The sequence below is a fragment of the Aureimonas sp. AU12 genome (assembly GCF_001463705.1).
Lineage (GTDB): Bacteria > Pseudomonadota > Alphaproteobacteria > Rhizobiales > Rhizobiaceae > Aureimonas.
Window position 1 is genome coordinate 55,900 of record NZ_BBWH01000053.1, and the last position, 56,335, is coordinate 112,234.

At 62.0% G+C, this 56,335-nt stretch carries 54 protein-coding genes and 6 pseudogenes (2 of these 60 running past the window's edge); 38 read left to right on the top strand and 22 right to left on the bottom strand.

The genetic code is table 11. The annotated features are described in order from the left end of the window. The 4 genes and pseudogenes from AUL33_RS20370 to AUL33_RS22365 all read left to right on the top strand — a co-directional run. A pseudogene (locus tag AUL33_RS20370) lies at positions 1-867 on the top strand (IS1182 family transposase) (it extends 564 nt beyond the left edge of the window). A gap of 489 nt (positions 868-1,356) precedes the next feature. Further along, positions 1,357-1,815 (top strand): helix-turn-helix domain-containing protein, encoded by a 459-nt coding sequence (locus AUL33_RS21805; RefSeq protein ID WP_082652784.1) that lies wholly within the window; start codon positions 1,357-1,359, stop codon positions 1,813-1,815. A 146-nt stretch (positions 1,816-1,961) separates the two neighbouring features. Beyond that, positions 1,962-2,399, top strand: a complete 438-nt coding sequence (locus AUL33_RS20375; protein WP_062212796.1) for a hypothetical protein — start codon at positions 1,962-1,964, stop codon at positions 2,397-2,399. A 20-nt stretch (positions 2,400-2,419) separates the two neighbouring features. Beyond that, entirely contained in the window at positions 2,420-2,692 is a 273-nt protein-coding gene (locus AUL33_RS22365) for a hypothetical protein (RefSeq protein ID WP_156419525.1), read from the top strand. On the opposite strand, the gene AUL33_RS20380 is transcribed toward AUL33_RS22365, so the two are convergent. From AUL33_RS20380 to AUL33_RS20400, 4 genes and pseudogenes are all read right to left on the bottom strand, one after another. Then, positions 2,667-3,140: a hypothetical protein gene (locus AUL33_RS20380; protein ID WP_062212799.1), complete on the bottom strand. Its 474-nt coding sequence runs from the start codon at positions 3,138-3,140 to the stop codon at positions 2,667-2,669. The genes AUL33_RS22365 and AUL33_RS20380 overlap by 26 nt on opposite strands. 6 nt (positions 3,141-3,146) lie before the next feature. Beyond that, positions 3,147-3,749: a thermonuclease family protein gene (locus AUL33_RS20385; RefSeq protein WP_062212801.1), complete on the bottom strand. Its 603-nt coding sequence runs from the start codon at positions 3,747-3,749 to the stop codon at positions 3,147-3,149. Positions 3,750-3,850: 101 nt separating this feature from the next. Further along, positions 3,851-4,608, bottom strand: a pseudogene (locus tag AUL33_RS21810) (IS5 family transposase). A 76-nt stretch (positions 4,609-4,684) separates the two neighbouring features. Continuing rightward, positions 4,685-5,068 carry a helix-turn-helix domain-containing protein gene (locus tag AUL33_RS20400; RefSeq protein ID WP_156419527.1) on the bottom strand — a complete coding sequence of 128 codons (384 nt, stop codon included), beginning with the start codon at positions 5,066-5,068 and terminating at the stop codon, positions 4,685-4,687. 466 nt (positions 5,069-5,534) lie between these two features. Between AUL33_RS20400 and AUL33_RS20405 the strand changes: the two genes are divergently transcribed. The 6 genes and pseudogenes from AUL33_RS20405 to AUL33_RS22865 all read left to right on the top strand — a co-directional run. Next, positions 5,535-6,440 carry an ArdC family protein gene (locus AUL33_RS20405; protein ID WP_062212811.1) on the top strand — a complete coding sequence of 302 codons (906 nt, stop codon included), beginning with the start codon at positions 5,535-5,537 and terminating at the stop codon, positions 6,438-6,440. A 9-nt stretch (positions 6,441-6,449) separates the two neighbouring features. Beyond that, a complete protein-coding gene (locus tag AUL33_RS22370) occupies positions 6,450-6,764 on the top strand; it encodes a hypothetical protein (protein WP_062212819.1) in 315 nt (104 codons plus the stop codon). A gap of 311 nt (positions 6,765-7,075) precedes the next feature. Next, positions 7,076-7,228 carry a hypothetical protein gene (locus AUL33_RS22375; RefSeq protein WP_156419528.1) on the top strand — a complete coding sequence of 51 codons (153 nt, stop codon included), beginning with the start codon at positions 7,076-7,078 and terminating at the stop codon, positions 7,226-7,228. A 229-nt stretch (positions 7,229-7,457) separates the two neighbouring features. Continuing rightward, complete coding sequence (locus tag AUL33_RS20415; RefSeq protein ID WP_062212823.1) at positions 7,458-7,646, top strand: hypothetical protein; 189 nt, start codon at positions 7,458-7,460, stop codon at positions 7,644-7,646. Positions 7,647-8,464: 818 nt separating this feature from the next. Continuing rightward, on the top strand, positions 8,465-9,148 hold the full coding sequence (locus AUL33_RS20420) for an SDR family NAD(P)-dependent oxidoreductase (protein ID WP_062212825.1): 684 nt from the start codon (positions 8,465-8,467) through the stop codon (positions 9,146-9,148). A 39-nt stretch (positions 9,149-9,187) separates the two neighbouring features. After that, positions 9,188-9,512, top strand: a pseudogene (locus AUL33_RS22865) (transposase); the annotation flags it as partial. Positions 9,513-9,624: 112 nt separating this feature from the next. Here the strand turns inward: AUL33_RS22865 and AUL33_RS20425 are convergent. The 6 genes from AUL33_RS20425 to AUL33_RS20450 are packed head-to-tail and all read right to left on the bottom strand — an operon-like array spanning position 9,625 to position 15,416. Beyond that, positions 9,625-11,526, bottom strand: a complete 1,902-nt coding sequence (locus tag AUL33_RS20425) for a bifunctional sugar phosphate isomerase/epimerase/4-hydroxyphenylpyruvate dioxygenase family protein (protein WP_062212830.1) — start codon at positions 11,524-11,526, stop codon at positions 9,625-9,627. A gap of 33 nt (positions 11,527-11,559) precedes the next feature. Continuing rightward, a complete protein-coding gene (locus AUL33_RS20430) occupies positions 11,560-12,393 on the bottom strand; it encodes a shikimate dehydrogenase (protein ID WP_062212833.1) in 834 nt (277 codons plus the stop codon). A gap of 8 nt (positions 12,394-12,401) precedes the next feature. Continuing rightward, on the bottom strand, positions 12,402-13,154 hold the full coding sequence (locus AUL33_RS20435; RefSeq protein ID WP_156419529.1) for an amino acid ABC transporter ATP-binding protein: 753 nt from the start codon (positions 13,152-13,154) through the stop codon (positions 12,402-12,404). A gap of 57 nt (positions 13,155-13,211) precedes the next feature. After that, positions 13,212-14,033, bottom strand: a complete 822-nt coding sequence (locus AUL33_RS20440) for a transporter substrate-binding domain-containing protein (protein ID WP_062212836.1) — start codon at positions 14,031-14,033, stop codon at positions 13,212-13,214. A gap of 47 nt (positions 14,034-14,080) precedes the next feature. Continuing rightward, on the bottom strand, positions 14,081-14,737 hold the full coding sequence (locus AUL33_RS20445) for an amino acid ABC transporter permease (protein ID WP_062212839.1): 657 nt from the start codon (positions 14,735-14,737) through the stop codon (positions 14,081-14,083). Between the two features lie 10 nt (positions 14,738-14,747). Continuing rightward, positions 14,748-15,416 (bottom strand): amino acid ABC transporter permease, encoded by a 669-nt coding sequence (locus AUL33_RS20450; RefSeq protein WP_062212844.1) that lies wholly within the window; start codon positions 15,414-15,416, stop codon positions 14,748-14,750. Between the two features lie 149 nt (positions 15,417-15,565). Here AUL33_RS20450 and AUL33_RS20455 point away from each other — a divergent pair, with 149 nt between their 5' ends. Further along, complete coding sequence (locus AUL33_RS20455) at positions 15,566-16,504, top strand: LysR family transcriptional regulator (protein WP_082652785.1); 939 nt, start codon at positions 15,566-15,568, stop codon at positions 16,502-16,504. Positions 16,505-16,597: 93 nt separating this feature from the next. Then, a pseudogene (locus tag AUL33_RS21815) lies at positions 16,598-17,370 on the top strand (IS5 family transposase). Positions 17,371-17,464: 94 nt separating this feature from the next. On the opposite strand, the gene AUL33_RS20465 reads toward AUL33_RS21815, so the two are convergent. The 3 genes from AUL33_RS20465 to AUL33_RS20475 form a co-directional block, all read right to left on the bottom strand. Beyond that, a complete protein-coding gene (locus AUL33_RS20465) occupies positions 17,465-17,935 on the bottom strand; it encodes a GNAT family N-acetyltransferase (RefSeq protein WP_156419530.1) in 471 nt (156 codons plus the stop codon). Between the two features lie 108 nt (positions 17,936-18,043). After that, positions 18,044-18,430, bottom strand: coding sequence for a type II toxin-antitoxin system VapC family toxin (locus AUL33_RS20470; protein ID WP_062212850.1), 387 nt, complete (start codon positions 18,428-18,430; stop codon positions 18,044-18,046). A gap of 4 nt (positions 18,431-18,434) precedes the next feature. Next, a complete protein-coding gene (locus tag AUL33_RS20475; RefSeq protein ID WP_062212853.1) occupies positions 18,435-18,683 on the bottom strand; it encodes an AbrB/MazE/SpoVT family DNA-binding domain-containing protein in 249 nt (82 codons plus the stop codon). A 216-nt stretch (positions 18,684-18,899) separates the two neighbouring features. Here AUL33_RS20475 and AUL33_RS20480 point away from each other — a divergent pair, with 216 nt between their 5' ends. Together AUL33_RS20480 and AUL33_RS20485 are read left to right on the top strand one after the other, a co-directional pair. Beyond that, the gene (locus tag AUL33_RS20480) at positions 18,900-19,520 is read left to right on the top strand and encodes a recombinase family protein (protein ID WP_244492371.1); all 621 of its coding nucleotides are present in this window, start codon (positions 18,900-18,902) and stop codon (positions 19,518-19,520) included. Between the two features lie 346 nt (positions 19,521-19,866). Then, entirely contained in the window at positions 19,867-21,174 is a 1,308-nt protein-coding gene (locus tag AUL33_RS20485; RefSeq protein WP_062212857.1) for a hypothetical protein, read from the top strand. Positions 21,175-21,256: 82 nt separating this feature from the next. Here AUL33_RS20485 and AUL33_RS20490 read toward each other — a convergent pair whose 3' ends face one another. From AUL33_RS20490 to AUL33_RS21820, 4 genes are all read right to left on the bottom strand, one after another. Then, positions 21,257-22,366, bottom strand: a complete 1,110-nt coding sequence (locus tag AUL33_RS20490) for a calcium-binding protein (protein WP_062212860.1) — start codon at positions 22,364-22,366, stop codon at positions 21,257-21,259. Between the two features lie 101 nt (positions 22,367-22,467). Continuing rightward, positions 22,468-23,781 (bottom strand): HlyD family type I secretion periplasmic adaptor subunit, encoded by a 1,314-nt coding sequence (locus tag AUL33_RS20495; RefSeq protein WP_062212864.1) that lies wholly within the window; start codon positions 23,779-23,781, stop codon positions 22,468-22,470. Further along, positions 23,778-25,523, bottom strand: a complete 1,746-nt coding sequence (locus AUL33_RS20500) for a type I secretion system permease/ATPase (RefSeq protein WP_062212867.1) — start codon at positions 25,521-25,523, stop codon at positions 23,778-23,780. Before AUL33_RS20500 ends, AUL33_RS20495 begins: the two co-directional genes overlap by 4 nt. 118 nt (positions 25,524-25,641) lie before the next feature. Beyond that, the gene (locus tag AUL33_RS21820; protein WP_192843238.1) at positions 25,642-26,463 is read right to left on the bottom strand and encodes a LuxR family transcriptional regulator; all 822 of its coding nucleotides are present in this window, start codon (positions 26,461-26,463) and stop codon (positions 25,642-25,644) included. 92 nt (positions 26,464-26,555) lie between these two features. Here AUL33_RS21820 and AUL33_RS20510 point away from each other — a divergent pair, with 92 nt between their 5' ends. Next, positions 26,556-27,722 (top strand): LysR family transcriptional regulator, encoded by a 1,167-nt coding sequence (locus AUL33_RS20510; protein ID WP_244492372.1) that lies wholly within the window; start codon positions 26,556-26,558, stop codon positions 27,720-27,722. On the opposite strand, the gene AUL33_RS20515 is transcribed toward AUL33_RS20510, so the two are convergent. Together AUL33_RS20515 and AUL33_RS20520 are read right to left on the bottom strand one after the other, a co-directional pair. Continuing rightward, the gene (locus AUL33_RS20515; protein ID WP_192843239.1) at positions 27,697-27,912 is read right to left on the bottom strand and encodes a hypothetical protein; all 216 of its coding nucleotides are present in this window, start codon (positions 27,910-27,912) and stop codon (positions 27,697-27,699) included. The two genes, AUL33_RS20510 and AUL33_RS20515, sit on opposite strands and share 26 nt — an antisense overlap. A gap of 5 nt (positions 27,913-27,917) precedes the next feature. Beyond that, positions 27,918-28,472, bottom strand: a complete 555-nt coding sequence (locus tag AUL33_RS20520; protein WP_244492373.1) for a hypothetical protein — start codon at positions 28,470-28,472, stop codon at positions 27,918-27,920. A gap of 57 nt (positions 28,473-28,529) precedes the next feature. On the opposite strand from AUL33_RS20520, the gene AUL33_RS22380 reads away from it, so the two are divergent. The 6 genes from AUL33_RS22380 (at position 28,530) to AUL33_RS20545 (ending at position 33,269) form a co-directional block, all read left to right on the top strand. Next, a complete protein-coding gene (locus AUL33_RS22380) occupies positions 28,530-28,760 on the top strand; it encodes a hypothetical protein (protein ID WP_156419531.1) in 231 nt (76 codons plus the stop codon). A gap of 247 nt (positions 28,761-29,007) precedes the next feature. Beyond that, positions 29,008-29,427, top strand: coding sequence for an NUDIX domain-containing protein (locus AUL33_RS20525; protein WP_062212880.1), 420 nt, complete (start codon positions 29,008-29,010; stop codon positions 29,425-29,427). A gap of 444 nt (positions 29,428-29,871) precedes the next feature. After that, on the top strand, positions 29,872-30,351 hold the full coding sequence (locus AUL33_RS20530; protein ID WP_062212883.1) for a carboxymuconolactone decarboxylase family protein: 480 nt from the start codon (positions 29,872-29,874) through the stop codon (positions 30,349-30,351). Between the two features lie 67 nt (positions 30,352-30,418). After that, positions 30,419-31,171 (top strand): SDR family oxidoreductase, encoded by a 753-nt coding sequence (locus AUL33_RS20535; RefSeq protein ID WP_062212886.1) that lies wholly within the window; start codon positions 30,419-30,421, stop codon positions 31,169-31,171. Positions 31,172-31,224: 53 nt separating this feature from the next. Then, entirely contained in the window at positions 31,225-31,659 is a 435-nt protein-coding gene (locus tag AUL33_RS20540; protein ID WP_062212889.1) for a cupin domain-containing protein, read from the top strand. A gap of 107 nt (positions 31,660-31,766) precedes the next feature. Further along, entirely contained in the window at positions 31,767-33,269 is a 1,503-nt protein-coding gene (locus AUL33_RS20545; protein WP_062212893.1) for a mechanosensitive ion channel family protein, read from the top strand. Here AUL33_RS20545 and AUL33_RS20550 read toward each other — a convergent pair. Together AUL33_RS20550 and AUL33_RS20555 are read right to left on the bottom strand one after the other, a co-directional pair. After that, positions 33,253-33,741 (bottom strand): Rrf2 family transcriptional regulator, encoded by a 489-nt coding sequence (locus tag AUL33_RS20550; protein WP_062212896.1) that lies wholly within the window; start codon positions 33,739-33,741, stop codon positions 33,253-33,255. The genes AUL33_RS20545 and AUL33_RS20550 overlap by 17 nt on opposite strands. A 222-nt stretch (positions 33,742-33,963) precedes the next feature. After that, entirely contained in the window at positions 33,964-34,935 is a 972-nt protein-coding gene (locus tag AUL33_RS20555; RefSeq protein ID WP_244492374.1) for a LacI family DNA-binding transcriptional regulator, read from the bottom strand. Positions 34,936-35,129: 194 nt separating this feature from the next. Between AUL33_RS20555 and AUL33_RS20560 the strand changes: the two genes are divergently transcribed. The 7 genes from AUL33_RS20560 to AUL33_RS20590 all read left to right on the top strand — a co-directional run bounded on the left by AUL33_RS20560 (position 35,130) and on the right by AUL33_RS20590 (position 42,128). After that, positions 35,130-36,155, top strand: coding sequence for an ABC transporter substrate-binding protein (locus AUL33_RS20560; protein ID WP_062212899.1), 1,026 nt, complete (start codon positions 35,130-35,132; stop codon positions 36,153-36,155). Between the two features lie 61 nt (positions 36,156-36,216). Further along, the gene (locus AUL33_RS20565; RefSeq protein WP_062212904.1) at positions 36,217-38,457 is read left to right on the top strand and encodes an iron ABC transporter permease; all 2,241 of its coding nucleotides are present in this window, start codon (positions 36,217-36,219) and stop codon (positions 38,455-38,457) included. After that, positions 38,454-39,521, top strand: a complete 1,068-nt coding sequence (locus AUL33_RS20570) for an ABC transporter ATP-binding protein (RefSeq protein WP_062212907.1) — start codon at positions 38,454-38,456, stop codon at positions 39,519-39,521. Before AUL33_RS20565 ends, AUL33_RS20570 begins: the two co-directional genes overlap by 4 nt. 8 nt (positions 39,522-39,529) lie before the next feature. Continuing rightward, positions 39,530-40,345 carry an inositol monophosphatase gene (locus AUL33_RS20575; RefSeq protein WP_062212909.1) on the top strand — a complete coding sequence of 272 codons (816 nt, stop codon included), beginning with the start codon at positions 39,530-39,532 and terminating at the stop codon, positions 40,343-40,345. 76 nt (positions 40,346-40,421) lie between these two features. Continuing rightward, on the top strand, positions 40,422-40,994 hold the full coding sequence (locus AUL33_RS21825; protein WP_082652787.1) for a histidine phosphatase family protein: 573 nt from the start codon (positions 40,422-40,424) through the stop codon (positions 40,992-40,994). A 9-nt stretch (positions 40,995-41,003) separates the two neighbouring features. Then, positions 41,004-41,483, top strand: coding sequence for an NUDIX hydrolase (locus AUL33_RS20585; protein WP_062212915.1), 480 nt, complete (start codon positions 41,004-41,006; stop codon positions 41,481-41,483). 171 nt (positions 41,484-41,654) lie between these two features. After that, positions 41,655-42,128 carry a VOC family protein gene (locus AUL33_RS20590; protein ID WP_062212918.1) on the top strand — a complete coding sequence of 158 codons (474 nt, stop codon included), beginning with the start codon at positions 41,655-41,657 and terminating at the stop codon, positions 42,126-42,128. 151 nt (positions 42,129-42,279) lie between these two features. On the opposite strand, the gene AUL33_RS20595 is transcribed toward AUL33_RS20590, so the two are convergent. Continuing rightward, positions 42,280-43,524 carry a bifunctional diguanylate cyclase/phosphodiesterase gene (locus AUL33_RS20595; protein ID WP_062212921.1) on the bottom strand — a complete coding sequence of 415 codons (1,245 nt, stop codon included), beginning with the start codon at positions 43,522-43,524 and terminating at the stop codon, positions 42,280-42,282. Here AUL33_RS20595 and AUL33_RS20605 point away from each other — a divergent pair. From AUL33_RS20605 to AUL33_RS20640, 10 genes and pseudogenes are all read left to right on the top strand, one after another. Then, a pseudogene (locus AUL33_RS20605) lies at positions 43,523-44,743 on the top strand (IS3 family transposase). The gene AUL33_RS20595 and the pseudogene AUL33_RS20605 sit on opposite strands and share 2 nt — an antisense overlap. A gap of 238 nt (positions 44,744-44,981) precedes the next feature. Continuing rightward, positions 44,982-47,285, top strand: coding sequence for a ParB/RepB/Spo0J family partition protein (locus AUL33_RS20610; RefSeq protein WP_062212924.1), 2,304 nt, complete (start codon positions 44,982-44,984; stop codon positions 47,283-47,285). Between the two features lie 81 nt (positions 47,286-47,366). Further along, on the top strand, positions 47,367-47,804 hold the full coding sequence (locus AUL33_RS20615) for a hypothetical protein (protein ID WP_062212927.1): 438 nt from the start codon (positions 47,367-47,369) through the stop codon (positions 47,802-47,804). Beyond that, entirely contained in the window at positions 47,801-48,703 is a 903-nt protein-coding gene (locus AUL33_RS20620; protein ID WP_192843240.1) for a hypothetical protein, read from the top strand. The genes AUL33_RS20615 and AUL33_RS20620 overlap by 4 nt, the downstream gene beginning before the upstream one ends. A gap of 137 nt (positions 48,704-48,840) precedes the next feature. Next, positions 48,841-50,904, top strand: coding sequence for a methyl-accepting chemotaxis protein (locus AUL33_RS20625; RefSeq protein ID WP_062212930.1), 2,064 nt, complete (start codon positions 48,841-48,843; stop codon positions 50,902-50,904). 538 nt (positions 50,905-51,442) lie between these two features. Then, the gene (locus AUL33_RS20630) at positions 51,443-51,808 is read left to right on the top strand and encodes a LexA family transcriptional regulator (protein ID WP_244492375.1); all 366 of its coding nucleotides are present in this window, start codon (positions 51,443-51,445) and stop codon (positions 51,806-51,808) included. A 6-nt stretch (positions 51,809-51,814) separates the two neighbouring features. Beyond that, positions 51,815-52,375: pseudogene (locus AUL33_RS22985) on the top strand (hypothetical protein). A 75-nt stretch (positions 52,376-52,450) separates the two neighbouring features. Continuing rightward, positions 52,451-53,101, top strand: a complete 651-nt coding sequence (locus tag AUL33_RS22990) for a DUF4113 domain-containing protein (protein ID WP_306302802.1) — start codon at positions 52,451-52,453, stop codon at positions 53,099-53,101. A 234-nt stretch (positions 53,102-53,335) separates the two neighbouring features. Continuing rightward, complete coding sequence (locus AUL33_RS21830) at positions 53,336-54,349, top strand: helix-turn-helix transcriptional regulator (RefSeq protein ID WP_156419532.1); 1,014 nt, start codon at positions 53,336-53,338, stop codon at positions 54,347-54,349. Between the two features lie 1,012 nt (positions 54,350-55,361). Next, positions 55,362-56,335, top strand: the 5' portion of a protein-coding gene (locus tag AUL33_RS20640) for a diguanylate cyclase domain-containing protein (RefSeq protein ID WP_062212936.1). 418 nt of this gene lie beyond the right edge of the window; 974 of the gene's 1,392 nt are visible here — the first part of the coding sequence; it begins with the start codon at positions 55,362-55,364; its stop codon lies off the right edge, out of view.

Below are 56,335 nucleotides of genomic sequence, written 5' to 3' on the forward strand. Positions count from 1 at the left end.
GCCGAGATGCGCACGACGCGCCTGAACGAGCGGATCGAGGCGCTCCGTCGGCAGATGCGCGAACTCCAGGCAATGGCAACAGCCGTAGAGACTGCGCCCGACCGTCAGATCTCGCTGACCGATCCGGATGCGCGGGCGATGGCCACGCACGGCAAGGGCACGGGCCTTGTCGGCTACGACGTCCAAGCCGCCGCCGATGCCGAGAGCCACATCATTGTGGCGCACGAGGTCACCAATCTCGGCCATGACCGGACCCAGTTCGCCAACATGGGCTAGCAGGCGAAAGACGCGACCAGCGCCAAACATCCGACGGTTTTGGCAGATCGGGGCTACTTCTCCGGGGCCAAGATCCTGGCCTGCCAAGAGGCAGGCATCACGCCCATTTGCCCGAGGCCCCTGACCTTGGGCGCCAGGGCCAAGGGGCGGTTCGGCAAGCCGGACTTCCTCTACGATGCGGCCAGCGACACCTATCGGTGCCCCGCCGGCGAAACCTTGCCCAAGCGCACGACGATCATCGAGAACGGCCTTCTCCTGAACCGCTACTGGTCGCACAACTTTCGATCATGCGCGCTGAAGCCGGGTTGCACCATCGGCAGCGAACGGCGCGTGACGCGGTGGGAGCACGAGCATGTAGTGGAAGCCATGCAGGATCGCCTCGACCGCATGCCTGATGCCATGCGGATCCGACGGCGCACCGTCGAGCATGTGTTCGGCACGATTAAGGATTGGATGGGGCGCAGCCACTTCAAAACGCGAAGGTTGGCGAACGGCGGAACGGAAATGAGCCTCCACGTCCTCGCCTACAACCTGAAACGGGCCATCGCCCTGCTTGGAGCACCAGGGCTCATCGCCGTGATGCGGGGATGAGACGGGAACGGTTTGCTCTGCCCGCCCGCCGCTTCCTCCTCAATCCGCTTTAACACAGCCTCCACCCCCTTCAGTCTCATGAAGCGAAGTAATCCGACACTCGGAAGCGGTCCAGGTGCTGACGCGACGGATGCGGCCTCAAAATCTATCGAGCACCGACACTCAGAATTTGTCGCGCTGAGGTCGTTTCAGAGACGTGCTCTGCGATGGACCGCTTCTAATTTCGTCTGGGCGCTGTTCAGCAAATGTGCAGATGGAAAGTTGTAAGGTTAAAGTATCAAATTGAGAACGCTAAATTGATGAGTCGCGCTCGAACTCCTCGAGTCCTCACGCATTGATGGTTCGTTTTGGAACTTCCAGCGCCCGTGCATATGAGGTACAGGAAAAAAGCCGAGCCCAAATGAAGAGCTGGAATAGGTATACAGCATTCCAGGTCACTTTAGTCTCGAAAAAAAGATAGAAGATGAAACGTGCGCGGGCGAAAATGTGATGGAGAGTAGTTTGAAAAACAAAAGGCCAGACCTGGACCCTTACGATGTCATGTTCGGTGCAAATCTTCGTAAGCTGAGGGTTCATCGCGGGATAAGCTTGACATCCCTTGGTGAAATGCTTGGAGTCAGCTATCAGCAAGTTCAAAAATATGAGACTGGGCGAAACAGAGCTTCCGTTTCGACGCTCGTTCGGATCACACTGTTTTTGGAAATCGACGTATATAGTCTTTTGGCTGGAATTGACGGCATAAATGGGACAGAGAGGGCCAACATAACGGACATGGAACACAAAATAAAGCGCCTTCAGGCGCAAGTTCCGCAGACTGCTCAGCAGCTCGCTTACTTGGTTGAAGCCTTGGACGATCTCCATCAAGACTTCAAAGGTCCGCAGAAGGCAAAAAAGGGAAGGGACGCCCCCTTCGGGCGCGCTCTAGGAGCATCGCTCCCCAGGCCCTGAGCGGTCCAGGCCCATTCGGATGACGATCGCTGGCGCGGGTTTTCTACGAAACCCAATTTCTTGCTTGGTCGAGGAGTCCACCATCCGTTAGATTCTCGTTCGAACCCCCAGCGAACGACCGTTCGGTTCCAGCTCCGGATAGCCTCGTGCCGATTAAACCTGAGATGCGAGGCTTCTATCCCATCGACTGGGAACAGCTTTCGGCCTCGATCCGCTTCCGCCGCGCCAATGGCCGCTGTGAACAATGCAAGCGTCCTCACAAGCGGCTCGTTTGCCAATTGACCGATGGCCGTTGGTACGATGACGAGGCTCAGCGCTGGCGTGACGAGAAGGGGAGGGGGACCCGCGCCAACCTTCCATCTCCCGAGCGTCTCCCATCCGAGATCCCAGCCCGCTACGTCTACGTCGTGATCGCCTGCGCTCATCTCGATCATGACGTGGCCAACAACGATGCCGCCAACCTGCGCGCGCTTTGCCAGCGCTGCCATCTCGCACACGACCGTCCTCGTCATCGTACACAGCGATGGCTCACCTGGCGAGCGTCGAAAGCCATCGGCGACCTCTTCACCGGTCGCTATCGTTGACGATCCCACCGGGGATTTACATGTTGCAAGCCGATTACGAAAATTTTCCGAACCTCGTCATCCCAGCGCATGTTTCGAACGCCAGCGAGCTGGTCGAAACATCCGTTGGACCCGACAGGGTTTACCGTTTCGCCCGTGGCAACATCGGCTTATGGTCGCGTTTCCACGGCCGTCTGCATGATCGCATGATGCCGATCATCGAAGGCCGGTCGAAATGGAGCACCGGCGCGAAGGCGTGGCATATTCCTGCGAAGAACGCCGCCAGCGTTATCGGCGACATTCGGGCGCCTTGATCACCCCTTTCGTCATGTCGGCTCGTCCGTCCTCGACTGCGCCGTCGCTGTCTTGTGCTGCGTCTTCGTCCACGCGGAAGAAGGCCCATTGGCCGGACTTAGGATCGATCACTTGAGGATCGCCGGGATCGGTGTGCGTCTGCGAGACGAGCTCAGCCTCGCCTGTCGCCCATTTGGCGCTGGCATCAACGAAGCTCTTGGCTCGTACCCGGAAGGTGCGCCTCATCATCGTATCAATGCGAAGCTCGAATTCTCGCTCGCTTCGATACTCTTCGGCAACCTGGCGAGCCCGAACCCCATGGATCCACAACCAGGCGTCCCCCTCGCTCTCGTGAAGGTGAGAGTGATGTGCGAGCGCCGCTGGAAAGAGCGACCGCACGCCATCTAAGCTGCTCTCGATTGTGAATGTCTCGCCGTTCCCAGCGTCAATCTCCAGAGCGCGCTGCATCTGGGCTCACCGCTTGGCCGGGCGCCATTCGGCCGCCTCTGCTTCCGCGGCTGAGCAGAACCAACGCTCGTCGGAAGCCTCGTTGATCTGCGTCTTGGCGCAGTCCTGCTGACCCAGCGAGTGATAGATCCCGTTCGATCCTGAGATGTTGCCCTTGATAGCGCATCCCTCCGGCTGCCCGGCGGCCACGCGCTTGCTCTGAAACCGATCGCCGCTGTTGCGCCACTTCGACGGCTCGGTGAACTGGCCGGCCCACAGGCCGCGCTTGGCCGCTTTCGCTTCGGCTTCATCCCGATCGTAGCGGCCGTCACTGTACTGGCGGTACTCGATCGCCCAGCCCGCCTTCACCATCGCGGCGTTCAAGACGACGTTCTGCAGCGTCGAGCACTCTGCCACGATCCGACCATAGCGGTCGCGGTCTTCATCAAAGCACATCACATGGCCCGAGCGGCCGATGAGGTCGACCAGATATTGCGCGGCCTGGCCATCGCAGAGATAGCGCTTGCCGCCGGCATCGTCGCAGGTCTGGCTGATCTCCGGTGCATCGACGCCATAGAGGCGAATGCGAACCTCCGAGCCCTCGATGGCGAGTGTGTCGCCATCGACCACTGTTGCCCGCCCTTCGATCCTGCTCTCCTGGGCCTGAGCACCAACCGATCCGAACAAAGCCCAACCCAAAGCGATTGAGAGAAAAACCTTAGGTAGGGGACTCACCCAAGCCATTGAGTGACCGTTGAGATCAGGGCGATGGCGGCGAGATAGTGGATGGCGAGGCGATCGTATCGGGTCGCGATGCGCTTCCAATTCTTGAGTCTGCCGAACATGCGCTCGATGACGTTGCGGCGGCGATAGGCCTTCCGGTTCAGCGGGTAGACCACGCTTCGTGCGGCCCGGCCTGGAATGACCGGTTCGATCTGCCGATCGACGAGCCAGTTTCTCAGCTTGTCGGCATCGTAGGCCTTATCGGCGATTAGGCGCTTGGTCGGCTTTAGGGCTTCCAGAAGCGGAAGCGCCATGGTGATATCGGCGATGTTGCCAGGCGTCAGGGCAAGGGCGACGATCCGGCCACAAGCATCGGCCAGACAATGGATTTTTGTCGTTCGCCCGCCGCGCGAGACGCCGACCGCTTGGCTGAACTCCCCCCTTTTCCGCCCGAAGCGGAGCGATGTGCTTTGACATGGGTGCTGTCGAGGCAAAGCTCGTCCGGCACGGCGCCTGCCGCTGCGACCTTGGCGAAGATGCGCTGCCAGATCCCGCGCCGCGCCCAGCGGGCAAAGCGGTTGTAGATCGTCTTGGCCGGTCCATACTCTGCCGGCACATCCCGCCAGCGACCGCCGGTCTTCAGGATGTGGAGGATGCCCGAGATCACCCGCCGGTCATCGACCCGCGGCTTGCCGGGTTGGTTCTTCGGCAGGTGCGGCTCCAACACCGACCATGCCTCGTCCGATAACCAGAACAGATCGCGCATGATCGCCTTCCATCCAACGAACCCATTCCCGAACAAAATCAATCAATCTTGGCAATATCTTGGTTGGGTCCCCTGCCTAGGAAATAGTGCCAATGCGTTTGACCTTCGAAACCAACTTTTCGAGGATCTCTGCCAAATCCGGGTCCAGGCCATCAAGCTGCCTGAGAATTTTATGGCCCTGAAGGCCGACTTCAGGCAGCTTCTGCTTCGTTCTGGGATCCACCAGTCCTGAGAAGAAGTGGCCGGGATGGACCTCCAGGATGGAGGCGATCCGGAACATCATCGATCCCGAAACACGGTTCGCTCCAGACTCATATTTTTGAAGCTGCTGCTGACTGATGATCCCGAGCCGCTCGCTCAACGTCTCGAGCTTCATATTGCGAGCCAATCGGGTGTCGCGAATGCGCTGCCCGATGTGGATGTCCAGTGGATCATAACCACCTTGTTTCGGCTTGTTCACCGACGATTCCAGCACAATCCCGAAGTCCCCCGACGACAATCTTATCGTATCCGTGAGTTGGCAACATCCCAATTGGTCGCGGTCTTAGCACGTCTCGCTGGAATGGTCCTCGCTCAATCTAAAGACAAATGAACGTAAAACGCAATCGCTCGGAACGCTGTCATGATCAAGTATGGTGCCCGACCCAGAGCACACGATTATGTTGCCTTAGCACACACCACGGTTGAGGCTTGTTACATCAAGCCACACACAAAACCAATGGGCGCGCGGGTTTTGCCCCTGAGATTTTAGTGCTCGATGTTGGCTTGGGTTGTACATCGAATTGACCGTGATGGCCTGAGAATTGCGACGGTTGTAATCCTGCCTGCTTGTCTGCGCGACAGAGGGAAAGTCAGGGAAAGCCCGGCGACGGGCTTTAAGCGAGAGAGAGGTATAGCGCCTCCCGGCCCGCCGAAAGATCTTCGACATGGACCGCACCTCGATCTACGACACCGTGACCGCCAAAATCATTCGCGACCTCGAAGGCGGCATTCTGCCTTGGACCAAGCCCTGGAAGTCGGGCGTTGGTAAGGCAGGGTTCTCCTTCCCGGCCAACGCCACCACCGGCAACACCTATTCCGGCATCAACGTCCTGCTTCTGTGGCTGCACGGCTCGGAACAGGGCTTCCCCACGCAGCGCTGGCTCACCTTCCCGCAAGCAATTGAGGCCGGCGGCCATGTGCGCAAGGGTGAAAAGGGCACGCAGATCGTGCGGGCAGGCACCTACACGCCTAAGGGTGAGAAGGTGCGTGCCGCGGAGGAAGGCCGCGATGCGTCCGTTGTGCCATTCCTGAAGGCATACACGGTCTTCAACGTCGCGCAGTGCGATGGGCTGGACGAGGCTATCACCGGCATCGAGGCGCCCGACATCGACCCCGATCGCGACCTGCCGCGCGTCGAGGCCGCCGATCGCACCATCGCCGCCACCGGCGTTCGCTTCATCAATCACCCCGACAAGGCGTTCTATCGTCCCGCCGACGACGTGATCGCGATCCCGCTGATGGCGGCCTATACCGACCCCATCAACTGGTACAGGACGGCTTTTCACGAACTGTCGCACGCGAGTGGCGCTAAGCACCGTTTGAACCGCGAGTTCGACCGGTTCGGCACTGAGAAATACGCGCGCGAGGAGCTCGTGGCCGAGATCGCGGCGGCTTACCTTTGCGCTGCCCACAACATCGTGCCCACCGTGCGCCATGCCGACTATATCGGCAACTGGCTGGAGGTGCTGCGCAACGACAGCAAGGCGATTTTCCAGGCCGCTTCATTGGCAACGAAAGCGTCCGATTGGATACTCGACCGGGCTGCAAAACCCGAGGCGCTGGCAGCGTGAGGCAGTCAGTTGGACGAGACGATCCAGCGCCGATTGGCGCTGGATCTGGAGGACGCAATGAGTGAGCGACGCAAGCCTGACATTCACGCCCTGTTCGGTGCGGAGAACCTGCCGGCGATCGACGCCGGCATCGCCAGTATGGTCACGCATCCTGGCACAAGCGACTGGCTCCGCCAGGCTCTACAGGACGCCGTTCGGCGCGATCCGGTGGACGCGCTGAAGGACGCCGAGTTGCTGCGGGAGCTGATGGAGCTGCGGCTGAACTCCTGCCTGCTGGCCCATGGCCACGCCGAGTTCAGAAACGACGATCTCGAACCCGAGTGAGAGGAAGGGAGCCAGTTCGACGGGCTGAAGAGAGGAGAGCGAGACTTTCCCGGCTCGTCGGGAGCGAACCGATGGTTGGATTTGCCGAGCGCTACGCTGAGACCTTCTCGTGCGAAAGCGCCGCCCTTCATTCGCAGTGTACGAGCTTCGTCTTCCAGCTCGCCCATGCGCTGATGACCTCGGTGCATCGACGGCGCTCGCCACGCTTTCTTGTCCCTCGAAATCGCCGACTACGCGCCGCTCTATGTCGCGATTGGCGCGTTCGTTTATAACATGCCGGCACCCGCCGGCCAGCCGGAAGCGATCGCGGCATGAGCGACATTCCGAACGCACCGCTTCTTGATCCCGAGACCGTCGCGCGCATCGAGCGCGAGAACACGACCGTCGGCCAGTACGGGCGCCTCGCCGGCATCGGTCAAAGCCATGAGGAGCGCCTCGCCTTCTGGCTTCAGTTCAAGCACTAGGACGGGCGCGAGAGCATCCGCCTGGCGATGAACGAATGCCGGCGTCGCATCGGTTTGCCCCAGCGACCGCCGCCGGGCGCAAAGCCCGAGCGGCGGCGGTGACGCGATGCCGATCCCTCGAATTTTACGGATCGGCCCGAACCGTATCTCGTTGAGCAAGCGGCAACCCATCGGCGCTACGATCGATCGTGGAGCAAATCCCTCCACTGCGCGCACCAAAGAGATCCGCATGGGCACATACGTTGCAACCCTCCTCCTTGGCGGCGTGGTCGCTACGCTCAGCCTCCTGTGGCTGACCAGCTTGGGCCTTCACTTCTCGCAGGGCGCCGGCATGGCGATCATCGCGATGGCGACGCTCTATTCGGCCGAACTGTTCAGGTTCCTCGAGCGACGGATCGGGCGCTTTCCGCGTCCCTAACCGAGCACCCATTCGATCGACATCTTGGCGTCTTCCCTGACCGGAAGGCGCCTTTTTGTGCTGTCTCGGTCTCCGTTCTAGGACCTCATCCGACCTATCATTACTTTTCCAGGCAAGAGGTGATGATCGCAAAACCCGCCGTCCCCTTGCTCTTTCGGAAGCTGGTCCAACCGAACTTTGTCCGGCGCCTTATCGGAATCGACACGCTGGCGAACGATCTCTAGTACTCGGAACCTGGAGCGGGATGCCAAGTCAGGCGGGACCGAGATCGTGATATGGGTTTTCACCGCGGCCGATGAAGCGACCAGACACCCAGCCGTTGCCTCCAAACGCATCGACGTAGCACCAGCCACGCCGACACTATCCGACATTCACAAAGTCGCCTCGACGCAAACGGTTAACGACAGGAGCTTGAGCGGATGGATCACGACGAACGTTGACGTTGGCTGTTACATATGACTGTTCATATTCACCACGTGAATTTGGATACCCTTCCTCCTGCGCAGGCGGGGGAGCCGCATAGGTTGTGGCGGAGACCAAAGACGGGCTGGCCAGCGTTGCGGCTAGAACCAGACCGGCAGTGCGAAGGTTGTTCATTCGTAGCTCCAACTCAGCCGTTCGAACACCGAACGGACAGCGGGCTAGTCGACACCGTTGTTGGCAGCCTTATGGCATCCTCAAAACGAGAGGCGGTTTCCTACCCTCTTTTACCCATCTCGCACATCGAACGTTCGATTTCGGGTGTTCCGAAAGCGCACATTTCCAGGCGCCGATCTATCTAGAGCGAGACCGTTCCTCACGCTTGGTAGCCAACCAACATGTCCAATCCGCAGCGCTTTCTCGTCATTGGTGCCTCGCGCGGGGTGGGCAAAGCTCTCTCAGACGATTTGTCTCGCCAAGGCATCCTCACGACAACGACCGTGCGCAGAAGGTCTTTGGACGAGTCGGATCCCCCAAATGTCGCTGATCAGCACTTTCTCGACCTATCGGACGCTGCTGCTGGCGACCGGCTTGCCACCGAACTGGCATCCTGTCGTTTCGACGCCATAGTCTTGGTGGCTGGGGTCATGGGACCGGATCACCAGGACGCGCGGGAAGCCACTGTAGATGAGGTTGGCTCGTTGATCTTCGTCAACGCAGTCGCTCCGATTGGCCTCGCCCGCAGGCTTCTGCCGCTCGTGCGTCCGGGGGGCGTCGTTGCATTCCTATCGTCGAGAACCGGCAGCATTGCCTTGAACGATACAGGGGACATGGAACTCTACCGGGCCAGCAAAGCGGCTCTCAACTCCCTTAGCCGATCCTTTGCAGTGAAGGATGCGCTGCCGTTGGGTGTTGGCGTTCTATTGCTGCACCCAGGCTGGGTACAGACGGACATGGGTGGCGACAAGGCCCCGGTCACCATTGCTGAGAGTGTCGAGGGGCTTCGTTGCGTTCTGCTCGCATCCCTTGACGATCCGGCCCACCGGTTCCTGGATTACGAAGGAGCGACCATCGTTTGGTAGCCTCAGGTCGTTTACTTCTCGTCACGCAGCCGACTTGACGTTCGCAACGGTCGTGGCCGGCCTCGGCGTCGCCCGTCAGACTACATGCCGACAAAGGCTACGATCACAAGCGCTGCCGCCGGGAATGCCGAAAACGCTCGATCGCGCCCCGCATCGCACAGCGCGGAATTAAGACGAGCCAAACGCTGGGTCGCCATCGCTGGGTGGTCAAGCGCACCTTTGCTTGGCTCTTCCGGTTCGCCGTCTCGATGTGCGCTACGAACGCCGCGCCGATATTCACATCGCTTTCACCAAACGCGCCAATGCCATCATTTGTCTGCGGCAGATTAGACGGCTTTGTTTACAGCTCCTAGAGCAGAGTTGATTTTGAGCTGACCTGCGGCATTAGCTTCACCCTTCGAACATCATTGGCGTCTCTAATGCCGGACTGGTTTTGTGGTTGTGTAAACACTCTCTTGGCCTTAGCATGTCGCACCTCAGCTGGTCCCAAACCAAGGCATATCGGCGGGCTTCTGCCGCGCCTGTGTGGCGAGGCGGATCGGGGCGTTCGCCGCGCCCAGGCCCTTGTAGCCGCGCCGCTCGACGATCTCGATGAAGAAACCGCCGTCCAGCGCGCCGAGATAGATCTGGAAATACTCGCCCGCCTCGTCCCGGTCGTAGAGGATGCCGGTCCGTCGCATGGCGTCCAGGGTTTCGGGCGCCAGGTCGAACTTGGCGTCGAGATCGTCGTAATAATTCTGCGGAATGGGCAGGAAGGCGACGCCGCTCCCCCGCAGCGCCTCGGCGGTGGCGAAGATGTCCCCGGTGCGGAAGGCCACATGCTGCACGCCAGGCCCGACGAATTGCGAGATGAAGCGCGAGGACAGGGTGCGGGCCGATTGCGAGCCGTTGAGCACGACGCGCAGACTGGCATCGGGATTCTCCAGGACCTGGCTGAGCACCAGCCCGCCCGGGTCGGGCACCTCGACCGCCGGCAGCGGCTGAAGGTCGAAGATCGAGCGGTAGAACAGCGTCCAGGACAGGATGTCCTCGAAGCGAACGGTCTGGGCGATGTGGTCGATCGCCGTGAGGCCGGCGCTCGCATGGCGGTTCCAGCCGGGCTCGAGATCGAAATCGGTCTCCCACTGCCGGTCGATCGCCTGATCGTCCGGCACGAGATAGAGGAGGCTGCCGCCGACGGCGCGGAGCGCCGGCAGTTCCAGCTCGCCCTGGCCGACCGGCTGGCGGAAGGGCGTCGCGATCAGCCCCTCGGCGCGCTTGAGCGCCGCCTCGGCGTTGCGCATTCGCAGGCCGAGCGCCGCGACGTTCGTGCCGTGCACGACATAGGCGGAATGGGCGAGACCCTCCGGCTCGGTGTTGATGACAACGCGCAGATCGCCTTGCGCATAAAGCTTGACATCCTTGGAGCGGTGCCGCCCGGCATGGCGGAAGCCGATGGCGAGCAGAAGCCGAGACAGGGGCTCGGCCAAGGTGAGGTCGGTCGCGAACTCGACGAAGGAGACGCCGGAAGTCGCGGCCGGGGCGGGCAGCGGGTCGCGCTCGGACGGGCCCTTGACGGCGCACCCCTCCGCCTTCAGCCGGTCCATCATGTAGATCAGCGAGCGGCGACCGTCGACGGCGGTCTGGCGGGCCGAGCCGGCGCGGAACTGGTCGTTGAAGATTTCGAGCGAGTAGTAGCCGTCATAGCCCGTCGCCTCGACGGCGGCCATGAAGTCGGCCACCGGCAGGTCGCCCTGGCCCGGCATGTTGCGATAGTGGCGGCTCCAGGACAGGAGATCGAGATCGAGCCTGGGCGCGTCCGCCATCTGGACGATGAAGATCTTGTCCTTGGGAATGGAGCGGATCGAGCCGGGATCAATGCCGCGCGACAGCGTGTGGAAGCTGTCGAGGATCAGGCCGACCTCGGCATGGCCGGCGCGGCGCACGATCTCCCAGGCGTCGCGATGGTCGTTGACATAGCGGCCCCAGGCCAGCGCCTCGTAGCCGATCCGCACGCCGTGGCCGCGCGCGATGTCGCCGAGCGCGGCGAGGTCCTCGGCGGCGCGGTCGATGCCGCCCTGCGCCAGCGGCGAGACGGCCGAGCAGATGAGAATGAGGTCGGTGCCGAGCTCGTTCATCGTTTCGAACTTGCGCTTGGCCCGCTCGAAGGCGCGCGAGCGCTGCGGCTCCGGCAGGCCCTCGAAATCGCGGAAGGGCTGGAAGAGCGAGATTTCGAGGCCGGCATCGCGCACCATCTGCCCGACTTCGCGCGGGCCGTGATCGAAGGCTAGAAAGTCGTTCTCGAAGATTTCCACGGCGCCGAAACCGGCCTGGGCGATGGCGCCGAGCTTTTCCGAAAGGTCGCCGGACAGCGAGACGGTTGCGATCGACGTCTTCATCGGAAGGTACTCCTTTGGGGACGGCCGGACCCGTTAGTAGCGGATCGTCGCGGCGCGGCGCAGTTCCGCCACACTCGGACGGCCGAAGCCAAAAAACTCGAGATAGGCGGGTATCTGCTCGAACAGCATGTCGGTGCCCACTTGGAAGACGCAGCCACGCGCCCGAGCCTCCTCCAAGAACGGCGTAATCTCCCGGCTCATCACGACCTCCCCGATGAACGTGGAGGGCGAAAGCGCATCCGCGTCCACCGGCAGCGGATCACTCGGACGCATTCCCAGCGGAGACGCGTTGACAACGATGTCGAAGCCGGACGGATCGCGTGATCCAGCGTGGACGACAAGGCCGGGCAACGCCGCCACGAGCCGCTCGGCCAATGCGTCGCGTGTCGCCTCGTCGGGATCGTAGAGGGCCAGCCGAGCGACGCCTGCCTCGGCTAGCGAGGCGGATATCGCCGAGCCGACGCCACCAGCGCCGACCACCAGCGCCGACCGGCCGAGGGGCGACACGCCCTTGGCCACCATGCCGGCGACGAAACCCTCGCCGTCGAACAGGTCGCCCTCCAGCGCGCCGTCGGCTGCCAGCCGAACTGCATTGACCGAGCCCGCGATCCTGGCGCGCTTCGATAACCTGTCCACCAGGCCTGCGGCCGAGACCTTGTGCGGCATCGTCGCGATCGCCCCACCAGCGTTGCCTAGGCGGAAAACGAGCCGGAGGAGGTTGGGAAAGTCCCCCGACCCGCATTCCATCGGAATGACCACGGCGTCGATGCCATGCGCCTCAAACCAAGGGTTGTATATCATCGGGGCTTTCACGGTCGCCGTCGGCTGGCCGAAGACCGGGATAAGCCGTGTGGTGCCGCGGATCATGCCAGCTCCTAGTGGTGGAGGATTTCGCCGAGGAAGGCGCGCGCCCGTTCGTGGCGAGGTGCCCGGAAAAACTCCTCCGGAGCGTTTTCCTCGATGATCTCGCCGTCGGCCATAAAGATAACGCGGTCGGCGACCTGCCGGGCGAAACCCATCTCGTGCGTGACGCAGATCATCGTCATCCCGTCCCGGGCTAAGCCCACCATCGTGTCGAGGACCTCCTTCACCATCTCCGGGTCGAGCGCGGACGTCGGCTCGTCGAAGAGCATGGCGATCGGCTCCATGCAGAGCGCCCGCGCGATGGCCACGCGCTGCTGCTGGCCGCCGGAAAGCTGTGCGGGATACTTGTCCGCTTGGTTCCCGATCCGAACGCGATCGAGAAAGCGACGGGCCGTCGCCTCCGCCTCCGCACGCTTGGTGCCGCGGACGCGTATGGGGGCCAACATGCAGTTCTCGAGGACCGTCATGTGCGGGAACAGGTTGAACTGCTGGAAGACCATGCCGACCTCCCGGCGCACGGTGTCGATCGACTTCTGCCCATCGCTCAGCTCCGTGCCGTCCACTACGATCCGGCCCGAGCGGATTGGTTCAAGATGGTTGATGCAACGGATCAGGGTCGACTTGCCGGACCCCGAGGGTCCGCACAAGACGATCTTCTCGCCGCGCCGGACCTTTAGATTCACGTTCTTCAGGGCATGGAAGGAGCCGTACCACTTCTCCACGCCTTCCATGCGGATCAAGATGTCTTCGCTGGCGGCGGTCATCAGTTCCTCCCGTGTCCGGCGAGGCCCCTCCCAGGGCGCCCCGCACGAAAGATTGGCTCACTGGCTGACGATGAAGCTGACACCGTCGATCGTTGCCGGCAGGTCGGCGGTCGGCACCTTGAGCCACTCGGCGTATGAAGCCTTGTAACCTTCGCTACCGACGTAGCTCTTCAGGAACTCTGTCATCGCCGAGTTCCAATCGCTTTCGCCCAGACGCGTCGCCACTCCCTGATAGAGTTGGCCGATCGGAAACTTGTTTTCGTAGGTGCCGGATGAGGCGCTATCGAGCCGCTGGATGTAGAACTGGTTCGAACCGACGGCCTGGACCTGGCCCGATAGAAGCGCCTGGATATTGGCCGAGTCGTCATCGAAGCGGCGGATGTCGGCCGAGGGGGCATCCCTGGTGAGGATCGTGTCCATCGGGGCGGAACGCGGCACGCCGACGGTGATGCCCGAGAGCGACGCGAGATCGGGCAGTTTAGTGGTCTTGGCCGCTGTGAGGTAGAGCGTGTTGGCCGCGTATGGGGGGCTGAACTGCACCGCCTTTGCGCGCTCGGCCGTAATGCCGACCGAGGCGATCAGCATGTCGACACGATTGGAGGTAAGGGCCGGGATGCGGTTGGCGACGGCTAGGGGCACGAACTCGGCTTCGAGGCCGAGGCTCTTGGCGAAGGCACGCCCGACAGTTGCGTCGAAACCCCGTGCTTCGCCCGTCGTGCTGAGGCAGCCCCAGGGGCAGTTGTCGGCCTGGATGCCGATGCGCACCTTACCAGCGGCCTTGGCCTCTTCCAGCGTCATTGCGCCGGCAGACGCTGAAGCTTGGATAATGGCGATGGCGGCCACGGCCAGGCCGAGCGTTCGTGCGGTCTTGGTGGTCATGAAGGTCCTCCTCTTGCGCATTCTTGTGTTGGACGGGGCAAGGCCCCTCAGCGAGCGGCCTGCGCTAGCCGGCGTTCCATCCGGCTGCCCCAAAGCGAGAGTGGCCAGCACATCAGGAAATACAGGAAGCCGACGATCCCGAAGACGAGAAGCGGCCGGAAGGTCTGGTTGGAGACGATCTGCCCGGCGCGGGACAGCTCGATGAAGCCGACGATGGCGGCGAGCGATGTGCCCTTCAGCAGTTGTACCATGAAGCCGATCGTGGCGGGCAGGGACAGGCGGAAGGCCTGCGGCAGGATGACATCGCGCATCAGGCTTCGGTACTTCAGTCCCAGCGCATGTGCTGCCTCGCTCTGGCCCAGCGGCACGGCCTGGATGGCGCCGCGCCAGATCTCGCCCAGGAAGGCCGAGGCATGGGCGGTCAGAGCAACCGCGACCGCGAGCCACGGATCGACGTCGAGGCCGAATAGCGGTAAGCCGAAGAACACCACGAAGAGCTGCATCAGGAGCGGGGTGCCTTGGAACACCACGATCCAGGCCTTGGCCGGCCAGCGCAGGACGCGGCGCTTCGAGACGCGCGCCAGCGCCACCGCGAGGCCGAACAGGATGCCGCCGACGAAGCCGAAGGCCGTCAGGACCAGCGTCCAGCCGAGGCCTCGCAGGAGAAAAAGGAATTCAGGAAGGCCGACAGCGCTCGTTCCCATCGCCCAGGCCTCACTTCGTCGGATAGTTGAACGAGAGGCGTGCGACGGCGGCAAGGCCTGCCATCAGCAGCCAGGACAGCACGAGGTAGATGCCAGTGATCGTGAGATAGACCTCGAACGACCGGAAGGTGTCACCGTCGATGCGCTGGGCCACGCTGGTCAGCTCGAAGGCCGAGATCGATGTGGCGATGGATGTCATCAGCGTCAGCAGCACGAACTGGCTGGCGAGAGAGGGGAAGATCGCCCGCAGCGCGGGCTTCAGGATGATGAGGCGGAAGATGTCGGCGCGCGACAGTCCGAGTGCGAAGCCCGCTTCGCTTTGCCCCTTAGGAATGCTCTCGACGCCGCCGCGGATGATCTCGATCGCATAGGCCCCGCCGTTGATGCCGAGTGCGAGAATCGCCGTCGTTGTGGGGTTGAGACGCACACCCGCCAGAGGCAGGGCGAAGAAGATAAAGAAAATTTGGACGAGGAACGGCGTGTTCCGCACCAGTTCCACGAAGGCGATCACCACCGCAGACCCGAACCGTGACTCGGACCGGCGAACGGCAACACCGGCGATGCCAATGACCATCGCCAGAAACATGCCGCATAGCGCGAGCCAGAGCGTGCCGAGCGTGCCCCAGGCGAGCTCCGGCCAGCGCTCCAAGACGGCGCCGAAGTCAAGTTCGACCGTCAAGGCAGTCCTCCCTTCAAGCCGTCCCCTTTTTCTATCCCGAGAGGCTATGCCGATAGACATCGCAAGGGGCACAACGGAGGTCAAATACCCAATTCTCGATCTACGGAACATAATGTTAATTTGATCCGCACCACGGATGGGAGGCACGAGTGGCTAGACCCCTGACCCTGCGCCAGATCGAAGTGATCCGTGCCGTGATGATTGCCGGAACGATCCAAGGCGCGGCCAAGCTCATGAACGTCTCCGCCCCGGGCGTCAGCCGCCTGTTGAAGTACACAGAGGACACCGTCGGCATCCGGCTTTTCGAACGGAAGGGCGGGGTGTTCCTACCAGCCGCTGAAGCAAGCATGATCTTCGGCGTCGTCGAGAGAGTGCATCGGGAGATCGGCAATCTAAACGAGGCCGTCGCCCTCCTTCGCAGCGGCGACAACTCCATTCTCAGCTTCGCCTCGGCGCCCTCAATCGCCCAGTTCATCGCGGCACGCGTGATCCGGTCGCTTCGACAGACCTTCCCCAATCTGAGCATCGACCTCAACGTTCTGAAGATCGAAGAAACCGCAGACTACCTTCTCCTCGAGCGAGGCGAATTCGTCATCATGAGTTCGCCCAGTGCTAACCCGGCGCTCGTCTCTCGCCCGCTTGCGCAGGGGCGCCTTGTGGTCATCGTGCCGGAGGGACACGAACTGGCGAACCGGGATGTCATCTCCATCCACGAGCTGGCGCGCGAGGCAGTTATCGGCGTCGATCCCGAAGACCCGTACGGTGCGATCCTGGCGCGGCCCTTCGTCGATGCTGGGTTGACACCGCGGTACTCGATGCGCGGTCGCTTCGCGCAGACCGTGGTGTCGCTTGTGCGACACGGGCTCGGCGTCGCGTTGATCGACGAATTCTCGGTGGCAGAAGTTTACATGCCTGGGCTCGTTCAACGTCCGCTGGTCGAGCCCAGCGTAATCATTCCCTATGCCCTCACGAAGCGCGGACGTGTCTTATCGAGCTTCGCCGAAGATGCGATTGAGCGTTTTCGGTCTGAATTGTTGCAAAGCTCAGGTGCAAACACTGAGTTACATAATGAAATAGTCCCCGAATGACCTGGACACGATCTCTCACTTCCGCAAGGGCTGCAGCCTGTTAGCGCCCGAGGCCGCCTCTATGTCGCTGGCTTTTCCGACGAGGGAGGCTGGGTGCTGAGCGACGAACAATGGGCTGAACTGGAGCCGCTGATCGAGGCATGCCGTCCGCATGCGAAGGTGCCGAGCCCACTTTTTCGACGGACGGTGGAGGCGATCCTCTGGCGTCACCAGAACGGGGCGAAGTGGCGGTCGCTACCACCCGAGTTCGGTCCTTGGTGGATGGCGGCGCAGACCTTCATCCGCTGGGCGCGGCTTGGCGTCCGGGGGGGGGCTTTGGGCCCTGGTTCGGGAACGTGGCGTCAGGCTCGGCATGGTGTTCCTGGACGAGACCAACATCCGGGCTCACCAGAAGGCCGCAGGCGCCAGTCGAAAGGGGAATCTGTAAAAGAGCGAGACGGCCGTGAAGCACTTGGCCGCTCTCGTGGCGGCTACGGCACCAAGGCCTTTCGTAATGGCCGACGGCGCCGGGGGTGCCATCGCCTTCCGCCTTTCGCCCGGACAGGCTCACGAACTACCTCAGACCGTTGCGCTCCTCGACCGCATGCCCGGCGTGCCCAACTGGGTCGTGGTAGACCGCGGCTACACCAGCCATGCCTTCCGTCCGCACATCTGGGACATGGGAGCCCGACCAGTCATCTAACCTCAGCGACACGAGGCGCCGGTCGCCTGTCCGCGCTGGATCTACAACAACCGCAACCGGGTCGAACGCGTATGGGTTCGGCTGAAAGAGTGGCGCGCTGTGGCCACCCGCTGCGGGAAAAACCGCTGTCAGATTCCTCTGCGTTCTCTGCTACGCCGCCGCTCTCGATTGGATTGAGCGCTAACAGGCCCTAGTGGCGACTGATTGGTTTTCACCCCGTCCAGTCCTGCTGGTCATTAATTGCAGACGCTCGAAAGCGGTCAGACTGGTTTCGACCCTTAGCGGACCTTCGTTTCATCTAGGAGCGGACGTTCCATAATGATTGTGCGCTCCTCTCCGTGGTAGCTATCTCGAACCGAGATGAACCCCAGCTTTGCGTAGAACGGCTCCGCCGTGACGGATGAGGGTACGGCTAGGGTTGCGACGCCGCGATCGAGTGCTGCGCGTTCGACTTCGATCATCAACGCTCGGCCGACGCCGCGCCCCTGCCAGCCTGGTTCGATGAAAACCGTCCGGACCACTCTGCCGTCGAGGCTTGCTGTACCGATGACAGCATCGTCGTTGACAGCTACGAATACGAGCCGCTGCACCAGAAGGTCGGATACGGCGGAGGGCGAGAAGCTTTGCTCCACGCGTGCGATCACCTCCGGGGAGTAATCCTTCGCGTTGGTTTCACGCAGGGTCTTCATGACGACCCTGCTGATTCCTTCGGCATCTTCAGGCCGGGCAGGTCTGAGTAGATATTCCACGACAACGTCTCCTTTCCACCCAAGATCGCCGTCAGCAGCCGTCCACAGCAGATGGGTTTCAAGCCGAACCGCTCCTCGTCGCGATAGGGCCCTGATTGGCAACTTCGATTATCGCAGCAACTCGATCTGTAGGTCGAGTTCCAATGCGGCCCAGGCCCGATCGGTCGTCAACGCCGGCATATCGCGAGCGACTGCGAGCGCAAGACAGGCGCGGTCTCCGAACGACAGACCCGCGGTTCGCGTGACCTGACGCAGTTCACCTGCACACAAGGCCTGTGATTGATCGAAATTGACGATCTGCATGTGAAGGGGATCGAGCATGGCCGCCGCCAGGTCCCTTGTCCCGCCACGCTCTACGATCTTGGCCACGACCTCGGAGAAATTCACCGCGGAGATGACCGATCCGTCGAGAGAGGCTTCGACGTGTTCCGCGCCATCTTCCTCGTTCAGGAGGCAGAGAAGCGCCGAAGCGTCTAAAACGTAACGCTGTGCCATTCTTCTATTCGTTACCCGCTTCGTCCCGCCGGTCCGCAATCAGCTCATCTGACAAATTCACACCTTCCGGGACGAGCTGCCGCATCAATCGGCGGGCATTGGCGAGGGCGAAGGAGCGCGAACGTACCCGTAGCTCACCGTCGGTCACCTCCAGCACAACCGTATCGCCGACATTGATACCGAGTTCGCGGCGGAACTGCGCCGGGATAACCAGCTTTCCACCATCGACAATCTTCACCGCCTTTGACGTCATGACCCATCTCGATTGTTCTGCACCATTGCGATGATCATACCAGACGCCGCCAAAGGTACAAAACAATTCATGGGTGAAGTACCCAAAGCGCTAAAACGGTATACCGCTACGGAACAGTCGATCGGTACGTCGAGCAATGTGCCATAGCGGTCCAATTCGAGCTTTGGTACACATGGTGCGTCTCAGCCACCGTTTTGGTACGAAAGTACGCCTCTCATGTCCCGTTTCGGCTACGCCCGTGTCTCCTCGACCGATCAGGACCTCACCATTCAGCTTAAGAAGCTGAAAGCTGCTGGCTGTCAGGTCGTCCGATCCGAAAAGATGTCTGGCAAGTCCGCCGAGGATCGTCCCGAGCTTGCCACCGTCATGCAGTTTCTGCGGGAAGGGGACGAGCTTGTCGTGGTTCGCCTCGATCGTCTCGGCCGCTCGACACGCGACGTCCTCAACCTCGTGCACGAGCTAGACCAGAAGGGCGCTTCCCTGCGCATTCTCGATCCCGAGCTCACAACAGGAGGCGATGTCGGACGCATCGTCGTCACGGTGCTCGGCATGGTCGCCGAGATGGAGCGCAAGTTCATCCTGGAGCGTCAGCGCGCTGGGATCGAGGCGGCGAAGGCGAGGGGCATCTATGCGGGAGTGGGGCGCTTGAAGTCCGTGCCGGAAGACGAGATCCGGCGTCGGCATGCTGCGGGGGAGGGGCCGACCCAGATCGCGAGAGCGCTGGGGATTGGGCGGACCAGCGTCTACCGTGCGATTTCTATGAAGGTAGACTTCAAAGACTTCGTCGATCGGACACTCGAAGATGATAACGAACAGATGAGCAAATCTAGACGTTGATGGACGAAAGATTTAAAACTGGTCAGAATTGACCATATGCCGTCGATCGGAGCTTTCTTCTCTCCGGTTTCCGATGTTTCAAAGAGCGATGGGTAGGTTATTAGGTCGGTATGACTGCCGTTTAGTGCAAATTAATATATGTTGCGTTACAAGAGCGAATTATAGCGTCTTTTGATAGCGGATGGACATGAGGTCCTGCCAACGTGATCGCCCATTCTCATGACGAGTGGTTGGCGAGTGGAAAATAGATGAACGGCGTCGCTTGGGAAGAGGTGCAGACAATCCTCAAAACAAGTCGCCAACTCTTCGCGCTGACACAACACCTCATACTACTCGGATCAAAGCCATGACCTCAATATCGTCCGTCAACACCACGGCCCTTTCCATCCTCCGTACCGCGAACGCTTCCGATGGCTGGTCGAAGCCCGAGACCGCGAGCAAGCTTGCCGGGCAGCTTCTGGCGCCGCTCAGCAACTCGATGAAGCAGGCCGGTTCGGCGATGATCCTTGCAATCCTGAACGGTGCGACGATCAAAAGCGGCTCGAGCAACGACCTCATCATGACCGGCAACCATGCCAAGATCGACTCCGGCGACGGCGACGATGTGGTGCTGGCGGGCGACCATGCGTCGGTTCGCGCCGGACGCGGCAACGACGTCATCTCTGCCGGGAACTACGCCGATATCGATGCTGGCGATGGCGACGATCTGGTCTCGGCGCTGGAGTACGCAACGATTGTAGGCGGTCGCGGAAACGATCAGATCAGCGCTCAGAGCTACGCTACTATTTCGGGCGATGAGGGCGACGACGCAATCAGCACCTACTCCTATGCGACGATCAACAGTGGCGGCGGCGACGACAAGATCGAAACCTATGCTTATGCAACTGTCACATCGGGCGAAGGCAACGACGACATCTTCACCTACGGTTACAGCACGATCGATGCAGGGAGCGGTAGTGACATCATTCGTGCTGGCGGATATTCGAAAATCACAGCCGGTACAGGCGACGACGACGTGAAAGTTGGAACATACGCAACAGTCGATGCCGGCGACGGTGACGATCAGGTTATGGTGAGCGGTTATTCTACCGTATCCGGCGGCCGCGGCGACGACGTCATCGTGTCGATAGACCGCTCCAACAACGACGGTGAAGTCTTCGGCTATGCGACGATCGATGGTGGGGAGGGCGACGATCTCATTCAGGCTGGCTCCTACTCCAAGATCGCAGGCGGTACAGGCAACGACCGGATCGTTTTGACCGGTCAGAATACGACCTATGCGTTCAATAAGGGCGATGGGCAGGACTGGATCCAGGCAGACTTCGACTTCGGCATTGCCGTCGGCGCGGGCTACTCAGCCAAGGACGTAACCGTCACCCACGAGGACGGGAACGTGATTGTCTCGTTTGCAGGGAGTTCGGATCAACTTAAAATCGATGTGGCGTCCGGTGTTCAAGCCAATCTGAGCTTTACCGACGGTACCAGTCTATCCGTGACCGGAACCATGAAAGAGCGCGAACATCAGCAAATCACGGTGATGACGGTCAGCACCACGACTCGCGAAACATATACCTCGACGGCGACCGAGCAAACACATCAATACAGCGGCTACCCCGAGCGCTTCGCCGCGCATCTGCGCGGCCTGTTGCCGTAATCGACTGAACGATCGAAGCGCTGACATCCGCAGTTTTTTAATTGGAGGCCCGGCAACCGGGCCTCCAATTTATTGTTTCTTTTCAAGGGAAGACGAAGTCGCTGCCGTCGATCTGCGAGGCGGAGACGCCTTGCAACAGCACGTACGTATGGGGCGTGCTGGAGGTGGCGTCGAACAGGTCCAATGCGGCCGAACCATTCGACGAGAACAGGCTGATGTTCTTCACGTCGGCGCCTAGAACGATCTTGTCGATGCCGTCCTGGAAATCAACGATGATGTCCTGGCCGCCGTTCAGATTGAAATAGAACTGATCGGCTTCTGTGCCGCCGGTCAACTGGTCGTTGCCCGCTTGGCCCGCGAGGATATCCTGTCCAGCACCGCCAAGAAGCTGATCGACCCCGTTGCCGCCGATGACGACATCGTTGCCGTTGCCGCCTGTCAGATAGTCGTTTCCGTCCCGGCCCTGAAGGGTGTCGGCTCCATCGCCACCAGTGAGGTTATCGGCTTGCTCGCTGCCGGTAATCTTATCGTCGCCGCCCTTGCCGTCGATCGTGATTCCACGAACCGTCGAGTTCGCAGTGTTGACGACATTGTGTCCGATGATCGTGTCGGCTCCATCCGTTCCCCTTACCAGTGTAATATTCGCCAAATTGGTATTGGACAGATCGAGGTTGCCCCCGATCGAGATGATGTGCGCATCTCTGCCGCTGGTGTTGAAGATGTTTTCGATGCCGCTCATCGTTGAAATCTGCAACGAGACGTAGCTTACTCCCGCAGGATTGTAGCCATTCAAAAAGTTGGTGATGTTGATCGTATCGCTTTCCGGGGCGCCATTCGTGTTGGTGCCACCGTGATAGTCGCCGGCGCCGGCGGTGCCGCGGACATAGAAGGTATCGTTGCCGCCCTCACCATACATCGAATCGCCCAGTAGCCCGCCGTAGAAGCTGTCGTTTCCTTCTCCGCCGTACATGACGTTGTAGCCGGTAAAGGCGGGATCACGAGCAATGACATCGCCGATCAGCGTGTCGTTGCCGAGTCCTCCATAAAGAATGTCGTTGCCGTTGCCGCCAGTAATCTCGTCATTCTCGGCACCGCCATCGATCGTGTCGTTGCCGCCGTAGCCGTTCATCGTGTCCGCTGAGGCCGTTCCGACGAGATTGTCGTTTCCAGCACTACCGCCGATCGTTGCCATTGTTTTGCCCCTCGTATGCAGGTGGTTGAGATGTTCGCACTCGGCAGGAAATGAGGGCTGTTGTCGCTGCCGATGACCGCCAACACCCCATCCGCTTAGCGTCAGTCTTCGCGGAAGACCCGGCTTGCGTGATCTTGAATGGGTTTCAGAAAGAAGGACGCGACGGTGCGATCCGCCGTCGCTATGAAGGCCTCGACCGGCATTCCGGGCACAAGTGTCAGACCCGGAATGCGAGCCCGCTCCGATGCCGGCAGCGCGATCGTCGCCTCGTAGAAGGGCAGGCCGGTCTTCTCGTCCGTTTCGAGGTCGGCCGACATGCGCAGCACGGTGCCGAACAGTTCAGGCGTGGTCGAGCGGTTGAAGGCGGACAGGCGCAGCGTCGCCGTCTGACCCGGCTCGACCTGATCGATGTCCTGCGGCGCGATCCGCGCCTCGATCGTCAGTGCCGCACCGCGCGGCACGATTTCCATCAGCGTCTCCGCCGGGCGGATCACGCCGCCGACCGTATGGATGGCGAGCTTGTGGATCGTGCCGGCGATCGGCGCGCGGATCTCGATATGCCGAAGCTGGTCGAGCGCCTTCACCTCGTCCTCGGTGACCGCTGACTGTTCGTTGGCGACGTCGCGCAATTCGCGCGCCACCTCCTCTCGCATCGTCTGGTCGACCTGCTGAAGTTGGAGTTCGGTTTCCGCGACGCGGCCGCGCGCGGAGGCCATGGAGGCGATCAGTTGCCCGCGCTCGCCCTTCAAACGGGTCGCGTTGCGATCGAGCGCGTTGACCTGCCCCATCGAGGTCAGCCCCTTGTCGAACAGCGCGCGCTGGCCTTCTAGTTCCTTGAAGATGAGCGCCATCTCCTCGGCTTTCGCCTGCTGCTGGAGGTCGAGGCCACCGATCTGCTCGCGCAACTGCCCAATCTGCTCGCGCAGCCGGGCCTTCTGCCCTTCTCGCGCCACGCCCCGATCGTCGAACAGCCGCCGCTCCTCGGTCATCGCCGTCTCGGCTGCCGCCGGATGGACGCGCGCCAGGAGGGCGTCCGGAACGGACACTGCGGAACGGCTGTCGCGCTCCGCTTCGAGCCGTGCTCGGCGGGCGAAGAGCTGGTCCAGCTTGCTCGAGGCTGCGACGAGATTGGCACGCGTCACCGTCGCATCCAGCCGGGCGAGTACGTCGCCGGTCTCGACCTGACGCCCTTCTTCTACGAGAAGTTCGGCCGCGATCCCGCCCGTCGGATGCTGGACCTTCTTAACGTTGCCGTCGACGGCCAATCGGCCGGATGCGATCACGGCGCCCGCCAGTTCCGTCGTCGCGGCCCATGTACCGACGCCGCCGAACATGACGGCGACGCTCGCAGCGCTGACCAGCAGGGTCCGGCGCAGCGATCGGGACAGGGCTTTCTCTGTCTGCGATCCGGTCATTGCGCCACGGCCTCCCCGTCGATCACCGCCAGCGCGGGGGCCGCTCCAGCGGCGCGTGGCATCTTCGGCCGCTGCTGTTGCAGTCCGGCCAGTACCGCATCGCGCGGGCCGAACGACTTCATTACCCCGGCTTCCATCACGAGGAGGTTGTCGATGAGCGACAGAACGCTGTTGCGGTGAGCGACGATGATCACGATGCCGCCCCGCGCCTTCACGTCTGCAATGGCTTCGGCGAGCGCTTTGTCGCCGTCGGCGTCGAGATTGGAGTTCGGCTCGTCGAGAACGACGAGGAACGGCTCGCCGAACAGCGCGCGGGCCAGCGCGATCCGCTGGCGCTGACCGGCGGAGAGATCGATGCCGCCGGGACCGACCAAGGTATCGTAGCCGTCCGGCAGCGCGACGATCATGTCGTGAACGCTGGCGGCACGGGCGGCCGCGATGATCGCGTTTGCATCCGCATCCAGATCGAGGCGGGCGATGTTCTCGGCGACCGTGCCGGGAAACAGGTCGGAGTTCTGCGGCATGTAGCCGACATGGCGACCCCGCGCCTCGGCGGACCATTGATCGAGAGCGGCACCGTCGAGGCGCACGCTGCCGCGAGCGAGCGTCCAGACGCCGGTGAGCCCGCGCACCAGTGACGACTTGCCCGAGGCGCTCGAGCCGACGATGCCGATCACTGTACCGGCCTCGGCGGCGAAGCCGACGTTCTGCACCGTCATCCGGTTGCCACCAGGTGGCGCGAGAAAGACGCCGGCAACGGTTAGAGATTTGCTGGGCGCGGGCAGAGCGGTCCGATCGGCATCGCGACCGGAAAGTGCTATACCCTCCTTCAGACGCTGCCAGGACTGTCGCGCGCCAGTAAGCCCGCGCCAGTTGCCGATAAGCTGTTCGACGGGGGCGAGCGCCCGTGCCACGATCAGCGATGCCGCGATGATGGAGCCGCCGGACATGTCGCCGTGGATGACGAGGTACGCGCCGAGGCCGAGCGAGCCCGACTGGACGGCGTAGCGGACCGCCTTGGACATGGCGCCGAAGGTCGACGCGACATCGGTGCTCCGCCGCTGCGCGAGCGCATAGGCATCATGGCCCTCGCTCCAGCGCTCGGCCGCTCGGCCCGCCATGCCCATGGCGGCGAGGGACTCTGCGTTGGCAAAAGCGGCTTCGCCGTAGCGGTTGCGCCGGGAGAGCGCGGCCGCGGCCTCCTTCGTTAGTGCGCGGGTACGCCAGTCGGTCAGGATGGTCAGCGTGACCGGTACGGCCATGGCAGCGGTCGCGAGCCAGCCGATCAGCGGGTTCAGCAGAAAGCAGGCCGCGAGGAAGACTGGCATCCATGGCAGGTCGAACAGCGCCAGCGGACCGGGACCGGCGAGGAACTGGCGGATCTGTTCGGCGTCCTGCGCAGCTCGTAGCGCATCGCCGGAATGGCGGGTACGGAGCGAGATCAGTGCAACGGCGCCGAAGATACGTGGCGAAAGCGCGGTGTCGAAGAGCGTCGCGACCTGCGTCATGATCCGGGCGCGTAGCCCATCGAGAAGACCGGAGAAGGCGTAAAGCCCGACCACCAGTACCACGAGTGCGGAGAGCGTCGGCAGGCTCCGACTCGGGATCGCCCGGTCGTAAACCTCGAGCATGAACAGCGGCCCGGCGAAGCCGAGGATGTTGATGCAGCCGGAAAGCCCGATCGCGCCGACGAGTGCCGGTTTCGACAGGGTTGGGAGGCTGTTCTGTTTCCTGTCCGCCATCTGCAAGCGCCCGGCTCAGTTAACGACCAGGGCGTTGTGCTTCAGTCTATGGGAGTGCAGCAATTGGTTAAAATTGGTTAAATAATCTGCTAAGCAGTTGATATGGCATCCTAATCCGTTATGGTGAAAATCTGTCGAATGGCAGATATTCGCCGATCTGGACTGGCGTGATGCAAAGCAGATACAGAAGGGAAGCGGTCGTCGACCGGAGTTTGATCAGGCCGAGCGTCAACGCGCGGGTGATCGCCTGTTCCTTCGTCTGGCAGGAAAGATCGTTGACCGCACGATCGAGATGTTTGCGAACCGTATGAACGGACAACCCGAGATCGACACCGATTTCCGCCGGTTTGCGGCCTTGCGCCAGCAGCTCCAGACAGGCCGTAACCTTGGCGGTCAAACGGACCGGCGACGTCTCCCGGCGTGCTTCGGCCACGCTGAGCACGCGATCATGAAGCTGTAGCGCGAGCATCGCAATTTCGGCCTGCTGCTGACGGCGAAAGTCCGGCCAATCCGGCTCGTTCACGGTCGATTTGGTGATCGAAAACACCGCGGAGTTTTCGTTCGGGCCGTGCAGCGGAACGGTCAAGCCGATTGTCCCGACATCGTACCGCCGAAGCATCATGCGGTAGCGCTGTGCGTCGGGGCTGCCCCAATCGAGCGCCTCCCAATCGATCGGCAGAACAGACCGACGCGCTGCCTTCGCGATCGGGTCCCATTCGCCCACATGACGGCCTTCGTACTCGGCCGCCCACCGCGGAGAAGCGGTCGATAGGATCAAGCTCGGGGTTGCAGCAGCAGCGCCGAACCATCCTTGGTAAATGATATGCTTCACCTCGAATGTGTTGCGGATCGTCGGCAGGTACGCCTGCAAGGCGTCTGTTGAAGCCGCCTTTGCGATCTGTCGTCCGATCTCGTCCGTTACGTTTCGAAAGTCGTTCACAAGACGGCTCCCGAAGGGTCGGAGCCGCCTGGAAGTGTGCTGTAACTGGGACGACAATGGGCAGCCGTGGAACGGTTGCGGAAGCTGGGAGAATGGCTTCCCCGATCCGAACTTGCGGACATCAAGCAAGACTGGCTTCTTCGGCGTGTAGGGAAATGGGTGCGGGCCCCGGTCAGCGAAGTGGAAAGCCGCAGGATATGACGGACGTGTTTCCTTCGGCCCCGAAAGTCTTCGATCGCCCCAACCAGGATCGTTCGCCGCTCGAAATTCAAGGGCTCCTGTCGCAGCCGATCTGGGGTGAGTTGCGAACCTTCCTCGCGGTCGCCAAAAGCCCGTCCTTCGCGCGCGCGGCCGAACTTCTCGGCACCAGCCCCAACACGGTCAGCCGCGACGTAAAGCGTCTCCAGGACCAGCTCGGATCGCATCTCGTCATGAGCGGTTTCGCCGGCATCAGGCTGACGAATGCCGGAGCCAAGCTCGCAAACGCTCTGGCCGCGCTCGACTTCCACCTCTTCGCCCTCGCGAACGACTTGCGGGACGAGGGCGCCGCGACAGCCGGGCTCGTCAGCGTCAGCGTTTCGTCGGGGCTCGCCGCCGCCATCGTGGCGCCCGCCGTTCCCCAACTCGCTAGCCGCCATCCCAAGATCGAGCTCGACCTGCGCGAGCAGCTCTCGTTCCTGAACTTCGAGAAAAACCAATGCGACCTGATGGTCGCGCTGACACCGATCGAGCGCGCCGACATCGAATGCCTGGCGATCGGCACGCTGCACCTGATCCCGGTCTGCGGAACCGCTTACCTCGACAGGGTAGGGTCGCTGCCGAAGAAGGGCGCCCTTTGGGGGCATTCCTTCCTGCAATGCGGGTACTACCAGTCCGAGGCCGCAATTTGGCAAGACTGGAACGGCCTGATTGCCGAGGGCCAACTTACGCACCGCAGTGAGAACTCGCTCGCCTACTACGCGCTCGTGAAAGGCGGCGCCGGCATCGGCCTGCTCGGCAACTACGTGCAGGCCGATCCGTTCGTCGTGCCGCTGGATCTCGGCGTCCATGTCGCTCTTCCGATTTATCTGGTGGGGTTCGCGGAGCGGCTGAAGCAGCGCGCTGCCGCGGCCGTCCGCGACTGGCTGGTCGCGCTGTTCGCTGCCAACCCGTTCTTTGCGTCGGAGCTTCGGTTCTACAACGGCCAGTCGCCGGCGGAGACTGACATGCGGCGCCTGTTCGATGTCGGCTCGATCACGGAGCCGGATCGGTCCCGTTAAGTTCGTCGCGAAGGACGAGATACCCGTCAGCGACTTCGGTCAGGAACCGCGCCATGTCGAACGGCGGTCCGTTCGGCGCGCTGATCAGGCGACATACAAGCTCCGTATGCAGTCGCGCGCGATCAAGGATTCTCGTCCCGAGATCCTGATCCGGTGACGTCGGATCGGGATCGGGGATGTCGTCCGTCATGGCCATCAAGAATGGGCTTCGAAGGCTGTCGGCCGATCCCACTCGCCCTCGATCCGCAGCAGTAATGCGCTGTCGCTTTCCGGCGTAATGGCGCAAGGGTGCCGGTCGATCGCCCCGATCACCGAGAGGTAGGGTTCGCCATGGCCAGGAATCTGCACCGGCTGCGTGTCGATGAACTCGCCCTTGAACAGGATCGTCCAAAGCCTTGCCAGTCGCGGCTCGGCCTGCGTCATGACCTTGGCGTAGCCCTTCCTGGCGACATGCTCGAAGGTCATCCGGATGCAACGCTTGAGCACGGACGGATGCCGGTAGGCTTCGCGGAAGCAGGTGCGTTCGTACTTGGCGAACTCGGCGAACCAGCGGATGCGCAGGGAGCCGATAGGCTCGTCGCCGTCGTAGAAGACGACGTGGGTCGCCTGATGATCGTTACCGTCGAAAATGAAATTAGGTGCTATGCCATGTTCCTGGACGAAGCAGATGCTACGCATAATCATGGAGTCACGGATGTGCTCCGGCATTGTCGCGATCTGGCAGCGGATGCTGTTGCTCTTGGCGTTCATGCTGGCTCCGTCAGATCGTCTTCGGCGCCATGAAGCTCGAAGGCCTCGCGTTCGGGAATGACTGAAAATGCAGGGGGGCTGTCAAATTTGACCGACTGTCACGATCCGCTGGAGACAATCGCCGTTCTCGCCGCAGAAGGTGTGCGCCGCTTTGGCGACAATCCGAGGGCAATCACCACCTTCATCGAGGGCGAAATCGGAAGTATGCCGATCGAAAAGCGAACGGAATTGCGTCTGAGATTGGCGCTCGTTGCGACTCCAGCCTTTTACTCCCGACCGAGCGGCTGAGACCGCGTTCCGGTCAAGCTTAGAAGCCCGGTCTTTTAGGGCCGGGAGAAGTCACTGCGGACTGTCAGGAAACCACCCCGTCCGGTCTCAGGCCAAAGGGTAAGCGGACGCCCCGAAGCGGTCGGACGGTTCTTGACCCTAATCGGCACCGTCTTCCTTGGTGAGACCCTGACGATGCTTCGGCTGACCTCCTGCCTCGTCGTCGCGCTCGGCGCCATTCTCATCGGTCTTTGAGGGTAGAACTGTAATGAACTCTGGCCCCCCTCCCATCCGTATTGCAGCAGCGCTCATCACCGATCGAAAGGGGTGCCTCCTCCTCGTGCGCAAGGTGGGAACCCGCTGGTTCATGCAGGCAGGTGGTAAGATCGAGCCAGGCGAGGATGCGCTATCGGCTCTGCAACGCGAGTTGTACGAAGAGATCAACGTGACGTTCGACGCAAGCGATGCCCATCCTCTCGGTCGCTTCGAGGCACCAGCCGCCAACGAGACCGGGCAGATGGTGCAGGCCGAGCTGTTCCACCTGCGCCTCACTACCGCTTGCCTGCCCGTATCCGAGATCGAAGAGGTGATATGGGTTACGCCGGAGGCCGCCGAAGGTTTGCCGCTGGCTCCTCTAACCCGCGACCATCTCCTCCCTTTAGTGCGGGCTATGAAGCCGATCCTGTGAACGGCCGCATTTTCGAAGGCTCACACCAATAGCCGACAGTCCGCAATCCACCCAGTCCGGTCTCAGGCGGCGAAGGAAGCGCACGCTTGGAAGCGGTCCATCCGCAATCGACCCGACATTGACATACGCAGAAGTATCGCAGCCTTCTAAAAGCCGACGTTCGCGTAAGCACCTCGGAACAGGTTGCGACGTTTCGCCTGCCGACATTCGCATTTCCGGATCTGCCCGCACGAAGTCGATCAGGAACTCCAGCGCCGTCCTCATCCGAAGCGTTGCGGCGCACGGACGAGCGGAAAGCCATTGCTCGGCAACCGCTTAAGTGCCGGATTCCCTGCTTCTACGGCGTCTTCTCCAAACCGCTGGAACGAGAGCGCTTTACAAAGGAATTATTAAGGATCATGAATATCCATAAGGATGTCTAATATCCTTGATTGGAGAAGCGTGATGAGCCCTCGCATCGACTACGCCCAGCAATCCCCCGACCTCTTCAAGGCCTTCATGGAGTTCAGCCTCGCGCTGAAGAGCAGCGTCATCGAGCCGCCGATCCACGATCTCGTGCAGATCCGCGCTTCGCAGCTCAACGGATGCGCCTTCTGCGTCGACATGCATGTGAAGGAAGCGACGATCCACGGCGAGCGTCCCTTGCGTCTCCACCATGTCGCCATCTGGCGAGAGTCGACGCTCTTCGCGCCCCGCGAGCGTGCCGCCCTTGCCTGGACGGAGGTTTTGACGGAGCTGCCCGAAGGTGGCGTTCCCGACGAGCTTTACGAGCGGGTTCGCGGTCAGTTCTCCGAGAAGGAACTCTCGGACCTCACCTTCTCGATCATGGCGATCAACGGCTGGAACCGCGTTGGCATTGCTTTCAAGAGCATGCCCGGCTCCGCCGATAAAGCCTACGGCCTCGACAAGGCTGGCCTGAACTAAGCCCCTTCCTCAATCAACCCGACAACTGGAACGTGGTCGCGCTGGCGGCCGCGAACGGAGAAGACATATGAAGATCGTCATCATCGGCGGCACCGGCCTCATCGGCTCGAAGACCGTGATACGCCTCAGCGCCCAGGGGCACGAGGTCGTCGCGGCCTCGCCGAACACGGGCGTCGACACCATCACCGGAAAGGGCCTGGCGGATGCTCTGGAAGGCGCGGAGGTCGTGATCGACCTCGCCAACTCGCCCTCCTTCGCGGACCGGGACGTCCTCGACTTCTTCGGAACGTCCGGCCGCAACCTCCTGGCCGCCGAGGCCGTGGCCGGCGTGAAGCATCACGTCGCGCTGTCCGTCGTCGGCACGGAGCGGCTCCAGGAGAGCGGCTACTTCCGCGGCAAGCTGCTCCAGGAACGGCTGATCAAGGAAAGCGGCATTCCCTACACCATCGTCCACTCCACGCAGTTCATGGAGTTCCTCGGCGGGATCGTGCAGTCCGGCACGGTCGGCACGACCGTCCATTTGTCGCCCGCCTTCGTGCAGCCGATCGCATCCGATGACGTCGCCGACGTCATGGCGGAGGTCGCTCTTGCTCCTCCGGCGAACGGAACAATTGAGATCGCCGGCCCGGAGCGCTCGCGCCTCAGCGATCTGGTCGCACGATACCTCACGGCCATCAGCGACGAGCGTACCGTCACGGCCGATCCCGAAGCCAAGTACTTCGGCGCCCGCCTCGACGATCTCTCGCTCGTCTCGAACGACGATCCCCGGCTCGGTCGGATCACCTTCGAGGACTGGTTCAAGATCGCCGTCCGCCGCTGAGGGCGGCACCCTCCATCACGACCGTCAAATCCTTCATCACCCGTGAGGTTTCTATGATCAGATCATCTCTCGCCGCCCTGTCGGGTCTCGCCGCCTTGTCGGCGCTCCTTGCCACTCCGATCGAGGCGGAAGCGCACGACACAGGCAAGGCGTCCAAAGTTACCGTCGTCTACGAGCACGAGCTTCCGAACGTTCCGGGCAAGAGCCTCAAGGGTGTGCTCGTCGAGTACGGCCCCGGTGGCAACTCGGCGGCGCACACCCATCCGGATTCCGCCTTCATCTACACCACCGTCCTTGAGGGCGCGGTGCGCAGCCAGGTCAATGACGGGCCCGTCACGGTCTACCGGGCCGGAGAGAGCTTCTCGGAATATCCCGGCGACCGTCATGCGGTGAGCGAGAACGACAGCCAGACCGAGCCGGCCCGCCTGCTCGCGGTCTTCGTGGTCGATACCAGCGAAACGACCCTCGTCCGTCCCATGAAGCCCTGATGCCGACGGAGCGGCCATGCTGGCGCCGGGCCAGCGCCGCCGCTCCGTCCCACTGGTGGACGCCGCAAGCCGCGGTCGCCGTTCCTCTTCAGGCGTGAATGGTTCCGATGGTCTTCAGCACTACCCTCCTATCCGGCATCGTTGCGCTCAACGCCGTCGGCCTCATCGGCATCCTCGTCTGGCATCTCATCTCTGCCGAGCGCGCCATCATACGGCTTGTGGTCCAGATCGCCTTCTTCGTCACGATGAGCGGGCTCCTTCTGCGACACGACATTCTGCCTCGCGGGACCGTCGACGGTGAGATCGGCTGGCAGAGCGTAGCGCTCGTCGCTGCCAAGCTCCTGTGGTGGCTGCATCTCGCCTGGGCACTCATCGGCTTCGTGCGGATCTACCTCGTTGTCGAAGGACATCCGCGCCAAGCCCGGCTGTTGCAGGATCTCGTCGTCGGTGGCGTCTATCTCGGCACCGCGGCCGCCATGCTGGCCTTCGTCTTTGCCGTTCCGATCGGCACGCTCGTTGCCACATCCGGCGTCGTCGCCATCATCCTCGGCCTTGCGCTCCAGAATACGCTCGGTGACGTCTTCTCCGGCATCGCCTTGTCGATCGGTCGACCCTATGCCATCGGCGACTGGATCCTTCTCGGCGACGGCACGGAAGGACGCGTGGTCGAGAGCAACTGGCGCTCGACGCATCTCCTGACCTCTACCTGCAACATCGTGGTCCTGCCGAACAGCATACTGGCCAAGCTCGCGCTGACGAATATCAGCCGACCGGCAGAAGCGCATGTCCTCGTGATGACGCTGCGTATCGCACCGACCAGGATGCCATCCGTAATCGTCGAGGTTCTTCGATCCGCACTCGTGAGCTGCAACACGATCCTGCGTGATCCACCGCCGGCGGTGGCCGTGCGCAAGCTCGATGCGACTGCCCTGGAGGTCGAGCTTCAGTTCACCGTGCACAGCCCCTCGCACCGGACGCCCGCCCGCAACGAGGTCGTCGACCGCGTCTATCGGCACTGCAAGTCTGCGGGTCTTCTCCTTGCCCTTCCGCCGACGGCAGGGATTCTCACCGCCGATCTTCCAACGGAGGAAACCGCTGCCACGCCGCCCGTCACGGCGCTTGGGCTCATCGACGCCGTCCCGATCTTCTCGCGTCTCGAACCGGAAGAGAAGCGACGCCTCGCCGATGCTGCCTCGACCCGCACCTACGCGGCAGGCGATGTCGTGGCCGAGGAAGGTGCGATCCTCGACTGCCTGATGATCGTCCGGGCGGGAACGATTCAGATATTGCAGGGCGGCAAGACGGTCAGGTTCCTCTCAGCCGGCGACGCCTTCGGCGAACTGGGTCTCCTCGCCGGCTCCGTGATGCTTTGCCGGATGGAGGCACTCTCCCCTGTCACCGTCTACGTCATTCCGGAAAGGATCATTGCCGAACTCTTGGCCGAACGTCCGGGCCTGGCGGAGGATCTCGCACGGGAATTGGCAGACCGCCTGCCTTCGCATGCTTTCGAAGGACCATCAGAGGATCGACGTCGGAAGATCCCGACTCTGATAAGGACGATCAAGGCACTCGTGCGAAAGGACGCGGCCCGGGTCAGCCCGCCCGCTTGACCACCCACTCGTAGGTACCTTGCCAGATCGCCGGCGGCACGTCCAAAGCCAGCGTCTCCACCATGTCGGACAGGCGTACGCTGCGCAGCTTCGCCCGCCACGCTTCGTCCGCCTCCCACATCACCTTGGCGATCGAGCATGGCTTGTCGTCGCAGTGTCGGTCCGGACGGCAAGGATTGGCGGCCCGGATGTTGTTGCAGACGAAGGTCCGCGACTTGCCCTCGACGGCCTCGACGATTTCGAGAAAGTTCAGTTCTGAAGGTGGCCTCGCTAGGCGATAGCCGCCCGTCGGCCCAAGCGTCGTCAGCACCAGACCCGCTTGCGACAGGCTTTGGAGAGCCTTGGACAGGTACTCCTTTGGTAGGCCGTGCAGCTCCGCCAGTGCCTTAGTCGACAGGTACCGCCCCTCCGGAACGGCAGCGAGGATGGCGCAGCAGTGCAGGGCCCACTCGACCTGACTCTTTAGGATCATCGAACGCCGCCATGCTGTCTCGCCACTGAGCACAATATAAGGATATTCTGCATCCGAAACTAGTGCGCAGTGGACACTGGTCTGCATGAGATCTGTTTTGAGATCACATCCTTGAGACGGTCAGAATGGATGGGCGAGGCGAATTTCGACCCAAGTTCGCCGCTAACAGGTCGATCGGGCGATCCCGAAACCGGACGCTGCCGTTGGCACCGCGCGAGTTGTCTACAGAGACCGTGCCACCGACGCCCGCCAGACGAGTGATGCTTCGAACACGCGATCCTGAGGCTCCTCGACGATCCCGTCCGCGACGAGCCGTACCGTCCATTCGGTGATGTCGGCCACGGGCTGTGCGAAGGTCGTCAGATCGTAGGACGCCCAGCCGGCCTGCTCTATGTCGTCGAACCCGATCACGCCGACGTCGTCCGGCACGCGGCGCCGAAAACGATGACGCACCGCGTCCATGACCCCGCAGGCCAGGAGGTCGGTCACGGCAAAGATGGCGTCGGGCGGCTCGTCGGACGAGAACAGCGACGTCCCGCCTTGAAGCCCGCTCTCGTAGGCGGTCGCGCCGCCTTCCCACACGGCGACCTCGGCTCCCGCTTCTTTGGCGGTCGCCAGAAAGCAGTCCCGGCGGGCCGTCAGACTAGGGGTGCCGATCCCCGAGGTAACGAGGGCGAGACGCCGATAGCCTGCGCGCAGGAAGAGCGTCGCGGCTGTCCGGGCAGCGCGGGCGTTGTCGACCGACAGGTTGACCGTGCCCGGCAGGTGGTCGTCCCGATTGAGGAGCACGAGACGCTGGCCACTGTCGAGGCAGCTCTGCGCGATCGAGCGATAGGGCGTGCCGGACAGCACCACGGTCGCATCGGCACGGTAGTTGAGGGTTTGACGCAGCGCCCCTTCCACGTTCCCCGATGCCCGCCCCGCGTTCAGCACCATGACGACCTTGCCCGCCTCCTGCAGCGACCGCGACAGACTTTCCAGAAGCCGTGACAGGTAGGGCGTGTGGATGTCTGCGACGATCAGACAGACGATTCCGGTCTGCTGGCGCATCAGGCCTCGCGCCAGGTGATTCACGTGATAGCCGAGCTCGGCCGCGGCCGCCTCGACCTTGGCGCGCGTGTCGGGCGAGATGCTCGCGCCCGGCGTGAACGCCCGCGACACCGCGGAGCGCGAGACGCCGGCCAGCCGCGCCACCTCTTGAGCGCTCGCAAAGGTAGGGCCCGCCGACGGGCTGCGCGTCGTCTTGCTCAGAGCGCCGATCTCCCTTGCATCGCCGTGCGCCGGTCCCTGGAATAGCAATGACAGCGCGGACTGGAGTTGACAATCATCGATCTACGGTTGAGCTTGCACACGAGTGCAAACGATGATGATGCTGGGAGGCTCGAAGCATGCGCACCAAACTTCTCGTCACGACAATCCTGTTCAGTGCAATGACAGCCGCTCTGCCTGCCCGCGCCGCCGGAACGCTGAACCTCGTCTGCGCCGCCGACGTGAAGTGGTGTGAGCTGATGGAGCGGGAGTTCGAGGCCAGCCACGAAATCGACGTCAACATGGTGCGCATGAGCTCCGGTGAGGCCTACGCGCGCCTTCGCGCCGAGGCCCGCAATCCGAAGACCGACATCTGGTGGGCTGGTACAGGCGACCCTCACCTTCAGGCGGCCGACGACAACCTGACCCTCGAATACAAGTCGCCCGCCCTCGACCAGCTTCAGCCCTGGGCGCAGAAACAGGCCGAAGTCTCCGGCTACAAGACGGTCGGCGTCTACTCCGGCGCGCTCGGCTGGGGCTACAACACGCAGATTTTGGAAAAGAAGGAACTTGCGGCGCCCGCCTGCTGGAAGGACCTGACCGACGCGAAGTACAAAGGCGAGATCCAGATCGCCAACCCCAACTCGTCGGGCACCGCCTACACCGCGCTGGCCACCCTGGTGCAGCTGATGGGCGAGGACGAGGCCTTCGCCTACCAGAAGTCGCTGAACGCCAACGTCACCCAGTACACGAAGTCCGGCTCTGCCCCGGTAAAGGCGGCGGCGCGGGGCGAGACCGGCATCGGCATCGTGTTCATGCACGACGCGGTGGCGATGACGAAGCAGGGCTTCCCGGTGAAGACGGTCGCTCCTTGCGAGGGGACCGGCTTCGAGGTCGGGTCGATGTCGATCGTCAAGGGCGCAAAGAACCTCGAGAACGCCAAGATCTTCTACGACTGGGCGCTGTCGCCGGAGGTGCAGTCGAAGGCCGCCGAGGCCGACAGTTTCCAGTTGCCGTCCAACAAGAGCGCGACCGTGCCGCCCGAGGCGCCCAAGCTCGAAGACATCAAGCTGATCGACTACGACTTTGCCAAGTACGGCAATGCCGAAACCCGCAAGGCGCTGCTGGAGCGCTGGGACCGCGAGATCGGCGCCTCCGCCAACTGATCCGGCATCGGCGGGCGCCGCTCGGACGCCCGCCGTCCCCAGCTCTCGGGAGGATCTGTCGATGGATTCGCGCGTTCGCCGGCTCGACGGCGCCCTGGCCCTCGCTCTTATCGCCTTCGCCCTCCTACCCTGGTACGGGCTGGAAGGCGGCCTGTGGTCGCTGTCTTGGGCGAACGCGTGGCCGCTCTCGCCGGACGTGGCGCCGGGCCTTCTTCAGATCGGCCTGCGCTCGGCCCTATGGCTTGTGCCGCTCGGCCTCGCGATCGCGGCGGCCGTGGCCCTGCGCTTCACGCCGCCCGGCGAGCGGCGGGGCCGATGGCTGGCAGCCGTCGGCGGCACTGGCCTTGCCTTCCTCGTCGCCGAGGGTCTGGCCATCGGCTACGGCGGCTGGAACTGGAGCGGCTGGGAATCCCTGTTCGGGCCTTTGGACGACGGCCAGCCGCCGTTCGGCCTCGGCGCCTTCGCGCTGGCGTTGGCGTTCATCCTGTTCCTATCCTTCGGTCTAGCCGAACGCGGGCGGCTGCGTGGTGACGCCTTCGTGCTCTCGGCCATCGCGCTGGTGGTCGCGCTTGTCACCGCCTTCGTGCTCTACCCGCTCGCCAGCCTCTTTGCAGGCGCATTCCAGGCCCTCGACGGTTCCTTCGACGCGTCGAGCTTCCTGTCGAACATTCAGGACCCGTCGATCTGGTCGCTCGCGTGCCTGACGGGATCCGGCCATTGCGGCTTGGCCTGGCGCACCGTGACGCTCGCAATCTGCACCGGGCTCGGCACGACGATCCTCGGGCTCGCCTTCGCCCTTGTCGCCACGCGCACCGCCTTTCCCTTCAAGCGGCTGCTTCGCCTCCTGACGATCCTGCCGATCATCACGCCGCCCTTCGTCATCGGCCTCGCTCTCATCCTCCTGTTCGGGCGCTCGGGTGTCGTCACGCAAGGGGTCCTGACCCTGACCGGCCTCGACGGGGGACGCTGGCTCTACGGCTTGCCCGGCATCTGGATCGCGCAGATGCTGAGCTTCACGCCGATCGCCTTCATGGTGCTGATCGGCGTCATGGAAGGGATCAGCCCGGCGATGGAAGAGGCGGCGCAGACGATGCGCGCCAACCGCTGGCGCACGTTCTGGACGGTCACCTTCCCGCTGATGCGCCCCGGCCTCGCCAACGCCTTCCTCGTCGGCTTCATCGAGAGCATGGCCGACTTCGGCAATCCACTGGTGCTGGGCGGGAGCCATGGCGTCCTGTCGACCGAAATCTTCTTTGCCGTCGTCGGCGCGCAGAACGATCCGGCCCGTGCCGCCGTCCTCGCCCTCGTCCTCCTCGGTTTCACTCTGTCGGCCTTCTTTCTCCAGCGCCTCTGGCTGCGCGGCCGTAGCTACACGACAGTCACTGGCAAGGGCGATTCTGGCCGCCATGTGCCGCTCGATCCGAAGCTGCGCGCCGCCGTGGTGGGCGCGGTCTCGGTCTGGGTGTTCTTCACGCTGACCGTCTACGCGATGATCGTCGCCGGCAGCTTCGTGCGCACGCTCGGTCTCGACAACACGCTGACGCTCGAACACTACGCCAAGGCCTTCTCGGTTTCCGCCGGGGACGCCGGCCTGCGCTGGACGGGTGTTGCCTGGAACTCGTTTTGGACGACGATGGAGATCGCTCTGATCGCCGCGCCCCTCACGGCACTGGTCGGCCTTCTCTCGGCCTACCTGCTGGTCCGCCAGCGCTTTGCCGGCCGCGAGTTGCTGGAGTTCGTGCTGATGCTGTCCTTCGCCATCCCCGGCACGGTGATCGGCGTGTCCTATGTGCTCGCCTTCAACCTGCCGCCGATCGAGATGACCGGCACGGCGCTGATTCTCGTGATCTGCTTCGTGTTTCGCAACATGCCGGTGGGCGTGCGGGGCGGCATCGCGGCGATGAGCCAGCTCGACCGCAGCCTCGACGAGGCGTCGCTGACCTTGGGCGCCAACTCCTTCACGACGCTCCGGCGCGTCGTGCTGCCCCTCCTGAAGCCGGCCATCGTCGCGGCATTGGTCTATTCCTTCGTGCGTTCGATCACCTCGATCAGCGCCGTGATCTTCCTGGTCAGCGCCCAGTACAACATGGCGACTTCCTACATCGTCGGCCTGACCGAGAACGGCGAATACGGCGTCGCCATCGCCTATTCCACCATGTTGATCGTGGTGATGATCTGCGTCATCGGGCTGTTCCAGCTCGCGGTGGGCAAGCGCACGCTCCGGCGTGAGACCCGCAACGTCGCACCGGCCGCCGCAGCCCCGACGACCACCATCACGCTTTCCAAGGAAACGCCCGCATGAGCCAGCCCGCAGAACTCAAGGGGTCCGTGCGCTTCGAAGCCGTCGAGAAGCGTTTCGGGTCGGTCGTCGCCATTCGTTCGCTGTCCTTCGACATCGAGCCGGGATCGCTGGTCACGCTGCTGGGGCCGTCTGGCTGCGGCAAGACCACGACGCTTCGCATGCTCGCCGGCCTCGAGCAGCCGACGGCAGGGCGCATCCTGATCGGAGGGCGGGACGTCACCAACCTGCCGGCCAACGAGCGCGACGTCTCGATGGTGTTCCAGTCCTACGCCCTCTTCCCGCACATGACGGTCGGCGAGAATGTCGCCTACGGCCTGCGCTCGGGCGGCAGTTCCAAGCGCGAAGCTTTGGAGCGGGGGAAGGATGGCCTTGCACTGGTGGGTCTGGCTGGCTTCGCCGACCGCCTGCCGAGTGAACTGTCCGGCGGACAGCAGCAGCGTGTAGCCGTGGCGCGGGCGCTGGTGCTGGAGCCCCAGGTCCTGCTTCTCGACGAGCCGCTGTCCAACCTCGATGCGCGTCTGCGCCGCCATGTCCGTACCGAAATCCGCGAGCTTCAGCAGCGGCTCGGTTTCACCGCCGTCTACGTCACGCACGACCAAGAGGAGGCGCTGGCCGTTTCCGACCGGATCGTCGTGATGCAGAGCGGCGAGATCGCGCAGGCGGGTACGCCACGCGAGCTCTACGAGGCACCGGCCTCCTCCTTCATCGCCGACTTCATCGGCGAGGCGAACGTCGTCCCTTGCGAGGTCGCAAGGCGCGCGGATGGCGGGCTGGAGGCCCGGCTTGGTGGCCTGCGCCATCCGATCCGAGCGCCGGACGAGCGCGAAGGCGCCGCCAGGCTCGCGATCCGGCCCAACGCGATGACGATCGGTGAGCCAAGACCCGACCGCCTGGACGGGCGCGTCGCCAGCGCCGCCTATCTCGGCGACCACATCGAATACGAGGTCGAGACGGCGCACGGCCGCCTCTTCGTCGTCGACACCGCGATCGAGAACGTACGCCCCGTTGCCAGCGATATCGGCATTGGCCTGCATGAGCGCGGCGTTGCCCTGATCCCAGCCTGAGAGAACCCATGTCCGACACGATCGACCATTCCGACATTGCCGTCGCAGATCGGCAGATGCTGGCCGAAGCCATCGCCCGTGAAGGCGGGGCCGTTGCGCTCGGCTATTTCCGCGATCGCTCGCGACTCACGATCGACCAGAAGACGAGCGGGCAGGACGTCGTCTCCATCGCCGACAAGGAGGTCGAGACCCTGCTGCGCGAGCGCATCACGGCTCGCTTCCCCGACGACGGCTTGCTCGGCGAGGAGTATGGCCTTCAGGAGGGAGCGTCCGGTTTCCGCTGGGTGATGGATCCAATCGACGGAACCAGCCCCTTCGTGTTCGGGATCCCCGCCTGGTGCGTCTCGATCGCGATCATGCAAGGGGATGCGATCGTCGCCGGCGTCATCTACGCGCCGACCACCGACGAACTCTATTCCGCACGCCGCAGGAACGGGGCGACGCTTAACGGGCAGCCCATCCGAGTTTCCAGCGAAGCGACGCTGCAGTCCGGCGTCCTCGGCCTCGGCGCCAATCACCGCATTCCCAGCCGGGTCGTCTCCGACGTCGTCCGGCAACTCCTCGATGAAGGCGGCATGTTCATCCGCAATGGATCCGGGGCGCTGATGATGGCCTATGTCGCGGCCGGGCGTCTGGCGGCCTACTGGGAGCCCCACATGAACGCCTGGGACTGCTACGCAGGCTACGTACTGATCGAGGAGGCGGGCGGCTGGATCGTCGATCCGTCAAAATGGAGCAGCATGAGCGCGGGTGGAGCCGTGATCGTGGGCTCGCCGGGCACGAAGGCGGACCTCCTGCGGATCGTCGAAGCAAATGCCGCCTGAACCGCCGTCGCATCCGGTCCCGATCGAACCCATACTCGGCAATGTGTTAGATCCGTCGCATCGCTGAGCCTTCGCCATGGCATCACTCCTCTTTGTTACCCATCCCGAAGTCGTCATCGATCCGGCCGTGCCGATCGAACGCTGGCAGTTGAGCCACAAGGGCATCGAGCGGATGCGAGCATTCTCGCGCTCGCCAGTGTGCGCCGACGTTCGGGCGATCTGGGCCAGCAGCGAGACGAAGGCGATCGAAGCGGCCGGCATCCTGGCCGGGGCTCTGGGTCTTGGCTTCCAGGTCTCGAAGGATCTCGGCGAGAACGAGCGGAGCGCGACCGGCTTTCTTCCGCCAACGGAGTTCGAAGCGGTTGCCGACGCATTCTTTGCGGAGCCGAACACCAGCATTCGAGGTTGGGAACGTGCGATCGACGCGCAGGCGCGCGTCCGGGAGGCCTTGCTTCGGATCCTGAGCCGACATGAAGAGGGCGACGTGGCAGTGGTTTCCCATGGAGCCGTCGGCACCCTCCTGTTCTGTTCACTTTCAGGACATGCCATATCGAGAAGCCTCGATCAGCCTTCCCAGGGACATTGGTGGAAAGCTGTCCTGCCCAGCCTTCAACCGTCGAACTGTTGGGCACCGATCGCACCCTGTTGATGCCGAAGGATGTCTCCAATCGCTGTCGTATCCGACCGCCGCCCGTATCAGGTCGCTGCCATACCCATACGGGTCGACGAACGGCAACAGGTGGAGATTTGCCTCGTGACGTCGCGGAGTACGGGACGATGGATCATTCCGAAGGGATGGCCCATGAAAGGGCTACCCGACGCGGAAGCTGCGAAGATTGAGGCGAAGGAGGAAGCTGGCGTCGTCGGAAGCGTCTTCCCTGTCTCCGTCGGTTCTTACGGATACTGGCGTCGAACTCGCATCGCTTTTCGGCTCACTCGGGTCGATGTCTACGCGCTCAAGGTGAAGCGGGAGAAGAAGCGTTGGAAGGAGCGGGATCAGCGCACGGTCACGTGGGTGTCCCTGCTTGATGCAGCGGATCTAGTCCTCGAGCCAGAACTTAGCACCCTTCTGGTGAACCTTCCGGCAAACACGACGGCTTGCCGATTCCTCGGAGATGTGGAAGACATCCTGTTCTGATCATGGGTGTCGGATCGGCTGTATTGCAACGTCTGCAACACGAGGTTGGCTAGACTGGAAGCTATCCACCCCGTCCGGTCTCCGGCGGCGGCGGAAGCCGACGCTCGGAAGCGGTCCATCCGCTCTCGACCTTTGCAGACGAACGGTCTGTTTGCTGGTAGGACGGACCGCATGACAGACCAAGCAAACTTCTACGTGCAGCGCGCCGATCATGTCGGCTTCGCGGTCGCCTCCCTTGATGCGGCGCTTCGGTTCTGGGTCGATGGGCTTGGTGCACGTCTCGTGCGCACGGGCGAGATGGGTGGCGAGTTCCTTGGTCAGGCGACGGGCGCGCACGGGGCACTGGTTCGCATGGCTATCGTCTCTTTAGCGGATCAGACGATCGAACTCCTAGAATATCGAGGGCTGGATCGGCCAAGCGTGACGGCCAAGCCGTTCGACCCTGGCTTCGCGCATCTGGCCCTCGTGGTCGATGACATCGACGCGCTCCTTGCGCGGATTGGCCCCTACGGCTGGAGGGCGCAAGGCACGCCGCAACCGATCACTAGCGGCGCGCGGGCTGGAACGCGGGTGATCTACGCAGTTGGCCCTGACGGCGCGACGATCGAGTTCATGCAGCCGCCGACTATCACGCAAGACCACTGATCTCGCTGGATCAGCGTCCGCTTTCCACCTAGTCGCCCCGATCGGCGCAGAGAAATCGGACGCCCGCAACGAGGCCTTCGCTTTCGACCCACTACCGCCTTTCGATGCGGGTTTCGCACCTCTTGAAAGCGGACGTAGTGGGTCGAGAGCGCTACGACGCTTGTTTGATGTAGCCATCACCAGCATGGAACTCCCGAGAAACTGCGCGGAGCTGTTCGACCATATTGAGGGTGCTCGATTGCGCCGCCAACTCGTTAGCAGTCTCGGCTGTCGTTGGGTGACCCAAAAGAAAGCCCTGGAACTCGTTGCAGCCCTGTGCCCGGAGCATTGAAGCCTGCTGCGTCGTTTCTACGCCTTCCGCCGTCACCTCAATGCCAAGCTCCTGGCTCATCGAAAGGATCGCCTTGACGATCGAGCGCGCGCTTTGGTCCTCGGTCAGCCGACCGACGAACAGGCGGTCGATCTTGAGCTTCTGGAAGCGAAAGCGGTGGAGGTAGGAAAGGCTTGAATAACCCGTGCCGAAATCGTCCAGGACAATCCGCACGCCGAGCGCGTTCAGCTTGCCGAGAACGGTCAACGCCCTCTCGCCGTCCTGAAGTAGGACGCCTTCCGTGATCTCTAGTTCCAGGCGGTCTGCAGCCAGACCTGTCCGTTGAAGGATCGCCTCGACCGTGCCTGGGAGGTCGGGCTGAAGAACCTGCACTGGCGACAAGTTAACCGCTATGCGGCAGCTGGACGACCATGAAACAGCGGTAGCGCAGGCCGTCTCGATCGCCCATTCGCCCATCGGCACGATGAACTTGCGCACCTCGGCTATAGGGATGAAGCGGGATGGAGGTATCTCCCCCAGAATCGGATGCGTCCAGCGCATCAGCGCCTCGAAGCATACGACCCGACCGTCCGCGTCAAAGATCGGCTGGTAGAGAAGTGTCAACTCGTCCTTGACGAGAGCCTTGCGCAGCTCCTGTTCGAGCTGCGGTCGGTCGTCCACCTCGTGGTCGATCGCCGGATCGAAGAACCGTAGACATCCGCGTCCGCTATGCTTGGCCCTGTAGAGCGCGATATCGGCACGCGTCAGGAGCTGCTGGGGCGTGACGCCGTTTGCTGGGCAGATCGCGATGCCGATGCTGGTTCCGATATGGGCTCGACGCCCCTCCAGATCGAAGACCTCGGTCAAGCTCTGGATGATGCGTTGGGCAAGGTCGCTGGCCTGCTCCGACTGGTCGTCGATGGCTTGCAGCACGACGAATTCGTCGCCGCCAAGCCGAGCCACCAGCTCGCCTTTTCTGAGGCAGGCGCGAAGCCGTCCCGCGACCTGCCGCAGGAGGTTGATCCACCCCCATTGAAATGGTCCGCCCTGAAGTATGGCTTTGAGAGCCTGAAGGAGGACGGACATGGCAAGACGACCCAAGCCCGAAGAGATCGTCGCGAAGCTGCGGCAAGTCGATGTTCTGGTGTCGCAGGGACGCACGGTAGCAGATGCGGTGCGCTCGATCGGCGTGACGGAGGTGACCTACTATCGGTGGCGCAAGGAGTTCGGCGGTCTGAAGGTTGACCAGGTGAAGCGGTTGAAGGATCTGGAGACCGAGAACCAGCGGCTTCGCAAGGCGGTCGCCGATCTCACCCTGGACAAGCTGATCCTCAGCGAGGCCGCACGGGGAAACTACTGAGCCCCGCCCGCCGGCGCGCTTGTGTCGACCACGTCATGACGGTGACGAAGCTGTCCGAGCGGCGTGTGTGCCGCGCCCTCGGGCAACACCGTTCGACACAGCGTCAGGTGCCGCGGGGCCGAGATGACGAAGAGCAGCTCACAGCCGATCTCATCGAACTCGCTCGCCAATATGGCCGCTACGGGTATCCCCTTGGCCGACAGGCGATTGCTGGCAATCGCCGAAAGGCGGAAGATTGCAGCCCTGCTGCGAGATGCTGGTTGGATGGTCAACGATAAGCGCGTCGAGCGGATCTGGCGACGCGAAGGTCTAAAGGTACCGGCCAAGCAACCCAAGCGCGGACGGCTCTGGCTGAACGATGGCTCCTGTGTTCGACTGCGGCCCGAACATCCCAACCACGTTTGGTCCTACGATTTCGTGGAAGACCGCACGCACGATGGCCGCAAAATCCGGATGCTGAACGTGATCGACGAGTTCACGCACGAATGCCTCAGCATCCGGGTCGCTCGCAGGCTCAACTCGACAGATGTGATCGATGTTCTGTCGGACCTCTTCGTCCTGCGCGGCGTGCCGGGTCACGTTCGATCCGACAACGGGCCGGAGTTCATTGCCAAGGCCGTGCAGGACTGGATCACAGCCGTTGGATCAAAGACCGCTTATATCGCCCCCGGCAGCCCATGGGAGAACGGCTATGTTGAGAGCTTCAATGCTCGCTTTCGTGACGAACTCCTCGACGGCGAGATCTTCTACAGCCTGCGCGAGGCGCAGATCGTCATCGAAAGCTGGCGGCGTCACTACAATACGATCCGGCCGCATGGATCGATCGGCTACAGGCCGCCAGCACCAGAAGTGTTCGTGCCAGCCTTTGCCGCTTGGCCGGCCGCGCTTACCCGACCTGCTTCGCTGCCAAAGCTACCGCTGGTGCAAAGACCAACCCTGAACTAACTTTCCAACCGGACCACTCAGTGGGGGCCGATCAGTCGCGATTGGCTGCTTCTCGCTAGGTCGATCCTGTAGCAGACAGTCGCCTTTTTACCCATTCTGACCGTTGTGCCAGGGCTGAATACCTCGTGCCGAGCCTCAGGGCAGCGTCGATAGAGAGAGAGGGAGGGAAGCCCGATTGACGGGCTAGAAGGGGAGAGAGAGGCTTTCCCCGCCTGTCGCACTCTAAGGAGTTCGACCGATGACCACCGCAACCGTTCGCAAGCTTGCACTCAACACCCTGCGCATTGCCCCGGAGAACGCCCGCAAGACAGCCGCCTCTACCGCCTCGCATGATGAGCTGAAGGCGTCGATCCGCGCCCATGGCGTGATGCAGAACCTGTCCGCCTACGATGGCAAGGATGGATTCTTCTACGTCTACGCCGGCGGCCGCCGGCTGACCGCGCTGCAGGATCTCGCCGTCGAGGGCGCGATCGAGGCCGACGCCAAGATCGGCTGCGTCGTGAAGGACGCCAAGGACGCCGCCGAGCTCTCGCTGGTCGAGAACGTCATGCGCGCCGCGATGCACCCGGCCGATGAGTTCGAGGCGTTCTCCGCTCTGATTGACCAGGGCATGACCGAGGACGAGGTGGCCGAACGGTTCGGCGTCACCGTTCTGCATGTGCGCAAGCGCATGAAGCTGGCAGCGCTCGCCCCGCAGCTCGTGGCGCTCTATCGCGAGGGGCGCATCACCCAGGAAGCTTTGATGGCCTTCACGCTTAGCGACAGCCATGAGCGTCAGATGGAGGTGTGGCTGAAGGCCGAGCCCCAGGCGACCGGCTGGAATGCTGCACATTTCCCAAACATCGTGAAGCGTCTCATGACCGAGACGCGCGTGTCTGCAACCTCCAGGCTCGCCCGCTTCGTCGGGATCGAGCGCTACACCGAGGCCGGCGGCCCGACCACCCAGGACCTGTTTTCGTCCTGCGACGAGACGTTCCTCGATGACGTCGGCCTCCTCCATGACCTCGCCACGCAGCGGCTGGAGGAGATCGCCGCGCCCTTCCGCGACCTCTGGAAGTGGGTCGAGATCGCCCACGAGGTCTCTTACGAGACGATCAATGCCATGGGCCGGATCTACCCGAAGGCTGCCGACCTGCTGGACGAAATTCAGGAGGAGTTCGACACGATTACTGACCAGATTAGCGCCTTCGAACACGCTGACGAGCTCAGCGACCTCGGGCAGGCCGAATGGGAGGGGTTGGAGAACCGCTACGACGAGATCGAGGCGATGGCTGCGCCTGTCTTCGCGCCCGAACTCATGGCGCTTGCCGGCGTGTTCCTTTCGATCGGACACCAGGGCGAGCTGAAGGTCGAGGCCGGCATGGTCCGCAGCGAGGACATGCAGGCGCTCGTCGATCTCAGCCAGGCCAAAGAGGCAGCGGCGAAGGAAGCGCGCCAAGCCGAGCGTCTTGCGGCTATCGCGGCTACCGCCGCTGATGACGGGTCGGACGAGCCCGATGCGGCCTCGGCCGACATCGATCTCGAGACCGAGACCGGGGCGACCCTGCCCGCGGTGCGCTTCCAGGCCCCTCGCAACTTCAAGCCGGCGTCCACCGACGACGAGGCGGAAGCCGGTCCCTCCATGTCCGGCGCGTTGGTCGCGGATCTTCGTGCCATTCGCCATCAGGTTTTCCAGGCGCACCTCGCCAGCGACTTCGAAGTGGCCTTCGATCTTACGCTCTTCTCGATGTGCCAGGCGGTCCTTGGCAGCGGCTACACGCGCAGGCCGATCGACCTCAGCATCACCCAGGCGCTGACCCATCCCTCCGCGGCACATCGCACCGACACCGTGTCGGAGAGGATCCTTGCGGCGCTGAAAGCCAACCTCCGGCTGGAATGGATGGTGCTGCCTAAAGCCGAGAGCTTCGCCGCTCTATGCGCGCTGACACGTGCGGAGAAGCAGGCGCTGTTCGCCTTTGCCGCCGCGCAGGGCGCCCATCAGCAGCTCTCCACCGACAGCGACGCGATCCCGGCGATCGAGCTGGCTGGCGCTCGCATGGGCATCGCGGTGGAGGAGAACTGGCGCCCGACGGCGGCCAACTACTTCGGCCGTGTGAAGAAGGACATGCTGTTCGAGACCGCTTGCAAGACGATCGACGCGCAGTGGGCGCACGACCATTCCGGGGGCAAGAAGGCCGACTTCGCCAAGACCCTGGAACTGGCCTTCGGTCCGGATGGTCGCCAGCGCGTCGGCATCGCAGCGGACGCGGCCGAGCGCACCGCCGCCTGGCTGCCGGTTGGCATGACCTTCGGCGGCAAGCACGAGAACCCGATCGCCAATGAAGCGACGTCGGCCGAGACCGATCTCGACAGCATGTCGGCCGAGTCTGATGCTGAAGAGGACGGCAGCGCCCTTCCGGCCTTCCTGACCGGCGGCGATGACGAGGTGCCGGCCTTCCTCACGGCCTCGCTGGAGGTCGAGGACGAGATGCCCGAGACGCACGACTTCGTGGGCGCCGGCTACGACCCGACGCAGGCCCACTACGCGATCGCGGCCGAATAACCCGATCCGCTCCCCGTCCGATCCACGCGCCGCCGGCTGAACCCGGCGGCGTTTTTCGTTTCCGGCCCGTCGAGGACAACCATGTCGCTTCGCACTCTGATCGAATCCACGCCGCTCGGCTCCACCCTTCTCGTCTCCAACGGCGAACCCAGGCCCCCGGAGCGCTTCCATCGCAAGCTCTCGAACTGGAACTGCCAGAACTACACGGGAACGCTCGTCAGCATCGAGACCGGCCCGGGGCAGCGTCCGGCCTTCGTGGTCCGGCAGGGCTCCATGGAAGACACCGCCCCGATCGTCTTACAGACCCGCTACTCCTTCGACACGTCCTTGCGCTTCGAGGTCCAGCGTCGTCCGACACCGGGATCGGCCCGGGTTGTTCGCGCTAGCCGGCGCGAACTCCTTCATGTCGCGGCCAACTATGGCGAGGCGGTGAAGTGGCTCGCCGACAACCTCATCAGCGACGCACTCATCAAGGTCGTCACCGAAGCGGACGAAGAGATCGCGGAGGACGCGGCATGAGCGCTCTCGTCGCAGCCTACGGCCTGACGGCCGACAACCTCGTTGCCGCTCGCTACGGCGATGATGCCTACGCCATGGTGCCCAAGCGCGGCGGCGGGTTCTTCGTCGCCATGGGCTGGTGCCTTCGGGGTCACTTCTCGGACTGGAACCGTGATAGCTTCTTCTCGCATTGCGGCGACGTTGCCGGCGAGGATGGGTTCAAGGCGCATGTCGAAGACGCGCTTCGCCACAAGCGCGAGAAGGCAGCGCTTAATCGCCAGAGCACCGCGTCGCGGCGGGAGACGCCCTGGGGCAGGGCGCAGCACGCCGAGACCTATGCTCCCGGTATCGTCGCCTACTCCACTTGCGGCCATGGCGGCTTCCATGTTGCGCCGGAGGCCAACGCCCGCATTCACCCGGCCTTGCGCGCGTCGGATGGTTGGTACGAGGAGGATTGTGCGTGGGCAGCGATCGCGCTCGCCTTCGGTGAACTGTTCACGGCCCTGGAGCGCAGGTCGGCCCGCAAGACCATTCGTAACGCGCAGCCGGACGCCTATGAGGCCATCTTCGCCACGACACTGGCGCCCGGCGAGTCCCATGCCAAGGATCGGCGTGCCTTCCAGGCCGCCAACGCGGCGAATTGGATCGTCGGCTCCGCCATCATCTCGGATGAGCGACCCGGCTTCACCGAGGTTGTTGCCAGCGTCGGCGACCAGCACCAAGAGCGCCGGCGCTTCCTGATCCCGCGCGGCGAATACGAGGTCGGTCGCTTCGGCTTCGTGGTCGATCCCGCACGATACGAGGAACTGCCAGACGACGCGCCCAGCGCCTTCATCGGCTGGAGGAGGCGACGGAAAGGGGAGAGCCTCAGGCTCTCTCTTTTTTTGTGTTCTCAACTCGCGGCGCTTATAGCATCATAAAGGTTGGCAGACTTACTAACATCATATTTACCAAACTACTTTTCGTGGACCTGCGTCAGGTCCTGTTCGTAAGTTCCATTCAGATCTCATGCACATTTTTTGACTACCACAATCGGAGATTACAGAAGGATATCTCAATGCGCTTCAGCGTCACTGCCAAACTGCTGCTGGCCTCTAGCGCCGCTATCGCGCTCACGGTGGGAGTGACGACATCGGTTCTGGCCTGGCGGACCGCTTCTGAGGTCAAAACGACGATGCAGACGCGCGTGGATGCAGAGATGCAGCTTGCTGCGCGTACGGTTCTGGGAGACCTGACGCCAATCGCTGCAAGCGCGCGAGTCACCGCAAAGAGCTTGGGTGCGAGACACGCTGCCGGCGAGCTCAAGCGAAGGAGTGTGATCGAAGAGGCGAGAATAGCACTGGAGACCTTCCCGATGGCGGTCGGGACCTGGTTCATCGAGTTGCCCGGTCATGCGTTCGACGGGCAAGCCAATCAGAACGATGCAGCTCTTGGTGCGAACGCCAACGGTGACTTTATGCCTGCCTGGAGCCGTGATGCCAGCGGGCAACTCGTCATGACGCCTTATCCCCTCAGCTACGAAGATCCGATCTGGGAGCAGACTTACACCGACGGGAAGGCGTCCTTCACCGAACCCTCACTTGATACGCTGATTGCGGATCCCATCCTCTATGCCAGCACGCAGTTCCCGGTCATGTCGGGAACCCGCCAGATCGGTGTCAGCGGGATCGACATCGGTCTTGGCGAGATCAGCAACGCGCTCGCGCGAATGAAGCCGCTTGGAACAGGCCGGGTGATGCTTCTATCCGACAAGGGCCACTGGATTGCCCACCCTGACAAAAGCCTTTTGACGAAGCCCTACGGCTCCGTAGCGGGTGCGGAAGCCCTAGCTGCCGCCTTGGCCACGTCCCAGCCGCAGCGCATCGCTAATATCGACGTTCCCGAACTTGGCCTCGTTGAACGTTCATTTGTCTCCCTCGACCTTCCCTATGCCGATGGTCACTGGGTCGTCGTTCTGGACGTTCCGATGGCGACCCTGTCCGCACCGGTCCGAGAGGAGATCAACTCGCTCGTGCTGAGTGGATTGGCAATACTGGTCGGAACGCTCATCCTCTTGTGGCTTCTCGCTGACCGCCTGGTTCGGCGCCCGATCGATCGGTCGCTAAAATTGGTGGAGAGCATCGGCTCAGGCGATCTGACACAGACGATCGAGGCTCGCTCGCGTGACGAGATCGGGGACCTGCAACGTGCCCTGGGTTCCATGTCGAGCCGCCTGCGTGAGATCGTGTCGGACGTCCGTTCGTCGGCGGACCAAGTGGCATCGGGATCGACTCAGTCTGCTGCGACCGCAGATCAACTGTCATCTGGTTCCACGGAGCAAGCGGCAGCCAGCGAGCAAGCCTCTGCGGCAGTCGAGGAGATGACGGCAAACGTCCGGCAGAACGCTGATAACGCCACTCAGACCGAGCGCATTGCGGTCTCCGCGTCGCTTAACGCAGAACGTTCCGGTCACGCCGTGGCGAAATCGGTGGACGCGATGGAGACGATCGCCGAACGCATCGCCGTGGTGCGGGAGATCGCGCGCCAGACTGACTTGCTTGCATTGAATGCAGCGATCGAGGCAGCACGGGCCGGGCAGCATGGGAAGGGCTTTGCCGTAGTGGCGTCGGAGGTGCGGAAACTCGCCGAGCGCAGCCAGCAGGCGGCCAGTGAGATCGATACCCTATCACGCGAGACGCTTGGAGTTGCGCAGGAGGCTGGTGAGCTCCTGCGACAGCTGGTGCCTGACATCCAACGAACGTCTGATCTCGTGTCCGAGATCTCGGCCGCCTGCCGCGAGCAGTCGGTGGGTATCGAGCAGATCAATCAGGCAATCGTTCAGCTCGATCAGGTGACGCAGGTCAACGCGAGTGCGGCCAATGAGATGTCGGCGACCGCTGCTCAACTGTCGGAAGAGGCGGGACATCTCAGCGAGCGCGTGGCCTTCTTTCGGGTCACAGCTGGCACCAGCCGGTCGCAGATGGCAACGTCTGGCCGACTCGATCCAGTCTCACAGGACCGTGACGTCCTGCAGGCTGTAGGGCACGTCCGACCGGCAATCCGAACGACAGTTCCACAGGAGCGTCGTAAGGATGGCGTCGATCTCGATCTCGGTCAGGGCTTCGAGCGCATGAGCGCCTGAACTCACAGTCCCATCATCGATTGTAGCTCAGCGATGGGTTCGATCACACTCCTGCCTCGCGGCCAGGGTCTGGTCGAGCCTATTCAGCCGCTCTGCAAGAGCATGCGGAAGATCGTAAACGGGCTGCAAAAGTTCGACCCGGTGCATCACTTGTGCCGTCGCTCGCTGCAGGTCGCGGATATGCTTCTTCGCTGCTATCTGCGATTGCTGCATCGTCGTCCCAACTCCAAGCGGCCCCCTGCGGGGCTAACAGGTTAGGACGCTATCCTTGTCGCAGCCTTTAGCTGGAAGGAGCCCGTGGTTGCAAGGTCTCCAAATTTTGGTGGAAAAACGCCTTATCCACAGGGGGGAACCCACGGCTGGGGATGGCTTGCCCGGAACGTTCATATTTTGATCCCTGGGTTAACAATTAGGAATCACGTCGTCCTATGGACCTGCACTGTTCACGGTTCGTACCCTCATTCCTGCACTTCCGACCCTCACCGCTGTCCAAGTCGCAAACATCCCGACGTGAGAGTATTGGCTGGCGCCGTTCTGCGTGCCCACCGATTTCCCCTCGGCTGCAGGCGACGATCTCGACGAGAGCATCGATCCCATCGCCTGGATCGTCCGGCGCGAGAGCTCGACCTTCTGGTGGAAGGTCTCCGGTAATTCGCTGGTCGACGAGGGCATTCTGGATGGCGACCTGATCGCTATCGACCGCGCCGGCAAAAAGCGCCTTGGCCGGGTCGTGCTGGCCGTCGTGGACGGCCAGGTCACCCTGAAGAAGGTCGCCCGCCGCGACGGGCTCTACTTCCTCGATCCCGCCTCGCCGGACTCGTCCTTTCGGCCGATCCGGGTGACGGAAGACACCGAGATTTGGGGCATTCTCGCCGGCGTCGTGCGCCGGCTGCCGGTCGACTGATCGGCCATGGCCATCTCGATCGCCCTCATCGACTGCAACAACTTCTACGTCTCGTGCGAGCGCGTGTTCGACCTTCGCCTGCGCGGCGTGCCCGTTATCGTGCTCAGCAACAACGATCGCTGCGCCGTGGCCCGCTAGGAGGAGGCCAAGGCCCTTGGGGTCAAGATGGGCGACCCCGCCTTTAAGATCTGCGATAAGATCCGGGCACACTCGATCCGGGTTATGAGCTCGAACTACACGCTCTATGGCGACATGAGCCGGCGTGTCTTCGCCGTGCTCGACGACTTCTCGCCGCGCCTGGAGAACTACTCGATCGACGAGACCTTCGTGGACCTCTCCGGCTTCGGCGACCGGATGCTGAAGCACGCCACCGACATGCGGGCCGAGGTGCGCGAGCGCACCGGCATCCCGACCTGCGTCGGCATCGCGCGTACCAAGACGCTCGCCGAGCTCGCCAACTTCGCGGCCAAAAAGAACCCGCTGTTTGCCGGCGTCTGCGATCTGACCGATCCCAGGTGGCCGACTACGTGCTGGCCCGGATGCCCGTTGGCGAGGTATGGGGCGTAGGGTCCGCAACCGAGGCCAAGCTGGTGGCCCAGGGCATCGAGTTCGCCTCGCAGCTCCGCGACCTGCCCATGCCGCTTGGCTCGCAAGATCGGCACCGTCGTTCTCGAGTGTCTGGTGGCCGAGCTGAGGGGCATTCCCTGCATGGACCTCGAAGAGGTCGCGCCGCAGCGCAAAGGCATGGCCGTCACCCGATCCGTCGGCGAGCCAATGACCTCCTTCGACGTGCTGGCCCAGGCCATCACCGCCCATGCGACCCGCGCGTGCGAGAAGCTGCGCATTCACGGCCTGGTCGCCGGGACGCTGACGGCCTTCTTCCATACCAACCGGCACAAGTCGGATCGCCCGCAGCATTCCGCTTCGCGATCGGTCTCGCTCAAACCCATGTCAGCCGATACGTTCGATCTGGTGGGCGCGGCCATGCGCTGTATCCGCGCCGGCTGGAAGGGCGATCCCTCCGGCAACGGTCACGGCTACGGCTACACCAAGGCCGGGATCATCCTCGACGATCTCATTCGAGCAGAAGACGCGCCGCGCCTTCTGTTCGAGCCCGATCGACCGCGGAGCGCCAGCCTCATGAAGGCCCTCGACCCCTTCAACGACCGCTTCGGGAAGAATACGATGGTCCTTGCAACCAAGCGGTTTGAAGGCTCATGGGGTCTGCCAGCGGATCACCAATCGCCGCGCTATACGACAAGGATCACAGATATGCCTATCGTTCGAGTCTAAAGGTCTGGTGCATGCAATAAATGACCGTCTGAGTCGACAGGTGGGTATCGATAGGCCTTCTCTACCTCACAAACCATGATTGGATTGAGACCCCGATCAACGGCAAAAAAGGTTGCCGAGACGTGAGGGTTGCATCGCTAAGGACATCAATCGTATTGAAATTTGGAATGGCGATATCAAGCGCAAACCCAGGCAGCAGTGCGTCCCAAGCGCTCCAATAAAGGCAAAGACGATGTGGATCGCGAACACCAAACCAATGATGCCGCAAGGCCCGATATGATCAAAGACATAAGCTTGTCGGTTGCCCATTTTTCACACGAGTTGGCCCAGCACGAACGGTTTGAGGCGTTTAACGCTTGCGGTGAACTTCCCGTGGCATTTGAACAGAAGAGGCGGCAACGAAGCGATATCCAGTTCGTCGGCTTTCGAAGTGATCCTCTCAGTGTATGGTGGACACGATCCGAACATGGGTTTTGGACCCGTCGCACTGATGAGGGCGACTTGTTTACACTGCGCTTTACTCGAACCGGTAAGCTACTAAGACGTCACCAGAAAGGGGACTTCGTCTCCAATCCTAGCCAAGCAATTTTCACCAGATTTAACTCTTTACGGGAAGAGGGAAGTTTGGGGACATACGAGTCCTTAGGCGCTACCATTACCTACGACGCCATTCGCGAAGCGCAGCAGAGGCTTGGAGCAAACACAACCCCTGACATAGCCACGTTTGTACCCGTCGCAGATGCAAATGAACCAAAAATTTTCGCGCTGCAATTAATGTTGCGTGCTATACAAGTATACGCATCAACTACACTCGCCCACCACGATTTGACCCTTCCCCTTTTCAAGGAAGCATTAATATATCAAATATTGACGTGCTGGCCAGCGAGCGGAATTCATATAGTAAAGACCCAAAAAAATATTGCGTCAAAAGGTGTCGGCAATGCGATTGCCTTTATCGAAGCAAACTTGCATCGTCGTTTGACTGTTGGCGATATAGCTGATGCCTGTGATGTTAGTTTACGTGCACTGCATTCATCATTCAAAATAGAAACTGGCCAAACTCCAATGAGTTTTGTGATAGATCGCCGTTTTGAACAAGTTCATAGAGATCTACAGCTGAATGACGGGTCCGGAACTGTTTCAGCCATTGCGTTCAAATGGGGTATCATTCACATGGGGCAGTTTGGACGCGAATATCGCCGCCGTTATGGCTGTTCCCCAAACGAGACACTTCGGTCTCGGCCGTAGAAGATCCTAGGACCGTTGACGTAGAGGAGCCAAGGCTGTTTTCGGTTCATCAGAGTTACGCGCATGTCTCAAAATAAAAAAATTGCCAATATCTTGCTAGGAACCTTTTTCGTCTCATTCGGCCGATGAGTTGAGTGCTAAGGGGAAACCACCTCGTAGCTGCGTCGTAGTATTTTGCAAGCAACCGCGTCGGAAAGGCCGAACCGATCAGAAAGGCTGCAGCGGCCATTCCGTCGAGCACCAGGGGTTGAGACTATCAATATCCTGCAATTTTTCACAATTATGATACGCCGAAATTTAACCAAATGTTCCTCATATTCATTACGCCTAATTGTTCAGACAACGAGCATGCAAGGTGCTCTGCGGAGCATTACGCAGCTGTTCTAGTTTTCTTGCAGGCCAGTTTATGGATTCGTGGGCCTAATATCGGAATGCATTACCCCACTCATTTAACAATGGGATCACCCCGATTCCCAGTGGAATAGTGGCCGTCTTAATGGCTTCTAGTAGAGGCAATGCGTTTCAATTGGAATGTTCGCGTGAAATAATAGTGAGGGTGTTGAAGCTGACCGCATTGGACAGGAGGCAATATTGAATATCAGATCGTTCACCACAATACATTCGCTTGCTAGCGTGAATGTCTGAAATCAAAATTACAGATGGCGCTGGAACTTCTGAGCATCGTTTCGGAGCTAAGTTCGCCGTGTGGGAAGGCATCCTTGGAAGTGGCCTTATGTAAGAGAGGCGAAGATGCTCAAGAAATACTTGCAGACTGCATCCTCCGCTGTTTTTTAGAGGTTATTGACGAAGGACAGTCAGTCCGCCTAACAGCCTTAGGTGTTCGGGTGACAGGTGCACTCGGTTCTCGGAGAAGTTGAACTGTCGAGTTAACTCTCGCTCAACTGCGCTGCCGGGACGCTCACCAGTCGTGTCAGACTCCCTCTCCCATGACCGGAAGTTATGTTTATCGCAAGCAGCCAGGGGCATGCTGATACCGTTTGAAGGATAGCACATGCCCTACAGTCTCAGCCGAGCTCATAAAAAAATTATTCGCAACATCGCGTTCCCGATCATGGCCATAGTCGGGTTGATGATCTGCTTTGTTATCGCCTTAGCAGTGTTTCTCGCTCAGCAGCAAACCGCAGATGAAATAAAGCGCGAGCAAAATCTAGCACGCGGTATGATCGATATTCGGTTGAGCGAGTTAGCTAAAATTGTCAACGACTATGCGTTTTGGGACGATGCGGTAAGCAACCTTACGAAGGAAACGAACTTCGAATGGGCTGAGACCAACGTCGGACCGACGATGAAAGAACGGTACGGCGTTGACGCCGTCTTCGTTCTCGATCCGGATGGCCGCACAACTTACGGCATGTCGAACGAGAGCCGTACGCAACTGCCGGCAGCGCAAATCATGACGTCTGGATTTGATCGCATCCTTTCAGAAAGGGCAAGTCGCGGATCAGAGGCGACCGCTTCGGGCATCGCTTTGGCGGACGGCCGACCGGCGCTCGTGGCGGTCTCACCCATTCGGCCATACAACGGTCTTGTGGATGAGACCAAAGACCGGCGTACAATTCTCGCGTTCGTTGATTTGCTCGACGATGCTGAATTGGATCGACTCTCCAAGGTCTACCGCCTGCCTGACCTGCATATTGAGGAGGGTGGGGCGTCAGCAACCGCTTCCGTCGTCGTCACAACATCTGATGGCCGCGTACCTGTGCGCTTGGCCTGGACGGGTGATGACCCAGGTAAGCGCCTTTTGGAGAAGCTGTTGCCGTTTCTACTAGCTTTGCTAGCAGCTTTCGTAATTTTGATTCTCTTTGTGTTTCGTCAAATGACTGTACTGCTTCGGAACCTGAGGAAGACTGAAGAGCGAGCATCGCATGATCCGCTGACAGGCCTTCTCAATCGATCCGTCCTGATGCGGAAGTTGGAGGCGATGACTGACATCAAAGGGCAGGTTACGCCTCATACACTCCTCTA

What these genes read in the sequence shown, in the direction of transcription:
- AUL33_RS20415 (WP_062212823.1), top strand. Translation starts at nt 7,458, where the DNA reads ATGGGCACATACGTTGCAACCCTCCTCCTTGGCGGCGTGGTCGCTACG.
- AUL33_RS20420 (WP_062212825.1), top strand. Translation starts at nt 8,465, where the DNA reads ATGTCCAATCCGCAGCGCTTTCTCGTCATTGGTGCCTCGCGCGGGGTG.
- AUL33_RS20540 (WP_062212889.1), top strand. Translation starts at nt 31,225, where the DNA reads ATGATCAGATCATCTCTCGCCGCCCTGTCGGGTCTCGCCGCCTTGTCG.
- AUL33_RS20510 (WP_244492372.1), top strand. Translation starts at nt 26,556, where the DNA reads ATGGCTTCCCCGATCCGAACTTGCGGACATCAAGCAAGACTGGCTTCT.
- AUL33_RS20585 (WP_062212915.1), top strand. Translation starts at nt 41,004, where the DNA reads ATGTCTCCAATCGCTGTCGTATCCGACCGCCGCCCGTATCAGGTCGCT.
- AUL33_RS20405 (WP_062212811.1), top strand. Translation starts at nt 5,535, where the DNA reads ATGGACCGCACCTCGATCTACGACACCGTGACCGCCAAAATCATTCGC.
- AUL33_RS20625 (WP_062212930.1), top strand. Translation starts at nt 48,841, where the DNA reads ATGCGCTTCAGCGTCACTGCCAAACTGCTGCTGGCCTCTAGCGCCGCT.
- AUL33_RS20515 (WP_192843239.1), bottom strand. Translation starts at nt 27,912, where the DNA reads ATGACGGACGACATCCCCGATCCCGATCCGACGTCACCGGATCAGGAT.
- AUL33_RS20380 (WP_062212799.1), bottom strand. Translation starts at nt 3,140, where the DNA reads ATGCAGCGCGCTCTGGAGATTGACGCTGGGAACGGCGAGACATTCACA.
- AUL33_RS20490 (WP_062212860.1), bottom strand. Translation starts at nt 22,366, where the DNA reads ATGGCAACGATCGGCGGTAGTGCTGGAAACGACAATCTCGTCGGAACG.
- AUL33_RS20520 (WP_244492373.1), bottom strand. Translation starts at nt 28,472, where the DNA reads ATGAACGCCAAGAGCAACAGCATCCGCTGCCAGATCGCGACAATGCCG.
- AUL33_RS20620 (WP_192843240.1), top strand. Translation starts at nt 47,801, where the DNA reads ATGAGCGCTCTCGTCGCAGCCTACGGCCTGACGGCCGACAACCTCGTT.
- AUL33_RS20535 (WP_062212886.1), top strand. Translation starts at nt 30,419, where the DNA reads ATGAAGATCGTCATCATCGGCGGCACCGGCCTCATCGGCTCGAAGACC.
- AUL33_RS20430 (WP_062212833.1), bottom strand. Translation starts at nt 12,393, where the DNA reads ATGATCCGCGGCACCACACGGCTTATCCCGGTCTTCGGCCAGCCGACG.
- AUL33_RS22375 (WP_156419528.1), top strand. Translation starts at nt 7,076, where the DNA reads ATGAGCGACATTCCGAACGCACCGCTTCTTGATCCCGAGACCGTCGCG.
- AUL33_RS20485 (WP_062212857.1), top strand. Translation starts at nt 19,867, where the DNA reads ATGACCTCAATATCGTCCGTCAACACCACGGCCCTTTCCATCCTCCGT.
- AUL33_RS20575 (WP_062212909.1), top strand. Translation starts at nt 39,530, where the DNA reads ATGTCCGACACGATCGACCATTCCGACATTGCCGTCGCAGATCGGCAG.
- AUL33_RS20475 (WP_062212853.1), bottom strand. Translation starts at nt 18,683, where the DNA reads ATGACGTCAAAGGCGGTGAAGATTGTCGATGGTGGAAAGCTGGTTATC.
- AUL33_RS20590 (WP_062212918.1), top strand. Translation starts at nt 41,655, where the DNA reads ATGACAGACCAAGCAAACTTCTACGTGCAGCGCGCCGATCATGTCGGC.
- AUL33_RS20440 (WP_062212836.1), bottom strand. Translation starts at nt 14,033, where the DNA reads ATGACCACCAAGACCGCACGAACGCTCGGCCTGGCCGTGGCCGCCATC.
- AUL33_RS21805 (WP_082652784.1), top strand. Translation starts at nt 1,357, where the DNA reads ATGGAGAGTAGTTTGAAAAACAAAAGGCCAGACCTGGACCCTTACGAT.
- AUL33_RS20550 (WP_062212896.1), bottom strand. Translation starts at nt 33,741, where the DNA reads ATGATCCTAAAGAGTCAGGTCGAGTGGGCCCTGCACTGCTGCGCCATC.
- AUL33_RS20525 (WP_062212880.1), top strand. Translation starts at nt 29,008, where the DNA reads ATGAACTCTGGCCCCCCTCCCATCCGTATTGCAGCAGCGCTCATCACC.
- AUL33_RS20500 (WP_062212867.1), bottom strand. Translation starts at nt 25,523, where the DNA reads ATGGCGGACAGGAAACAGAACAGCCTCCCAACCCTGTCGAAACCGGCA.
- AUL33_RS20565 (WP_062212904.1), top strand. Translation starts at nt 36,217, where the DNA reads ATGGATTCGCGCGTTCGCCGGCTCGACGGCGCCCTGGCCCTCGCTCTT.
- AUL33_RS22365 (WP_156419525.1), top strand. Translation starts at nt 2,420, where the DNA reads ATGTTGCAAGCCGATTACGAAAATTTTCCGAACCTCGTCATCCCAGCG.
- AUL33_RS20480 (WP_244492371.1), top strand. Translation starts at nt 18,900, where the DNA reads ATGTCCCGTTTCGGCTACGCCCGTGTCTCCTCGACCGATCAGGACCTC.
- AUL33_RS20595 (WP_062212921.1), bottom strand. Translation starts at nt 43,524, where the DNA reads ATGTCCGTCCTCCTTCAGGCTCTCAAAGCCATACTTCAGGGCGGACCA.
- AUL33_RS20435 (WP_156419529.1), bottom strand. Translation starts at nt 13,154, where the DNA reads ATGACCGCCGCCAGCGAAGACATCTTGATCCGCATGGAAGGCGTGGAG.
- AUL33_RS20445 (WP_062212839.1), bottom strand. Translation starts at nt 14,737, where the DNA reads ATGGGAACGAGCGCTGTCGGCCTTCCTGAATTCCTTTTTCTCCTGCGA.
- AUL33_RS20545 (WP_062212893.1), top strand. Translation starts at nt 31,767, where the DNA reads ATGGTCTTCAGCACTACCCTCCTATCCGGCATCGTTGCGCTCAACGCC.
- AUL33_RS22380 (WP_156419531.1), top strand. Translation starts at nt 28,530, where the DNA reads ATGACTGAAAATGCAGGGGGGCTGTCAAATTTGACCGACTGTCACGAT.
- AUL33_RS20570 (WP_062212907.1), top strand. Translation starts at nt 38,454, where the DNA reads ATGAGCCAGCCCGCAGAACTCAAGGGGTCCGTGCGCTTCGAAGCCGTC.
- AUL33_RS20615 (WP_062212927.1), top strand. Translation starts at nt 47,367, where the DNA reads ATGTCGCTTCGCACTCTGATCGAATCCACGCCGCTCGGCTCCACCCTT.
- AUL33_RS21825 (WP_082652787.1), top strand. Translation starts at nt 40,422, where the DNA reads ATGGCATCACTCCTCTTTGTTACCCATCCCGAAGTCGTCATCGATCCG.
- AUL33_RS20560 (WP_062212899.1), top strand. Translation starts at nt 35,130, where the DNA reads ATGCGCACCAAACTTCTCGTCACGACAATCCTGTTCAGTGCAATGACA.
- AUL33_RS20470 (WP_062212850.1), bottom strand. Translation starts at nt 18,430, where the DNA reads ATGGCACAGCGTTACGTTTTAGACGCTTCGGCGCTTCTCTGCCTCCTG.
- AUL33_RS20530 (WP_062212883.1), top strand. Translation starts at nt 29,872, where the DNA reads ATGAGCCCTCGCATCGACTACGCCCAGCAATCCCCCGACCTCTTCAAG.
- AUL33_RS20610 (WP_062212924.1), top strand. Translation starts at nt 44,982, where the DNA reads ATGACCACCGCAACCGTTCGCAAGCTTGCACTCAACACCCTGCGCATT.
- AUL33_RS20425 (WP_062212830.1), bottom strand. Translation starts at nt 11,526, where the DNA reads ATGAAGACGTCGATCGCAACCGTCTCGCTGTCCGGCGACCTTTCGGAA.
- AUL33_RS20495 (WP_062212864.1), bottom strand. Translation starts at nt 23,781, where the DNA reads ATGACCGGATCGCAGACAGAGAAAGCCCTGTCCCGATCGCTGCGCCGG.